Raw genomic sequence first — 57,228 nt, 5'->3', positions numbered from 1 at the left:
GAGACGGCGAGCTGGTCGGTGACGCCGACCCAGAGGGTGCAGATGCCGTTCGCACGGCTGTCCTCGGTACCCGCGAAGACGGCCGGGTAGCCGTTGACCGTGGTGGGCTCGAAGTAAGCCTGCTTGGCCTTCTGGTCGTAGATGTCGCTGATCCCGCGCTTGTTTTCCTCGATCGGCGTGTTGTTGACGAAGTTCTGGTTGCTTCCAGAGGAGGTCCAGCGGCAACCGTTCAGCACGCCGGTGCTCTTCTCGCCGGGATACTTGAGACCGACCTGCTCTGCCTCCGCGGCGTTGAGCACGCTGCACGGGTTGGCGATCAAGTCCTTGGTAGGCAGCGGGGAGGGGACCTTGGGTCCCGAGCCGCCGCCGTCGGCCGGAGCGCTCGAGCCTGCCGGCGGCTGAGTCGTTCCTCCGGTCCCGCCGGTCTCACCGCCGCAGGCGGAGGCGGCGAGCAAGCCGATAGTGGCGACGGCAGCGGCGGCGAGTCGGACGGTGCGGTGCGGCATCTGGTGCTCAGACTCCCTTTGCCTGCTGGTTCATCTGGTCGCGGCTTTCCTGCTCCGCGACGGAGATCTTGTTCTTGGCGGCGCGCAGCGCGGTGATGAAGTTGGAAACGTAGTCGCGCATGCGCTCGTGCTGCTTGAGCAGGGTATCGCCGGATGGGTTCGCGCCCTTGTTGACGAAGTCCTCGCTGGCGAACTCCGCGGCGGGAGGCTTCACGTTCTTGATGTTGTTCGCGTCGGCGAGGTCGTCGTTCAGGTGGGCGAGCAGGTCTTCCCACTGCTTGATGACCGAGTCGACCTCGTCCTCGCTGAACTTGTACCCGCCTGCGGATCCGTATCCGCCGACCATGATCGGCGCGGGCGGTGGTACGTCGGACATCCGGGTGACCCCCTTTGGCACAGTTCTCGCTCCCCAAGCGGCGAGATCAGCATGTTGGATGGTAACGCACGCCCGTTGGTTCCCGCTGAGCGTTCAGTTCTTTCGAGACCACGTGCGAGCTGCGGGAAGACCGCCGAAACGAAACCGCCCCCGGGAGAAGTCCCGGGGGCGGTTTCGCGGAAAAAGACGCGAGCGTCAGTTCGCGGCCGTGGCCTTGACCTCGAGCCGGACGTCCACCTTCACGTTCGGGTGCAGGCGGGCGTTGACCGAGTGCTTGCCGACCGTCTTGATGTGGTCGCGCAGGTCGAGGACGCGCTTGTCGAGCAGCGGGCCGCCCTGTGCCTTGATCGCGTCGACGATCTCGCCGGCGGTGATCGAGCCGAACAGCTTCTTCGAGCCCGCCGCGGCCTTGCCGGTCAGCTGGATCGCGCCGAGGCTCTCGAGCGTCGCCTTGATCTCCTTGGCGTGGTCGAGGTCGCGGATGCGGCGGGATTCCTGCGCGCGCTGGATCGTGCGCACGTTCTTCTCCGCGCCCTTGCTGGCCACGATGGCGTAGCCGCGCGGCAGCAGGTAGTTGCGGGCGTATCCGTCCTTGACCTCGACGATGTCGCCGGGGCCGCCGAGGTTCGCCACGTCGGTGGTGAGAATGATCTTCGCCATGACTAGTGCTCCCCTCAGCGCGCGGTGGACGTGTAGGGCAGCAGCGCCATCTCGCGCGAGTTCTTCACCGCGATGGCGATGTCGCGCTGGTGCTGGCTGCAGTTGCCGGTGACGCGACGGGCACGGATCTTGCCGCGGTCGGAAATGTACTTCCGCAGCAGGTTGGTGTCCTTGTAGTCGATCGTTTCCGGGCGGCCCTTCTTCTCGGCCTTGCAGAACACGCAGACCTTCTTCTTGGGCTTGCGAATGGGTGGCTTGGCCACTGTTGTACTCCTGGAATTCTAGAAAGAGATGAGATCAGAACGGGGGTTCGTCGGAGAAGCCTCCGCCGCCGCTGCTGGCGGCCGGTGCCGAACCCCACGGGTCGTCGGCGGGCGCGCTGTTGCCTCCGCCGCCGCGGTTTCCGCCGCCTCCGCTGAAGCCGCCGCCTCCGCCGCCGAAGTCACCACCGCCGCCGCCACCGCGGCTGACCTTGTTGACCTTCGCTGTCGCGTAGCGCAGCGACGGGCCGATCTCGTCGACCTCGAGTTCGACGACGGTGCGCTTCTCGCCTTCCTTGGTCTCGAACGACCGCTGCTTCAGCCGGCCCTGCACCACCACGCGGGCGCCCCGCGTGAGCGACTCGGCGACGTTCTCCGCCGCCTGTCGCCAGATGTTGCAGCGCAGGAACAGCGCCTCGCCGTCCTTCCACTCGCCGCTCTGGCGATCGAGCGTGCGCGGGGTGGACGCGACGGTGAAGTTCGCGACCGCCGCACCGGACGGGGTGAAGCGCAGCTCCGGGTCGGACGTGAGGTTCCCGACCACGGTGATGACGGTGTCTCCAGCCACGGATGGCGTCCCTTCGGATCGGGCTCGGATCAGGCCTTGGCGGGCGCGGGCTTGGCCGCGGGCTTGACCTCGCGGCGCATGACCTTGGTGCGCAGGACGGTTTCCTGCAGCGACAGCTGGCGGTCCAGCTCCTTGACGGCGTCGGCCGTGGAGTTCAGGTCCAGCAGCGCGTAGATGCCCTCGGCGTTCTTCTTGATCTCGTACGCGAGACGACGACGGCCCCACACGTCGACCTTCTCGACGCTTCCGCCCGAAGTGCGGATCACGTTGAGGAAGTTGTCCAGCGTGGGCGCGACCGTACGCTCGTCGAGCGTCGGGTCCAGGATGACCATTACCTCGTAATGGCGTGACATAACCACTCACCTCCTATGGGCTCGCGGTCACGGCGGTTCCGTGACAGGAGGGTTTGTCCAGGTAAGCGTACCCGGCGGGTCCGACAGTCCGGCGCGGCGGGTCAGCTGACGCGGCGCAGCACCCAGGTGCGGACCAGCCCGGCGGTGACGCCGGCCAGCACGATCACCGCGAGCAGCATCGGCAGCTGGACGTCCGAGTTCCCGCCCTGGCTCGCCAGCGCTTCGGCGTTGCCCGCGTTGCGGATGTCCGGGCCCTGCTGTCCCTGCGGGTCCTGTCCGGCCGACGGCTGCTGCGGCAGCGCGCCGGAACCGGGCAGCGAGCCGTAGCGCGCGCCGGGGGCGATCGCGGTGCCCAGCACGCCGGGGTTGCCCGGGGTCGCGGTCGGGATGTTGCCGTAGTCGCGCGGCGCGGCGACGCCGGTGGAGCCCGGCTGGTAGTTGCCGAGCGAGCCGCCGCCGTTCTGCGTCGGCGTGTTGCCGTTCGACTGGCTGCCGCCGTTCGAGGAGGAGCTGGGAGACGACGGCGCCTGGTAGTTGTTCGCGACCGTGGTCAGCCCGCACGCGGAGGCCACCCCGGTGCGGATCCCGTTCAGCACCTTGGTCTTGGTGTCCGGCAGAACGCCGAGTCCCCATTCGTTCTTCAGCGCGTTCGAGACGACCTGGCCGATCGCGTCTCCGCCGATCGTGCCGCCCGCGGCGTTCGGGATCGCACCGACCTGCAGGTTGCCCTTGTTCGCGATGGCGTTCGCCAGCGAGTCCGGCCAGACGGTGGCCAAACTCCAGAACGTCACCTGGTTCTTGGCTGACTGGCGGACGATCTCCTTGACCGCCGAGCCGGGCACGGCGACCGAATCGCCCATGCCGCCGGTGACCGAGCCCTTGCACTGGTTCGCGAGCGTGGTCGCGGCGGACGCGGTGCCGGTGCCCAGGAACGTGCCGCCGGTGAAGAGGGCGGCGAGAGCGGTGACGGTGAGTGCTCGACGGGTTCGCTTCCAGGTGGGGATTTTCCGCACGAGCGCTATCCTCCGGGGTCCGTGGGCATGGTTCGTCGCATCAGGAACAACGAGTGGACCCCGGTAAAGATACTGGTGCTGTGCCAACACAGTGCGGCGAAGCCGCTCCGTTGAGGTGGTGGTGGGGCGGGGTGGGCTAACTCGTAGCGGCCATTCGGCGGAGCACCCAGGTGCGGACCAGGCCCGCGCTGACTCCGGAGAGTGCCAAAACTGCCACCAGAACTGGCCAGTCCAACCCGTTCGTGTGGTTGCCGCCGGTGCCCGGCAGTGCTTCGGCGTTACCGGCGTTCTGCACGGTGCGATCGCCGCCCGCCGTGCCGTCCGGGTTGGCGACGCCGTACTGCGGCGCGTAACCCGGGATCTGGCTGCCGTACCGGAGCGACGGCGACGGGCTGAACAACCCGGCCATCGCCATCGGGATACCGCTGTAGTCGCGCATCGGCGCGTATCCGGTGCTGTAGCCGTACGACAAATTGCCGAAATTCGGCAGGAACGCCGAGAACGGTGCGGCCCCGCCGCCATTGCCGCCGTAGTCGCCGAGCACCGGGCTGGTCGAACCGGGCATCTGGGATTGCCCCGGTGCACCGCCCTGCTGCGGGGTGCCGCCATTGCCGCCCGGCGGCTGCTGCGGGTTCGGGCCCGGGTTCTGCTTGCCCGGCTGGCTGCCGGTGAAGCCCTGGCTGACCGCGGCGACGCCCTGCCGGGCCGTGTTCGTGGTGCCCGCGACGGCGCCGTTGACCGCGCTCGCGGCGGGCGCGCCGATCACCGGGACCGGCGCGACGACGGTGTTGACCACGTTCACCGTGACCTTGCAGACCGTGCCCAGCAGAGCGTCGATGGTGCCGGTGAGCACGCCCGAGACCTGTCCGACGATGCCGAGGTCCAGCGGGATGCCGAGCAGCGGGGTGGTCGCCTTGACGTGGTCGCCCGGTTTCGCGGAGATGGTGGAACCGCACTTCGCGGTCAGGGTGTCCGCGGACGCGGTGCCGGGAGCGGCGAGCGCGGCGGAGCCGGCCAGGACGAAAGCGGCGGCACCCACTGCGGTTGCCCTCCGTGCCCGGTGCTGCTGCATGGCCGTCGACCCTTTCGCCGAGTCCGGGAGAACCTGCTTGCTGAGGACAACGACGGTAACGAAGACGAGTAACGCCCGCCTCCCCTCCGAGGTCAGGCATTCGGGTGGAAGCGGGCGCTACTCAGGGTGAGAGTCAGGCGGGCTTGCGGCGCAGCCACGCACGCACCAGCGCGGCGGCCACCATCGCGAGCGCCAGCACGGCGATGAGCAGCGGCAGCCGGGCGGGCGGGTTGGCCGCGGGCAGCGCCTCGGCGGTGCCGGACTTCTTGGCGTCGACCGTCGGCACCTGGCCCTGCGGCAGCTGGCCGGGGACGACCTGGGTGACGATCGGGGCCTGCACGAAGCTCGCCGGCAGCATCGCGGCCCCGGTGAAGATGCCGGACACCGAGCCGAGGCCGGACAGTCCGCCGCCGGTGGTCACCGGGCCGAGCGAGTCGCCGCCGGGGGCGGGCTGGCCTGGGCCGCCGGGGCCGGGAGCCGGGGACGGCGGGTGCGGAGTGGGGTTCGGCGGCTTGGGAGTCGGCGGCGGAGTGGGGAGCGGGGTGCCGGGAAGCCCCCCGACCAGTGCCTGGGTTGTGTTGCCGACGCCGTTCCCCGCGGCCTGCACGAACGGGCAAGTGTCCTTCGCGGCCGTTTCGCCGACGACGGGGACCTCGCCGACGCCCAGCGCTCGCACAGTGTCGCCGACCGGGACGTTGAGCAGCGTGTTGTTGCCGTCGGCCTGCTTGGCCTTCGAATCGAGGCCGACCGTCACCCGGTTCGGCGCGTTGAGCGGAGCGCCCGCGTCGAGGGCGAGGCCGGTGCCGTTCTTGCCGTTCTGCAGCGTGGATTCGCAATCGCCGGTGACGGTCGGATTCGGATCGGCGGACGCCGTGGCGGGAAATGCCAGAGCCGCGGACAGCAGCGGTGCCGCGAGCGCGACTCCGAGCGCGGTCATCCGTCCAGCGCGTTTCCGCATGCCTTTCCTCCCCCGACTGGATCACGGAACGCGCTCACGGTACTCCACGAGCGTCACCAACTGGGCCGGAAGGGGGAGATTCGCCCGGTAGTAGCGTCAGGGCATGCAGATTGGCGCCCATGTCCGCGACGACGATCCGCTGGCCGCCGTCGCCGAGCGAGAAGCCGACGTCGTCCAGTTCTTCCTCTCCGACCCGCAGGGGTGGAAGGCACCGAAACCGCATCCGCACGGCGAGGAGATCAAGGCCTCCCCGGTCGAGGTGTTCATCCACGCGCCGTACCTGATCAACGTCGCGTCCAAGAACAACCGGATCCGGATTCCGTCCCGCAAGAACGTCACCCAGCACGCCGACGGGGCCGCCGCGATCGGCGCGAAGGGCCTGATCGTGCACGGCGGGCACGTCGGGGCGGGCGACGACGTCGAGGAGGGATTGGTCAACTGGCGCAAGCTCTTCGAGCGAGAAGCGGAGAAGGGCGGTTTCGCGGTGCCGATCCTGATCGAGAACACCGCGGGCGGCGACAACGCGATGACCCGCGAACTCGACGTGATCGCCCGGCTGTGGGACAAGGTCGGCGAGTTCGGCGCGGGCTTCTGCCTCGACACCTGCCACGCCTACGCGGCGGGCTGGGACCTCGCGACCGCGGTGGAGAAGGTCAAGGCCATCACCGGCCGGATCGACCTCGTGCACTGCAACAACTCCCGCGACGAGCACGGTTCCAACCGCGACCGGCACGCGTCGGTGGTCGACGGCGACGGCACGATCGAGCCGGAACTGCTGGCTGAAGTCGTGCGCCAGGCCGGTGCGCCGGTGGTCGTCGAGACGCCGGGTGAAGGCCAGGCCGCCGACATCGCTTACCTGCGCAAACAGCTCGCCTGAAGTCCGTGAAGGACTCCTTGAGGGAATCAGATTCCTTCAAGGAGTCCTTCACGGATCACGAGACCGGCTGCTCAGCGTCGGTGCGGGAGCGGCGGAAGGCGGCGAAGGTGACTTTGTCGCGGGCCCGGTCCAGCACGCCGCCCGCCGGGTCGTCGTCGCCGGAAAGCCGGACCAGGTCGGTGCGCGGCCGGTAGATCTCGCGGACCACCAGCACGCACAGTCCGGCCACGGCGAGGTCGCGGATCACCACGCCGCCGAGGAACCAGCCCGCGGGCAGTCCTTTGTGGTCGACGCCGAGGTAATAGAACATCCGCGGCGCCCACACGGCCGCGTCGATGATCATCCAGCCCAGCAGCAGCCGCCAGCGCGGGATCGCCAGTACCGCCAGCGGCACGAGCCACAGCGAGTACTGCGGGCTCCACACCTTGTTCGTGAGCAGGAACGCCGCCACGATCAGGAAGGCCAGCTGCCCGAACCGCGGCCGGCGTGGCGCGGTGAGCGCGACGTACGCGATCCCCGCGCAGCAGGCCAGGAACAGCACCGCGACCACGATGTTCAGCACGGTCGGCGACTGTCCTTTTTGGAGGACGCCGTCGAAGCCCGCCCAGCCGGTGGCGTAGGAGACCACGTTGTAGAGCGAATCCGGGTCCATCGGGCGCAAGGTGTTGAGCCGGAAGAACTCCCACCAGCCGCGCGGCGCGACCACGATGAACGGGACGTTCACCACCAGCCAGGCCAGCACGGTGAACGCCGCGGTCCGGCTCCACGCGCGCAGTCTCCCGGCCCGCAGGCACAACAGGAACAGCACGCCGAGCAGTAACAAGGGATACAGCTTGGTGGCCACGCCGAGTCCGAAGAGGACTCCGGCGACCTCCGGGCGTTTTCGCGACCAGGCCAGGATCCCGGCGGCGGTGGCCGCGGTGGCGAGCGCGTCGAAGTTCGTAAAGGTATGGACCAGTACCAGCGGCGAGACGGCGACGAGCACCGCGTCCCACGGCCGGCGTTTCGTCGTCCGCCCGGTGGCCCACACGGTGACCAGCCAGGCGAGCGCGAGCCAGAACGCGGAGATGTTGAAGTAGATCGCCACCGGCAGCGCGCCGGGCAGCCAGCCGGCGTTCGCGACCGAGGTCCAGCCCGCCGCGAGTTTCGCGTTGATCCACTGGAACAGGCCGGTGACCACCGGGTACTCCATGTACCGGGTCTGGTTCTCCGCGGTCTGCGAGTCCTCCTGCCACGACGTGACATACGGGAAGGTGCGCGAATCGTCGAGCTTCTCCGAGCTGTAGAGCGGGACGATGTCGGAGTAGCACATGGCGACGAACGGGCGGCCGGAACGCCAGTCGAGCTGATGCGCTCCGCTGGAGTCGCTGTACTGCTGGATGCAGGAGGCCTTGCCGAACCAGCACAGCACCAGCGCGAGCACGGCCATCGCGAGCCCGACGCGCTGCGGCGACCAGAACCACTGCCTGCCCACCGCCGCGTGCGTGCCGATCGGCCCGCCGATGGGTCTCGTCGCCGCGGCCACCAGCGGGTCGTGCCGGCTGGGGGCGATTCGCTCCGCCGGGGTCAGCGTGCGGGGAGCCGAATCCGGCTCGTCGGCGGGGTCGGAGACGCGGGACACGTCGGGATGCTATCGGTCCGCGGGTGGGGTGCCGGTCATTTCGGATCCTCGTAGAACCCGGCAAGCACCTCGAAAGCCGCGCCGAGGGCCACCGCCTCCTCGTCGAGGTCGCTCAGTTCGACGTCAATCCGCTGCCAATACGGCACCGGGAGCAGGTCGCGCAGCTGCCCGGCGACGGTTTCCCGGTAGATCTCCGGCGCGCCGCGCACGGTCCGTCCGAACAGGACAATCCGTTCGAGGTCGAGCACCTGCACCAGGTCGGCGAGCCCGATGCCGAGCAGCCGGGCGGCGTCGTGCGGGGTGCCCGCGGCGCGGTGCATCACCTCGACGCAGCCGCGGCGTCCGCAGGCGCAGCGCGGCCCGGCGTAGGCGATGGTGGTGTGGCCGAACTCACCCGCGTTGGTGCGCGGACCTCGGTAAACGCGCCCGTCGATCAGCAAGCCGACGCCGATTCCGGTGCCGACGAGCACCACCGCGGTCGCCGCCGCGGTCTCCTCCGGCCAGGCGTGTGCGAAGGCGGCGGAGTTGGTGTTTTTGTCCAGCGTGACGGTTAAGCCGGTGCGTTCGGCGAGGAGATCGCGCAGCGGAACGTCGTGCCAGCCGGGCATGTTCGTGGCGTCGCGAACCCGGCCCGCGCGGTGGTCGAGCGGTCCCACCGCGCCGACGCCGAGCCCGAGCACCCGCGCCGGATCGACGTCGGCGAGCAGTTTGCGCACCCCGTCGGCGATCGCGGTGACCGCGACCTCCGGGCTGAACCCGATCGGCAGCGGGCCTTCCACGATGTCCTCGACCTCGCCGGTCAACCCGGTGCGCAGCACGAGGTAGCCGTCCCGGTCGAGCTGCGCGCCCAGTGCGCAGCGGGCTTCCGCGCGCAGCCGCAGCATCGTGCGCGGTTTGCCGACGCCGGCCGCGGGTGCGCGTTCGACGTCCAGCAGCCCTTCCGGCAGCAGGTCGGACACGATTTTCGACACGGCCTGCTGGGTCAGCCCGGACCGCTGTGCCAGCTCGACCCGGCTCAGCCCGCCCGCGCGCAGGATGTGCCCGAGCAGCAGCGCGCGGTTGTGGCGTCGCAGCCCGCGCAGGTTGACGCCGGTTTCCGCCATCGGCCGATCATCTCGGACGGGTGGCCCATTACGCAACAGTGTTGTTTAATAGGGGTCATGGCTGATGACGCGCGGGTCGGCATCCTCGGGTACGGGATCGGCGGCCGGATCTTCCACGCGCCGCTGGTCGCGGCGACGCCGGGCCTGGTCCCGGCCGTGCTGGTGACCGGGAATCCGGACCGGGCCGCGCAGGCGCACGCCGAGCATCCCGATGCCGAGGTGGTCCCGGACGCGGACGAGCTTTTCGCCCGCGCGGGTGACCTCGACCTGGTCGTGGTGACCACGCCGAACCGCACGCACGTGCCGCTCGCCCTCCGCGCGATCGAGGCCGGGCTGCCGGTGGTCGTGGACAAGCCGTTCGCGCCGACCGCGGCCGAAGCGCAGCGGGTGGTCGACGCGGCGAAGGCCAAGGGCGTCGGTCTCACGGTGTTTCAGAATCGCCGCTGGGACTCGGATTTCCGCACCGTCGGCAAGGTGCTCGACTCCGGCCGGCTCGGCACCGTCTTCCGCTTTGAATCCCGCTACGACCGCTGGGTGCCGAAGATCAAGGACAACTGGCGCGAGTTCGGCGACCCGGCCGAGGCGGGCGGTCTGCTCTACGACCTCGGCGCGCACATCGTCGACCAGGCGCTGCAGCTGTTCGGCCCGGTCACCCAGGTTTACGCGGAGGTCGACCGACGCCGTCCCGGCGTCCAGGTGGACGACGACGTGTTCGTGGCCCTGCACCACGCGAATGGCGTGCGGTCGCACCTGTGGTCGTCCGCGCTCGCCGGCACCCGCAACCCGCGCTTCCGGGTGCTCGGGGATCAGGCGACGTTCACCAAATACGGCCTCGACGTCCAGGAGCCGCAGATCAAAGCCGGTCTCCGCCCCGGCGATGACGGCTGGGGCGTGGAGCCGGAAACCGACGCCGGACGGCTCGGCGTGAATGACCAGACCGAAGTGGTGCCGACCGAAACCGGTTGCTACGAAGCGTTTTACGCCAAGGTCCGGGACGCGCTGCGCGGCGAGGCGGACTTCCCGGTCGATCCGGCGAGCGCGGTCGAGACGTTGCGGGTGATCGAAGCCGCGCATCGCTCGGGTGCCGAAGGCCGTGTGATCACGCTCGGCGGCTGAAGCCGCCCTCTGAACGGCCGTGGCCGCGACGGCCTCCCCCCACCGTCGCGGCCACGGCCTCTTTCGTCATTCCTGCGGCGGGTCCTCGCCCGTCGACGGACCGCCGCTGTGCGGCGGGTTGTGCGTCGACGGCCTGCCGGACGGCCAGTGCGGAAGCCCGGTCGGCCAGTTCGGCTGGGTGGGCCCGCCGGTGATCGGCCCGCCGTGGTCGTTCCCGTCGCCGGGCTCGTCCGGTTCGTTGCCGTTGGTCTCCTGCGGCGGATGGTCGTCGCCCGCGCTTTGGTCCTGCTGCTGCGGCGGGGCCTGCGCCCCGATCAGCGGCACCTGGTCGAACTTCTCGGCAGGCTTGCCCTTCAGGTAGCCGTCGAGGAACTTCTGCCACATCGGACCCGCGATCGTCGAACCGTAGATCGGCGACGTGCCCGCGCCGTGCAGGGCCTGGTCGCCGTCCGCGCCGACCCACGCGGCGACCGAGACCGACGGCGTGTAGCCGACCATCCAGGTCTGCGCGTTGGCGTTCGCCGCCCACGCCGGTTCGCCCGACCGCTTCGTGTGCTGCTGGGTACCGGTCTTTCCGGCGCATTCGTGGCCGGACGGGCACTTCAGCTTCGAGAAGTCGACCACCGGACCCAGTGCCATGGTCACGTTGCCGGCGATCTGCTTGGCCTTGTCCGCGCTGCTGTCGAACACCGGCTTGCCCGCGCTCGGCTGCGCCTCGTAGGCGACCTCGTTCTGCGCGTTGGTCACCTTCTGCACGAAGTGCCGGTCACGCTGGATGCCGTTGGCCGCGAAGGTCGCGTACGCGCTGGCCATGTCCGCGGGCGTGATCCGGGTGTTTCCACCGCCGAGCGCGATGTTGGCGTCCGCGGTGGAGATCAGCGACTGGCCGCCGTTGTCCTTGGTCTTCACGCCCGCTTCCTGCGCGGCCTGTCCGACCGGGCCGGGATGCGTTTCGTTCAGCACCATGTCGTAGAACACCGTGTTCGCCGACCGCTTCATCGCCTCGGCGACCGTGCACTGCCCGGCGCAGCTGGAGCTGGGACCCGCGTTGCGCACGACGCGGCCGTCGAAGACCCGGTTGTTGCTGCCGTCGAACGTCGAGTTGATTCCCTTGCCCATCTTGAGGAACGCGGTGAGGTCGAACGCCTTCATCGACGAACCGGGGTTCTGCGGCGTGTTCGCCCAGTCCCGGGCGGCCTGCTTCTTCCCGTTCACGTCGACCAGTCCCGGCCCGCCGTAATACGCGAGCACCCCGCCGGTCTTCGGATCGACCGCCACCAGCGAATCGAGCAGCCGGTCGTCGGACTGGTCCTTCAGCGCGTCGGTCGCCGTCTTGGTCGCGACCTCCTGGGCGTGCTTGTCGATGGTGGTCTGGACCGTGTAGCCGCCCGCGAAGTACTTGTCGTCGTCGATGCCGTGCTGCCCCAGCTCGGCCTTCACCTGGTCGCGGATGAACCGGTACGGGGCGTTGGTGTCGTCCTTCGACTCCTCCAGCGGGATCACGTCCGGGAACTTCGCCGATTGCCGCTGCTGCGCGGTGATGTACTTGTTCTCGAGCATCCGGTCGAGCGCGGTGTTCCAGCGGCCTTGGGCCACCTTCGGGTTCTCCGAACGGCCCGGCTGCTGGATGAGCCCGGCCAGCAGCGCGGCCTCCGTGTAGTCCAGCTTCGAGACGTCCTTGTGGAAGAAGGCCTGCGACGCCGCGCCGATGCCGTACGCCCCGCGCCCGAAGTAAATGATGTTCAGGTACGCGGTGATGATGTCCTGTTTCTCGTACGTCTGGTTCATCTTGAAGGACTTCGCCAGCTCGGTCCATTTACGGGTGAGCGTCGGGGCGTCGTTGTCGGTGGCCTTCTTGATGTACTGCTGCGAGATCGTGGACCCGCCGCCCGCCTTGCCGGTGAGCTGGTTGAACGCCGCGCGCAGCAGGCCGGTGACGTCGAAGCCGGAGTTGGTCTCGAACGTCGAGTCCTCGGTCGCGATCACCGCGTGCTTCACCACGTCCGGGATCTGCTGCGGGGTGAGGATCTGCCGGTTGCCGCCCGACGGCACGTCCTTGCCCATCGGGCTGCCGTCCGCGTACAGGTAGGTGACGGCCTGGTTCTGGCCCTGCGCGACGCTCTGCGGCGAGGGCACGTCGACGCTGAAGTAGGTGATCACGAACGCGATCGCCGGGATGACGATGAAGATGCCGACGAACGCGTACGCGCAGCGCCGGATGATCTTCCAGCGTCTCTTTTTGCGCTGGGCGGGCGTGCGGCCCTTCTTGTCCACGTCCTCCGACGGGTAGACGTCGTCCGGATCCAGCGGGCCCTCGTCGCGGTAATCGGCGTCCCGGTAGCCGGCATTGCGATAGCCAGGGTCGCGGTAGTCGTCCTCGGCGATCCGGTGGGTCATCAGCTCCGGTTCGCGCTGCGGCGGCGGGACCGGGCGACGGCCGGGTGGCGGCGGGCGGCGGCCCGGCGGCGGGGACCCGGCCGGACCGGTCGGACCCGCGGCGGGGCGCTGCGGACCGCGTGCCCACGGCGGCGGGCCGGGCTGGGAAGGGGGTGGTTGACGCCGCGGGTCGGGATCCCGGTCGGGCCAGGAGCGGCTGCGGTCGTCGTTCACTGCGGATCCCTCTTCTCGGACACGGGCGAGCTGCGGACGCAGAAGGCCCTCTGATCACCAGACGCACCAACCCCGGTCGAGGTTCACTCGCCTGGCCGATCCCCTTCGCGGGGGAGGGAGACCGTCGGTGAACCTACCGCACCCCCAGCCGGGCGGTACCGGCAAAAAGAGGCTCCTCCCCGGTAACGGAGAGGAGCCTCTTGGTCAGCGCGGACGCTGGTCAGCCTGTGCGTCGCGGTGGATCGCCGCCCGCCACCGGACCGCCTCCGCTGCCCGGGTTGCCGCCTTCGGTGCCGCCGCCGAAGATGCCGCTCGGCCGGGTCGGGCTGGTCGTCGAGGACGACGGATGCGACGAACTGGTCGGCGGGGCCGACGACGAGGACTGGGTGGACGGCGGCGGAGCCTGCTCGCTGGTCGTTTCGCGCGGCGGCGGGGCCGCCTTGCTCGACGTGACGACCTCGTCCGCGTCCTTGCCGATCGGATCGACCTTGTCGAACTTCTCGCCCGGCTTGTCCTTCAGGTAGTTCGTCATGAAGTCCTGCCAGGTCGGGCCCGCGATCGTCTTGCCGTAGATCGGCTTGTTGTTCTTGTCGTGCAGCGGCTTCGTGCCGTCGCCGCCGATCCACGAGGCGACCGAGACCGAAGGCGTGTAGCCGACCATCCAGGTCTGCGAGTTCCGATCGGAATAGGACTTCGGATCGTCGTCGCGCATCGTGTACTGCTGGGTACCGGTCTTGCCCGCGCAGTCGTGGCCGCTCGGGCATTTCAGGTGCGATTCGGCGATGACCGGGATGAGCGCGTCGGTGACGTTGCCTGCGATCTGCTTGCTCTTGTCCGCGTTGTCGTCGAACGCGGGTTTGCCCTGGCCGTTGGTGTCGTCGAAGACGACCTCGTCCTGGGAGTTGGTCAGCTTCGCGACGAAGTGCTGGTCACGGCGCACGCCACCGGAGGCGAACGACGAGTAGCTGGCGGCCATGTCCTCCGGGGTGACCGAGGTGGCACCACCGCCGAGGGCGATGTTCGCGTCCTCCGTGCCGAGCTTGCCCTTGCCCTTCGGGGCGGGCTGCACGCCGGCCTCCTTGGCGGCTTCGGCGACCCGGGCGGGTTTCACGTCGTTCAGCACCATGTCGTAGAACACGGTGTTCGCCGAGACCTCCATGGCCTTCTTGACCGTGCACACCGGACCGCAGCTGGCGCTTTCGCCCGCGTTCCGGACCACGCGGCCGCCGAGTTGCCGGTTGTTGGTGCCGTCGAAGGTTTCACCGAGGCCCCTGCCCATTTTGAGCCAGGCGGTGAGGTCGAAGGGCTTCATGGACGAGCCCGGGTTCTGCGGCACGTTCGCCCAGTCCGTGGCGAGCACGTCCTTGCCCGCGTCGTTCTTCACCGTGGTCGGCCCGCCGTAATAGGCGAGCACGCCCCCGGTTCTCGGGTCGACGGCGACCAGCGCTCCTCTGAGGTTCTCGTCGGTCTGGCCCTCCATGTTGTCCTGGACGGACTGCACCGCGAGCTTCTGCGCGTTCGGGTCGATCGTGGTGTAGATCTTCGCGCCGGTGGAGTACAGCTTGTCCTCGTCGTAGCCCTTGGCCGCCAGCTCCTGCATGATGCGCTGCTGGATGTGGAAGTCCAGCGTGCCGGCGTCTTCCTTCTGCTGCGAGTCGCGCGGGATCAGCGTGGGGAACTGCGCGGCCTTGCGGTCGGCGGGAGAGAGCCAGTGGTTGGCCACCATCTGGTCCATCACGTAGTTCCACCGCTTCTGCATGTACGCGGTGTCGCGGTCTTTGCCCGGGCCCTGGATCATCCCGGCGAGCAGGGCCGCCTCGGAGGCGTTGAGCTGCTTGACGTCCTTGCCGAAGTACGCCTTCGACGCGGCGGCGACGCCGTTCGCGCGGCGGCCGAAGAAGACGATGTTCAGGTACCCGGTGATGATGTCCGATTTGGACGTCTCGTTGTTCAGCTTGAACGACTTCGCCAGCTCGGTCCACTTACGGGTCAGCGTGGCCTCGTCGTTTTTGGTCGCCTGCTTGATGTACTGCTGCGAGATGGTCGAACCACCGCCGGTGCCGCCGGTCGCCTGGTTGAAGACCGATCGCAGGATCGCCATCACGTTGAAGCCGGAGTTGGTCTCGAACGTCGCGTCCTCGGCCGAGTACACGGCGTGCTTGACGACCTCGGGCACCTGGTTGGGCTGCAGCAGTTCGCGGTTGCCGCCTTGCGGGACCGAGCGGCCCATCACCGATTTGTCGCCGTAATAGAAGGTGATCGGCTGGCTCTGCTGCGCGAGCACGTCCTGCGGCGAGGGCACGTCGACGGTGAAGTAGGTGATCACGAACGCGATCGCGGGCACCACGACGAACAGGCCGAACATCGCGTACAGCACGCGCCGGACGATTTTCCAGCGACGCTTGCGGCGCTGCTTCGGCGTGAGGTCGGCCTTGCTCTTCTTCTTGCCGTCCTCTTCGCCTTCCGGGTCGTCCTCGAAGTCCGCGTCGTCCGAGTACTGGGCGAGGCGGGTTTCCTCGTCGTACGGGTCGTAGCGGTCGTCGTCGTACCGGTCGTCGTAGGGCGCGTAGCCGTTGTGCGCGGCGTGCGTGATCAGGTCCGGTTCGCGCTCGGCCTCCCCATACGACGGCGGGGGCGGCGGCGGGACCGGACGGCGCTGCGGCGGCCGTCCGCTGGGCGGCGGCTGCCGGAAGCCCTGGGTGGCGTTCCCGTTAGGACCTCCGGGGCCGCCTGCCGGGCGTCCGGCTGGCGGCTGACGACGCGGCGGCGCGCCCTGTCCGTCGAGGATCTGCGACGCGCGAGTGGCCGAACCGCGGTCCTGCGGTCCGAGATTCTGCGGCGGACGGCCTTGCGGGGCACGGCCCTGCGGCGGACGCTGCGGACGGCGCGGCTCGTCGGCGGGCCACTGTGGACCGCCTTCGTCGCCGCTCGGCCACTCCGGACTCGCTTCGGCGCGCGGGGCACGCGGCGGGCGCGGGCCTCCGGCGGGCGGGCGGCGGGGCGGCGCGGGGCGCCGGGGGCCGTCATCGGCTGGCCAGGCGGGACCGGGGTCCTCCTGGGGCCGGCGGGCACGGCGAGGTGCATCTGGCTCCTGGCTCGGCCAGGAGCGGTTGCGGTCGTCGTTCACGAAGGGGCCTCCGAAAGCGGCACTGTCTGCGCTGCTCGTGCCGTTGTCCGGGACGGACGGCGGCGCGCCGCCCTGCGTTCTGCAGCGGTTGTGGTACTCGTCACTGGCCGGCGGTCCTTCGCGGCCGGGTCGGCTGGGGCTCTCCCGTGCCGAGGACATAGGACAGGACCAGATGGTTCCAATGACACGTCCGGCACACCTCTACGTCGTAGACGGTGAACTCGCCGAAAAGCCCGGCCATCCGGGTCAGTTCGGCGGGGGTGCGTGCCGATCCCGAGACGTGCTTGAGTTCGTCGCCGTACACCCAGGACACCAGGTGCAGCGGCGCCCGGCGGCACATCGGACAGGCCCGGTCCTCGGGTCTGCCGTGGAATTTCGCCGCGCGGAGCAGGTACGGGCTGGCGTCGCAGACCTCGTGGTCTCCGACGCGTCCGGAGCGGACGCCGGCCAGCAGCGCACGGCGCTGCAAGGCGTAATCCACAACCTGCCGCTGGTTTCGCACGAGAACAGAGTACGGGCTCTTTCTGTGTCCGCGGTGCCCCCTGCTTTCCCGCACCCTTCGCGACCGTTCGGACACGCCGAAAGCTGGATAACGCTCTGATCACGGATCGCCGGGCCGGTGCTGGTCGCGGGTTACTTCCGCCACTTCGATGTATCGGCGCGATATACTCGGCGAGTAGGTTGGCTGAGCCGGTTCCGTGTGGTCAACGGCATCGGCCGCGGCGTATTCCCGAGATGGGGTGTGGTGTGCTCGAACTCGCGATCCTCGGATTGCTGCACGAGGCGCCCATGCACGGGTACGTGCTGCGCAAACGTTTGCACGAGACGCTCGGGATGTTCCGGACGTTCTCGTACGGCTCGCTGTATCCGACCTTGCGCCGGCTGCTGCGGGCCGGTTACCTCGTCGAGGAGTTCGACGAGGCGGACGACCGGGCCTGGTCCCGGCGCGGCCGCCGCGTCTACAAGCTCACCGCCGAGGGCAAGGAACGCTTCGCCGAACTGCTCGGCGACGCGGGACCGCAGACGTGGGACGACGAGGGATTCGGCGTCCACCTGGCGTTCTTCTCGCGGACACCGGCCGACGTCAGGATGCGGATCCTGGAAGGACGGCGCCGCCGCGTCGAGGAGCGGCGCGAAGGATTGCGGGACGCGCTGGCCAGGGCCGAGGAGAAGATCGACCGCTATACCCGCGAGCTGCACCGGCTGGGGCTGGAGTCGAGCGAGCGGGAGGTGCGCTGGCTCAACGAGCTGATCGCGCACGAACAAGCCGAGCAGCGCGGCCCGGAGCAGCCGGGACCGAGCTGAGCGGCGGCCGCAACGGGGCGGCAGACCTGCAGATGCAAGTGAATGAGATTGAAGGAGAAACCGGCATGGGCGAGAACCGCCGCGTTCGGGTGGCCATCGTGGGCGTCGGCAACTGCGCCTCGTCGCTGGTCCAGGGTGTGCAGTACTACCGCGACGCGGATCCCGGTGCGCGCGTCCCCGGTTTGATGCACGTCCAGTTCGGCGACTACCACGTGCGCGACATCGAGTTCGTCGCCGCGTTCGACGTCGACGCGAAGAAGGTCGGCCGGGACCTCTCGGAGGCGATCTCCGCCAGCGAGAACAACACGATCAAGATCGCCGACGTGCCGCCGCTCGGCGTCACCGTCCAGCGCGGGCACACCTTCGACGGCCTCGGCCGGTTCTACCGCGAGACCATCGAAGAGTCCGACGAGGCTCCGGTCGACGTGGTCGCCGCGCTGCGTGACGCACAGGTGGACGTGCTCGTCTCCTACCTTCCCGTCGGGTCCGAAGAGGCCGACAAGTTCTACGCGCAGGCCGCGATCGACGCGAAGGTCGCGTTCGTCAACGCGCTGCCGGTGTTCATCGCCTCCGACCCGGAGTGGGCGAAGAAGTTCGAGGACGCGGGCGTCCCGATCGTCGGCGACGACATCAAGTCCCAGGTCGGCGCCACCATCACGCACCGCGTGCTGGCGAAGCTGTTCGAGGACCGCGGCGTGCAGCTCGACCGCACGATGCAGCTCAACGTGGGCGGGAACATGGACTTCCTGAACATGAAGGAGCTGGAGCGGCTCGAGTCGAAGAAGATCTCGAAGACCCAGTCGGTCACGTCGCAGGTCGACCGCGAGCTCGGCAAGGGCAATGTCCACATCGGACCGTCGGACTACGTGCAGTGGCTCGACGACCGCAAGTGGGCCTACGTCCGGCTCGAGGGCCGTGCGTTCGGCGACGTGCCGCTGAACCTGGAGTACAAGCTCGAGGTGTGGGACTCGCCCAACTCGGCGGGCATCATCATCGACGCGGTGCGCGCGGCGAAGATCGCCAAGGACCGCGGCATCGGCGGCCCGATCCTGTCCGCGTCGTCCTACTTCATGAAGTCGCCGCCGGAGCAGTACGACGACTCGACCGCGCGGGATTCGGTCGACGCGTTCATCCGCGGCGACGTGGAGCGCTGACCTCAGCCTGTCCGTCCGTGAGGGGAACCCTGAGGGAATCTGATTCCTTCAGGGTTCCCCTCACGGCGTTATAGGTCGGCGGAGACCAGCGCGGTTTTCGCCATCTGACCGGCCAGGACGTCGGGCATCCGCTTCCCGAATCGGACGGCGAGGTCGGCCACGCGGTCCACTCGGACGACCCAGCCCTGCTCCGCGAGCCATCCGGCCGGGTCCCGGCGCGGCTCGGTGGAGAAGACGTCCTTCACGGCCAAGCCCATCTGCTCGCCCGCCTCGGACGTCTGGAAGGTGCCGGACAGTTCGGTGAGGTCGCCGATCGGAATGTGCTCGGCCCCGATCCGGCTGCCCGCCGCGCACCGGGCGTGCACGAGGTCGAACAGCAGCTCCTCGGCCCGCGCGGCCAGATACGGCAGCAGCCCCTCGGCGATCCACACGGACGGCCGGGACGGGTCGAACCCGGCGGTTTCCAGTGCGGCGGGCCAGTTTTCGCGCAGGTCCGCGCCAACCGGATGCCGTCGGCACTGCGGAGTCGCGCCGAGCCGCGTGAGCACGTCCTGTTTGAACGCGAGCACGCGCGGCTGGTCGACCTCGTAGACGTCGCGGCCGGACAGGTCCAGCCGGAAGGCGCGGGCGTCGAGCCCGGCGGCGAGGACCACGACCTGTGGCGCGTCGGTGCCGGTGATCAGGTCGTCGAAGAATCGCGCGCGCAACTGGACGTAGTCGGCGATCCCCATCCAGAGCGCGTCGTCGACCGGTTCGGTCGGCAGCGGCTGCGGCGGGTGCGCGGCGCGGACGAATTCAGCCGCGTATGGATCTCTGACCAGTGGTTCCGGCGACGCGCTCGCGATCGCCCGGCCCGCGGTCACGCCGAGCGCGGTGCGCCCGATGCTGCTGACGATGTCCCAGTCCCCTTGCGGCACAGCCATTTCCGCCCCTCTCGCTGATCAAGGCTCAGAATGGCGCCACGCTAGCGGCTCTGCTGTGAGCTGTGTCACTCCCTGAGTGCGGTAGGCAGTGCGGCGAGGTTCGGCAGCACCGTGGCCTCCTGCAAGGCGGCCGGGTCCGGCGGGAAGTGCGGGTTCGGCACCGCGTACACCGCCATGTTCGCCGCCAACGCCGCCCGCAGCCCGTTGGTCGAGTCCTCCACCGCGGCGCAGCGAGAGGCGTCGACGTTCAGCAGCATCGCCGCTCGCAGGTAGACGTCCGGGGCCGGCTTGCCCGCGGCCACTTCCTCGCTCGACACCGCGACCGGGACCAGGGACGTCAGGTCGCAGGCGGTCAGGAACGCGTGGATCAGCACCGGCGGCGACGAACTGGCGATCGCGACCGGCCAGTGCCGGGAGATCTCGCGCACGACCTGGTCCGCGCCGTCGATCACCGGCGGGCGGTCGGCGTAGCGGGCGGCCATCTCGTCGATCACCGTGCTGGCGATCTCGTCCGGGGTGAGCCGGGCACCCAGGGTTTCCACCAGGTAGTGCGCCCATTCCGGCGTGCTCATCCCCTGTTGCGCGCGGGTCGCCTCGGGGCGCCAGGTCCCGCCGTGCTCGGCGACTACCGCGCGGCGCACCTCGTCCCACGTGCGCTCGGAGTCCACCAGTACGCCGTCGAGGTCGAAGATCACCGCATCCACCGGTCCAGCCTAGGGGGACTTGTCCGGGTTACCTTGTGAGCCGAATTACTTCGCCACCCTAACTAATTTTTGTTAGCCTAGCTAAGTGACTTCCTCGATGGGCGATCTGGCGCGGCGGCTGCGGCCGGTGGTGTTCCGGCTGTACTACCTGGTGCGCCGCGAATCCGCGCAGCTGCTCACGCTGACCCAGGGGTCGGTGCTGTCGGAGCTGGTCGGCCGGGGCCCCAGCCGGATGAGCAGGCTCGCCCGCCTCGAACGCGTGCGGATGCCGTCGATGACCGACGTCGTCGGCAGGCTCGAACGGCTCGGCATGGTGACGCGCCGCCCCGACCCGGACGACGGGCGCGCCGTGCTCGTGGAGGCCACGCCGGAAGGCGAACGGTTCTACGCCGAGATGATCGCCGGCCGGGAGGCGGAGCTGCGGGCGCGGCTCGACCGCCTCGAACCGGCCGAGCGCGCCGCCATCGACGCCGCGCTTCCCGCTCTCACCAAGCTGATCGCCGATTTCCACCGCGACGACCCGAACTCCCCCGAAGCTCCCGAACTCCCGAAGGAGGAACTGATCCGCAATGAGCGCTGAGCACCACTCAAGCCTGCTGGACGCGGTCAAAGGCCAGCCGAAACAGGTGTGGATCACCGCGTTCGCCGCGGTCATCGCGTTCATGGGCATCGGGCTCGTCGACCCGATCCTGCTGTCCATCGCGAAGGGCCTGAACGCTTCTCCGTCCCAGGTCACGCTGCTGTTCACGTCGTATCTCGGCGTGCAGGTGATCGCGATGCTCTTCACCGGCGCGATGTCCGCCCGGTTCGGCGCCAAGCGCACCGTGCTCGTCGGGCTGACGCTGATCGTCGCCGCGACCGCGCTGTGCGCCGCGGCCGGTTCGATCGAGCAGCTCGTCGGCCTGCGTGCGGTGTGGGGGCTCGGCAACGCCTTCTTCATCGCCACCGCGTTGTCGGTGATCGTCGGCGCGGCGACCGGCGGGCAATCCGGCGCGATCCTGCTTTACGAGGCCGCGCTCGGCGTTGGGCTCGCCGTGGGTCCGCTGCTCGGCGCGCTGCTGGGCACGATCTCGTGGCGCGGTCCGTTCCTTGGCACTGCGGTGCTGATGGTCGCCGGGCTGGTGCTGTGCTCGATCTTCCTGAAGAGCGACTCGCACGAGAAGCGGGAGCCGATCAAGCTGCTTGACCCGATCCGCGCGCTCAAGCACCCCGGCCTGCTGCGTACGTCGATCGCCTCGGCGCTCTACACCGCCGCGTTCTTCGCGGTGCTCGCCTGGTCCCCGTTCGTGCTCGGCTGGAACGCGATCGCGGTCGGCCTGATCTTCTGCGGCTGGGGCCTGTGCGTGGCGGTCGCGGGCGTGGTGCTCGCCCCGAAAATGGCCGCCCGCTTCGGCGAACGGCACGCGGCGGCGCTGGCGGTGGCCGGCTACACCGTGCTGATGCTGGTGCTCGCCATCCCGAGCAAGCCGGTGGTGGTCGTCGGGATCATTGTGTCCGGGCTGGTTTCCGGGCTGCTGAACACGCTGTTCACCGGAACCGCGATGTCGATCAGCGACGCGCCGCGGCCGGTCGCGAGCGCCGGGTACAACTTCTGCCGCTGGTTCGGCGGCGCGGTCGCGGCCACGCTCGTCGGGCACATCGCCGAGTGGATGGGCTGGGAGCAGGGCCCGTTCGTCGTCGCCGCGGTGCTGTGCGTGATCGCCGCCGTTCTCCTGTCGCAGCGGGAGAAGAAGGCCGACTCTCGCGTGCTGCCGAAGGAGGCCGCACTCGTCGGCGACGAGGAGTTCTGACCCTTTCGCCACGCTTGGCGATCGCCCCCGGACTGTCTGTTCGGGGGCGATCGTCGTCTTTCCGCGAATACATCCGCCGTTAACCTTTTGGTCCGGTTCAGGGGGTTTTCGCCGCATACGGTCGCCGGGTTCCCACCGAGAAGCGACCCTGGAGGCCCCGTGTCCCTGGAGCCCGGACGACTGCTGCCCTTGTTCACCGCGCATTCCGGCGGCCGGTCACCGATCACCTGCGAATACCGCTGCGGCAACGCGTGCGCGCACGAGGCCCCGAACCCGACCGGCAACGAGTACTTCGGCGACATCGCCAAGGGCGTCTCGCGGCGCGGAGTGTTCAAGGCCGGTGCGGTGATGGCCGCGGCCGCGGGCGGGTTCGCCGCGCTGTCCGGCACCGCCGCGGCGACCCCGAGCCAGGCCCAGGCCCCGGCTCCGGCTCCGCTGGCGAAGGGGCGCACGGTGCCCGGCACGGACTTCACGCCGGTGCCGCCGAACAAACTCGACGCCGTCAGCATCCCGGACGGGTACGCCCAGCACGTGGTGATCCGCTGGGGCGACCCGGTGGTCCCCGGCGCGCCGAAGTTCGATTTCCGCAAGCAGACCGCGGCCGCGCAGGCCAAGCAGTTCGGCTACAACAACGACTTCGTCGGCCTGATCCCGCAGGATCCGCTCGGCCTGCGCAATCTGCTGGTGGTCAACCACGAGTACACCACCGAGGTGCACCTCTTCCCGGCCGATCAGTACGACCCGGCCAATCCCACCGAGGAGCAGGTGAAGATCGCCTGGGCGGCACACGGATTGTCGGTGCTGCAGACGCTGCGCGACCCGATCGGCGGCGCGCTGCGCACCGTCCCGAGCCCGCTGAACCGGCGGATCACGCTCGACACGATCTTCGAGGTGCGCGGTCCGGCGGCCGGGTCGAAGTACCTCAAGACGTCGGCCGACCCGTCCGGCAAGCGCGTGCGCGGCACGCAGAACAACTGCTCCGGCGGCGTCACGCCGTGGGGCACCGTGCTGTCCGGCGAGGAGAACTTCCACCAGTACTTCGCCAACGCGGACAAGGTGACCGACCCGGCGGAGGCCGCGCGGCTCAAGCGGTACGCGATCGGCACCGGCACGAGCACGCGCAAGTGGGAGCGGTTCGACAAGCGCTGGGACGTCCCGCGCGAGCCCAACGAGCCCAACCGGTTCGGCTGGGTCGTCGAAATCGATCCGAACGACCCGAATTCGACGCCGGTGAAGCACACCGCGCTGGGCCGGTTCAAGCACGAGGCGGCGAACGTCAAGATCACCGCCGACGGACGGGTCGCGGTGTACTCCGGCGACGACGAGCGGTTCGAGTACATCTACAAATTCGTGTCGAAGGGTAAGTACAAGAAGGGGCATTCCGCGCTCGCCAGGCGGCACAACTCGGCGCTGCTGGACGACGGAACCCTCTACGCCGCCAAGTTCTCCGGCGACAGCCCGGGCGAGATCGACGGCTCCGGCAAGCTGCCCGCGGACGGCGAATTCGACGGCACCGGCGAGTGGATTCCCCTTGCCAGCGGGAACAAGTCCTTTGTGGACGGATTCACCGCGGAAGAGGTCTACGTCTTCACCCGCCAGGCCGCCGACCGCGCCGGGGCGACCAAAATGGACCGTCCGGAGGACATCGAGCCGAACCCGGTCAACGGCCGGATCTACGCCGCGCTCACCAACAACTCCGACCGCGGCGCGGCGGGCAAGGCCGCTCCGGACGAGGCGAACCCGCGCACCCGCAACAAAAACGGGCACGTCCTCGAATGGGACGAGGAACGCGGCGACAGCGCCGCGACCAGGTTCTCCTGGCGGCTGCTGCTCGTCTGCGGCGACCCGGCCACCGCCGACACCTACTTCGGCGGCTTCCCGAAGGACCAGGTCAGCCCGATCTCGTGCCCGGACAACGTGGCCTTCGACCCGCACGGAAACCTGTGGATCTCGACCGACGGCAACACCCTCGGCGCGAACGACGGCCTCTTCTCGGTCCCGGTGTCCGGGCCTGAGCGCGGGCACGTGAAGCAGTTCCTGTCCGTGCCGGTCGGCGCCGAGACGTGCGGTCCGGTCGTCACCGAAAACCTCGTGCTCGTCGCGGTGCAGCACCCGGGCGAGGACGCGGCCAGCTCGGCGAACCCGACCTCGCACTGGCCGGACGGCGGCGGTTCGCAGCCGCGGCCGGCGATCGTGTCGGTGTGGAAGAAGGGCACCTTCGGATTGCCGGGCCGGATCGGCCACCGGTAACCCAGGTCAGGAACTCAAGCCGGGTGGCCTCACCCTGCCGACCATCCGCAAAGGACGCTAACGTCAACGAAATGCCCGAATAATGACGGTATGACCGTTTTTTAAGTCTGTGAGGGACTCCTTGAGGGAATCTGATTCCCTCAAGGAGTCCCACACAGCCGACGCACCCCGGGCGGCCACGCCTCAACCGCACCCTTAAACCCCTGGCATCGGCCGCAAGTAACACTTTGGGGTGTTTCTCACCGCCACATCGCCTTCCTGGGTCTAGCTTCACCGCGTGAGGCGGGCAAGGAAAGTCGCGATCGGACGTACGGCGGGCGCGGCGGCGGGCACTGCGATGCTGGTCGGCGCGCTCGCCGTCGTCACCCCCGGGTCGGCTCCCGCCGCGGGTGCCCCGGATTGCGGCGGCATCGCGGCCAATCCGAGCGTGGAGGACGCCGGTTCGCCCGGCGGAGCGCCGCGCGGGTACCTGTTCAGCCCGGCCGCGCCGGTTCCGCGCAGCACCCCGCCGGACCGGGTGCCGAAGCTGGTCACCAGCACCGCACACGCGGTCGACGGGCACGTCAACGCCCAGATCCAGACGCCGGACGGCCGGATCAGCTCGGCCAGCCAGCAGGTGAAAGCGGTGCCCGGCGGGCAATACTCGCTGTCGGTGTGGGCGGGTACCACACCGTCCGGCCTCGGGTCGCACGCGAGCGCGACGACCGGGCTGCGCTTCGCCGACCGCACCGGCCGGGTGCTGGTGGAGAAACCGCTCGCGGTGACGCACGAGGTCGCGTCCGACGGCAAGCTCGCGCGGCAGGAGGTGCCGCCGGTCACCGCGCCGGACGACACCGCGGCAGTCTCGTTTTTCGCCAGCACCAACCACAACTGGGTGCTGTGGGACTGCGTGCACGTGGCTCTCGCCGCGTTCACGGTGAAGATGGAGGTGCGGAATCCGGCGGACGGAAAGTGGGGCCCGTCGGCTGCCATCCCGGCCGGCGATGCCGCGCACTTCCGCATCTCCGTCTCCAACACCGGTTCGCAGCCGCTCACCGGCCTGCTCGTGAAGGACCCGTGGTGCGCCGGCCTTCCCGGCGCGTTCGACCTGGCCGCCAGCGCGTCGAAGGAACTCGCCTGCATCCACCCGAACCTCACCGAGGACGACAACGGGCACGTCAACACCGCGAAGGTCACCGGCACCGGGCCGGGCGGGCCGCTTCCCGAGCAGAAGGCGTCCGCGACCGTCACCGTCACGCCGCAGCCCGCGGTCGGCAAGATCGGCGACCGCGCGTGGAAAGACGTCAACCGCGACGGCATCCAGGGCGACGACGAACCCGGCTTCCCGGAGCTGCCGGTGACGCTCAAGGACGGAGCGGGCGGCACGGTCGCCACCACGCGTACGAACGCCGACGGCAGTTACCAGTTCGACCAGCGCAAGGACGGCACGTACCAGGTGTGCTTCGACGTGTCGAAGCTGCCGGACGGGCTCACCGTCACTCAGCGCGGCGCGGGCGCGCCGGGCCTGGACTCGGCCGTCGACCCGGCGACCGGCTGCACCTCCCCGTTCACCCTCGGCGGCAAGGACCGCGAGCGGATGGACCTGGACATCGGCCTCGCCCCGCCGGCGCCGTCCGTGCCGCCGACCCCGACCGTCCCGGCCGTCTGAGGTCCTTCACGGACCTTTGCGGCGACCACTGAGCGTCACCTCCAGGCGGATGCGAGACTGTGGCTGCACACCACGTCTCGGGGAGGTCTGGACCAATCATGACCGCGGCCGCTGGCGCTTCGCTGGACGACCCGCCCTCGTGGTACCGCCGCCCGATGGCCTGGACGTGGGCCGCCACCGGGGCGGTCCTCGTGCTGTACACGGTGCTCGCCTGGCAGCGCCGGTGGATGAGCGACGACGGGCTGCTCGTGCTGCGCACCGTCCGGCAGATCCTCGCCGGGAACGGGCCGGTGTTCAACGTCGGCGAGCGGGTCGAGGCGAGCACGAGTCCGTTGTGGACCTGGTTGCTCGCCGGAGTCGGCACGATTCCCGGGCCGCCGCTGGAATGGATCGCGGTGATCGTCGGCCTGCTGTGCGCGGTCGGCGGCCTCTTCTTCGGTCTCGACGGCGCGCGCCGGCTGTATGCCGGACCGGTGGCACCCGCTGGCGCGCTGATCGTGTGCGCGCTGCCGCCGTTCCGGGATTTCGCGACGTCCGGGCTGGAAACCGGCCTGGTGCTGCTGTGGATCGGGCTGAGCTGGTGGCTGCTGGTGCGCGGCAAGGCACCGGTCGCCACCGCGGTCGTGCTCGGGCTCGGGCCGCTCGTGCGGCCGGATCTGGCGTTGTTCAGCGTGGTCGGCTTCGTCGCGCTCGTGCTGCTGCGGCGGCCGCGATGGCGTGCCGGACTTGGCTGGTTCGGCGCGGGGATCGCGATTCCGGTGGCCTATCAGGTGTTCCGGATGGGTTACTACGGTCTGCTCACGCCGAACACCGCGCTCGCCAAGGAGGCGGCGAACGCCGACTGGCCGCGCGGGTTCGCGTACCTGGCTGACCTGTTCAGTCCGTACGTGCTGTGGATTCCGTTGCTGCTGCTCGTAATTGTCGTGGTCCTGGAGCGCCGGTCGCGGATTCTGCTGCTGACTTCGTTGGTGGGCGCGGTTTTGCTCGCGCTGTACGTCGTGCGCGTCGGCGGTGATTTCATGCACGGGCGGATGTTGCTGCCCGCGTTGTTCGTGCTGTTGCTTCCGATCATGGCGATCCCGTTGACGCAGCGGACGATCGCGTTCGCCGCCGGGACCGCGGCGTGGGCGGTGGTCGCGGGTGGCTGGCTGCGGGTGCCGTACGAGAACACGCATGAAGCAGTGAGTGTCACCGATGAGCGCAGTTACTGGGCGTGGGCGACTGGGCATGAGCATCCGGTGCTGGCGACGGACTATCTCGGGCAGGACGTCATCCGCCGTGCTGTTGATGCGGTGCAGGGAACTGATCAGCCGGCGGTGCTCGTCTATAGCTACGGCGACGTGAAGCAGTGGTTCCGCTTTCCGACTGAGCGGCCGTACGTGACTATGGCGGCGGACAGTATGGGCGCGATCAGCAACATTGTGTCGCTTGACGTGCGGATTCATGACGGTTACGGGCTGGCGAGTGACCTCGCCGCGCATTCGTCGTCGATCCCCAACGGGCGGCCTGGGCATTCGAAGTGGCTGGTCGCGGCTTGGGAGATCGCTGAGGCTGGACGGGGCGATTACGCCATTGACGGGCAGATCCGGATGTTCCAGCCCGCGGAGATCGACGCTGCTCGCCGGGCGGTGGGGTGCCCGGACGTGCGGGAGGTGCTTGCGTCGACTCGCGCGCCGCTCACCTGGGGTCGGTTTGTCGACAATTTCACCGGGGCGGTGGGGCGGACGGAGATTCGTTATCCGCGGGACCCGTCAGCCGCGGCTCGATGTGGGGCGTGACTCCCTCGGCTGGCAGATAAGCCGCGGACGCATACCGTGGTTGGTATGACCGATCTTCCGCTTGCTTTGATCACCGGTGCCTCTCGGGGCATTGGTGCGGCTATCGCGCATCAGCTTTCCCCTACGCATCGGCTGCTGCTTGGTGGCCGTGACACCGACGCTCTCGCGAAGGTGGCTGATGAGTTGCCCGGTGCTTCGCCGTGGGCGGTTGATCTGACTGATGCTGCTTCTCTTGAGGCCGCGGTGAGCGAGATCGATTCTCTGGATGTGCTGGTGCACTCCGCGGGGGTGGGCAAGATCGGCACGGTTGCGGAGTCGCCGTCGTCCGTTTGGCGGACGAATCTTGAGGTGAACGTGATCGCGGTGGCTGAGTTGACCCGGTTGCTGCTGCCTGCGTTGCGGGCTGCGCGGGGGCATGTGGTGGTGATCAACTCTGGGGCTGGGTATACCGCTCGGCCTGGGTGGGGGCCTTATGCGGCCAGTAAGTTCGCTGCTCGGGCGTTTGCGGATTCACTCCGTGCCGAGGAGCCGGATTTGCGCGTGACGTCTGTTTTTCCTGGGCGGACTGATACCGATATGCAGCGGGAGGCTCGGGCTCAGGAGGGTGGGTCGTATGAGGCCGGGAAGTATTTGCGGCCGGATTCGGTGGCTACGGCTGTGGTGACCGCTGTTACTGCTACTCCGGAGGCGCATTTCACTGAGGTGGTAGTTCGGCCTCGGTGACGGTTTTGCTGTCCGTGAGGGGAACCCTGAGGGAATCAGAGTCCCGCAGGGTTCCCCTCACGGACGGTGTTAGGCGCGTAGGCGGGCCGCGGTGTCGGCGACTGTCGCCTGGATTTCGCGGCGGTCGACTCGGGTCGGTTCGGCGTCGGCGACTACCTGTTCGCCGGCGACCCATACATCCCGCACTCGGCGTGAACCGGCTGCCCACACCAGGTTCGCCAGCAGTTGCTCGTCCGGTACGTCCAGGCCCGCCGCGAAAGCTGGGTCGTCTAGGTCGACGTGCACCAGGTCGGCCCAGCGGCCTGGTTCCAGTACGCCTAGGTCGTGGCGGCCGAGGGCCTCGGCTCCGCCTCGGGTGGCCATCAGGAACACGTCCTTGGCGGTCACCACGGTGGAGTCGTCGTTGGCCAGGCGGGCCAGCATCGCGGTGAGCTGCAGTTCTTCCCACAGGTCGATGTCGTCGTTCGACGCGGGGCCGTCGGTGCCAAGGCCGATCGCGACGCCTGCCGCGCGCAGGTCCTTGATCCGGGCGATGCCGGAAGCCAGCTTCGCGTTCGAGCCAGGGCAGTGCGCCATTCCGACGCCGCGCGCGGCGAAGATCGCGATGTCCTCGTCCGACAGGTGGACCGCGTGCGCGGCGAGCGTGCGGCCGTTGAACATGCCCAGCGAGTCCAGCAGGCGAGGCACCGAGCCGTACTCCTTGCGCTGCTCAAGATCCTCCGCGGCGGCCTCGGCGATGTGGATCTGCACCAGCGCACCCCGCGCGGCAGCGGATTCCGCGGTGGCGCGCAGGCCGTCCGGGTTCAGCATGTACGCCGAGTGCGGGCCGTAGCCCAGCTCGATGCGTTCGCCGGGGCCGAAGCGCAGGCCGTCGGCGTCGATCCAGCGGTCGATCGAGGCCAGGGTCGCGCGCCAGTCCATCCCGGGCAGCTCGATCACCGGCGGCGCGACGAGGACGCGGCCGCCGGTGGTGAGGACCGCGTCCACGAGCTGTTCGCCCTCGAAATACATTTCCGCGCTGGTCGTCACGCCGTGCCGGAGCATTTCGACCGAGCCGAGCAGCATCCCGGTACGGACATCAGTCGGCTTCAGCTTCGCCTCGGTCGGCCAGATGATCTCGCGCAGCCAGCGCAGCAGCGGCAGGTCGCCGCCCATTCCGCGCAGCAGCGTCATCGGGCTGTGTGCGTGTGCGTTCACCAAGCCGGGCAACAGGATTCCGGTCAGCCGGGTCACCTCGCCGGTGAACTCCGGTGCGCTCGAAGCCGGTCCGGTATGCGTAATCCGGCCTTCGTCGTCAACGTCCACGACGGCGTCGCGGAGCAGCGAACAGGACGGGTCGGCGGGGAGAACGACGGGGGCATGGAATCGACGCGACATAACGAGATAGTACGGGCGTGCCAGTAGCGGTTAATCCACTACGCCGCTACGCCAGGCCCAAGCTGCGATTTCCACTCGGTTACGCGCGCCGACTTTGCCCTGTACCGAAGCCAAATGCGTCTTGACCGTCGAGAGCGACAGGAACAGTTCCGCGCCGATTTCGGTGTTGGTGAGTCCTCGCGCGGCGGCCTTCACCACGTCCAGCTCGCGCGCGGTCAGCGGTTCCGACGGGGCCGGGGCCTCGCGCTTCACCGTGGTGCCGCCGTCGAAATGCTTCAGCAGCCGCACGGTGATCTGCGGCGACACCAGCGCGTCGCCGCGTTCGGCCGCGCGCACCGCCTCGATCAGCAGGGCGGGCCCGGCGTCCTTGAGCAGGAAGCCGCTCGCCCCGTTGCGCAGCGCGGTGTGCACGTATTCGTCGAGGTCGAAGGTGGTCACCACGACGACCTTCAGCGGGTCGGCGACGTCCGGGCCGGCCAGCTGGCGGGTGACCTCCAGCCCGTCGAGCCCCGGCATGCGGATGTCCAGCAGGCACACGTCCGGGCGCAGTTCGCGCGCCTTGGCGACCGCGGAGACCCCGTCCGGAACGTCCGCGACCACCTCGATGTCGTCTTGAGCGTCCAGGATCATGCGGAATCCCATCCGCACCATTTCCTGGTCGTCCGCGATCAGTACCCGGATCACCCGTCTGTCTCCCCGTTCGCCTCGAGCGGCAGCCACGCTTCGACCCGCCAGCCGCCGTTCGGCTCGCGGCCTGCCGAAAGCCTGCCGTGCAGCAGCGCGACGCGTTCGCGCATGCCGACCAGACCGTATCCGCCCGACCCGCCGGCCGGACGATGAGTCTGCCCGGTGCCGTTGTCGGTCACCCTCAGGTGCAGTTCGCCGCCGACGACCTCGGCCAGCGCGACCGCCTCGGTGGCGTCCGAGGCGTGCTTGCCGACGTTGGTGAGCGACTCCTGGACCAGCCGCAACGCGGACCGGCCTACCTCGTGCGGCAGGTCCGGCGGGAGGTTCAGCTCCAGTTTCGTCGGCACCCCGTGGTTGCCCGCGTCGACGAGCCTGCGCAGGTCGGCGGCAAGATCGGTGGTCGCCTGCTCGTTGAACTCGCCCGAACCGGCCTGTGCGTCGCCGCGCATGCTGCGGACCAGGCGGCGCATCGCGGCGAGCGCCTCCACCCCGGCGTTCTCGATCCGGCCCATCGCCTCGAACGCGAGTTCCGGGTTCTTCTCCCCCATCATCCGCGCGGCCTGCGCCTGCACCACGATCCCGGTCACGTGGTGCGCGACCACGTCGTGCAGCTCCCTGGCCAGCGCCATCCGTTCCGACGTCTGCGCGTCGGTGACCGCCGACTTCACCACCTGCGCGCGTTCGGAATCGCGGGACCGCAGGTAGAGGCCGATCGCGATGGCGATGCCGAGCAGCAGGACGGCGACGGTCGCGAGCATCCCGAGCGTCATCGGATCAGTCAGCAGCCGTCCGGTGCGGTACTGGCTGAAGTTCAGCACCGACCCGACCGCGACCACGCCGGACAGCACCACGATCCGCGGCCAGGCCCGCGCGAGCGGCACCGCGCGCACCACGTTCACGACCACACCGAAAGCGGCCACGATCTGGGTCGGCGGCATGCCGCCGAGCAGCTGATAGCTGTGGCTGGGATGCAGGAACGGCGTCGCGAGCGCGGACAGCAGGAGGATCCCGGCGACCACCAGGATCGCGTCGCGCGGACGGCGCGGCGACAGCGCGGTCACCGCGGCGGCGCCGATCGAACAGGCCAGCAGCGGGAAACCGCGGCTGCCGCTTTCGTAGGTGTAGCCGAATTCGATCAGCACGCCGATGCTGAGCATGCCGATCAACGGCCACTGGCCGCGCACCAATTCGGTGAACCGGTGCATGTTTCGCAGGCGTTCCACGGCCGCCGGGTCGCGCTCGCGGCGCGGGCGGCCGACCACGCCGGTGACCACGGCCGCGGCGAGGAGCAGGAACCCGAAAAGCAACGACTGCACGATGCTGCTGGCGTAGAGCCTGCTGTCGAATTCACGGCCGAACACCGCGGTGAGCGCGCCCAGGACCAGCGCGCTGATCACCGCGAACGCGACCCCCGGCCGGGCCCGGCGGGCGAGGAAGTAAACCATCTCGATCCCGGCCACGACCTCGGTGATGCTCAGGTTCGCCAGCACGCTGGAGTAGGCCGGGATGTTCAGGTAGCGGATGAAGAACGTGAAGAACATCAGCGCCAGCGCGCCGAACACACCCGCGACCGCCGCGCGTTTGCGGGCGAACAGCGCGCACGCCGCCATCGTGAAAATGCCGGGGAAAAGACCGAGATCGATGAATCGGGGCCCGGCGTTGTCGAGCGCCGCGTCGGTCACGAACACGAGGTCGAACGCCAGCGCGGCGAGCAACACGAGCACGGACATGTCGAGCCTGCGGGCGAGTTCGGTCGCCCGCGCGGCAAGCGTTTTCGACGGCGGGGAGTGCGGCACACCGTGACGGTAGAGGATCCTCGGCCGCGCGCACCTTGGCCAGGTGGTTCGTCGCCATCGGCCGATCGGCCGATGGCCGCCCAGCCGGTACCGGCCGTCTGCCCGAAGCAGACCTTCGCCCGGATCCGCGAAGCTGCCTTCCGTCGCAGTCGAAGACGGATCACGGATACAGGGAGAGAGCTGGCGGATGACGAATCCACAGTGGAGTGCCGGACCGGTGTTGTCGGGGCGCGGACTGGTGAAGCGCTACGGGCAGCAGCACGCGCTGGCCGGGATCGACATCGACGTCCAGCCGGGCGAGGCGATCGCGATCGTCGGCCCGTCCGGGTCCGGCAAGACGTCGCTGCTGCACGTGCTGGCCGGCATCCTGCGCGCCGACAGCGGCGAGATCTGGTTGCAGGGACAGCGGATCGACCAATTCGGCGAAAAGCGGCGCAGCGAACTGCGGCGCACCGAATTCGGTTTCGTGTTCCAGTCCGGAATGCTCGTGTCCGAGCTGACCGCCGAAGAGAATGTCGCACTGCCGTCGCTGCTGGCGGGCGGAATCCGGGGCGAAGCGATCGCCGCGGCCCGGGAATGGCTCGGCAAACTCGGCTTGGCGGGCAAGGAGACCCGCCGTCCCGGCGAGCTTTCCGGCGGCGAGGCGCAGCGCGTGGCGATCGCCCGCGCGCTCACCCACCGGCCGAAGGTGATCTTCGCCGACGAGCCGACCGGCGCGCTCGACACCCGCACCGGCCGCGAGACGATGGACGCGCTGCTCGCCGCCGGGCAGGCGTCCGGAGCCGCGGTGCTCGTGGTGACCCACGACCGCGAACTCGCCGAATCGATGCCGCGCACCGTGGCCATCCGCGACGGCCTGATCGCGACGAGGCTCGCGGCATGAACCCGTTCCAGCTCGCCCTCCGGGTGCTGCGCGGCGACCGGCGGACCCGCACCTCGGCGATCCTCACCGCGGTCGGCGTCGCCGTCGCGACCGGGCTCGTCCTGCTGCTGGCGACCCTGCCGTACGCCACTCAGGCGCGCGAGCAGCGGGCGCTGTGGCAGAGCAGCGGCCGCTACGACTCCGGCGAGCAGAACGCCCTGCTCGTCAATTCCTCCAAGGACTACTTCGACGGCAAGCAGGTCGCCCGGGTCGACATCGCGCTCACCGGCCCGACCGATTCGGTGCGGCTGCCGCCGGGCATCCCGCAGCTGCCCGGCCCCGGCGAGACGATCGTGTCGCCCGCGCTCGGGAAGCTGCTGAACGCCACCCCGGCCGACCAGCTCGGGAACCGCTTCGGCAAGCCGGTCGCCGCGTTCGGCGACGAGGCGCTGCGGTACCCGGAACAGCTCGTCGCGCTCGTCGGGCACAGCCCGCAGGAGATGCGTCCGTACGGGCACAAGGAACAGTCCGGCCAGGACGCGTTCCCGGCCTCGTCCTTCCCGACCGGGCAGGGACATCCGGACAGCCTGCTCACCGTCCTGTCCTGGGTCGGCATCATCGTGCTGCTCGTGCCGAGCCTGGTGCTCGTCGCGTCGTCGGCCCGGCTCACCGCCGCCCGCCGCGAACAACGGCTCGCCGCGATCCGGCTGGCCGGCGCGACCCCGGGCCAGGTGACCGCGATGGTCGCCGCCGAAACCGGATTGTCCGCTGGGGTCGGCGCGCTGCTCGGCCTGCTGGTGAGCCCGGCGCTGCGCGGACTGGCCACGTTCGTGCCGTGGGACGGCGGGACCTGGCTGGCGTCGGACTTCGCGTTGCCGGTGGGGCTCACCGTGCTCGCCGTGCTGCTGGTCCCGCTGCTCGTGGTGCTCGCCGGGGTGCTCGGCCTGCGCCGGGTGGTGCGCACGCCGTTGTTCGCGACCGGCGGCCACACGGTGAAACCGTTGCGCTGGTGGCGGTTGCTCGCGTTGCCCGCGGCCGGATTGTTCTTCTTCTACACCGTTTTCGGCGCGCGGGGCGGCGGCAGCAGCAACCTGGTGTTGTTCGGCCTGTTGCTGGTGGTCGGCTCGGCGATGGTGGTCGGACCGTGGGTGACCTCGGCGGTCGGCGGCTCGTTCGTGCGGGTCTGGCGGCGGCCGTCGTCGCTGCTGGCCGGACGTCGGCTGCGCAACGACCCGAAGGGCTCCTACCGGGCCTCGGCGGGGATCGTGCTCGCGGTGTTCACCGGGTCGATGGCGCTCACCCTGCTGCCGTCGATCGAATCCCTGGCCGGCGGTGGCCGCCAGTACGTGGACTCGGCGCTGTACGTCGACGTCAACGCGGACCGGGCACCCGACGCGACCGAGCGGACCAACGCCACTCTCGCGAAGGCCGGGCTGTCCGAACGGGTCGTCCCGGTGGCCAGCGTCTACGTGATGCAGGGCGAGGGGAATTACCGGTCGATGCAGCGTGCGTACGTCATGACCTGCGCCGACGCCGCCAAACTGACCCGGCTCGGGATCAGTCAGCAGGACTGCAAGCCCGGGGTCGGCCTGTACACGCCGTACCAGCTGGACACGAACAACCTGCGCGTCGCGCGCTACGGCGGCGAGGACAGCACCGGCACCCCGCTCGGCGCGGTGCAGACGGGCACCTATCACCCGGAGAAGCACAACAGCTTCGGCGAATACGTGATCGACCCGTCCGCGGTGCCAGCTGGCGTTAAGCCGTCCCAGGTCACCCTGGTCGTGCCGACCGCCGAGGCCAACCGCGAGGCCGTGCGGACCGCGCTGGTGCCCAACGCGGTCGGGCAGGAAATCGGCAGCCGCGAGCAGTACCTCTACGGACAGCAGGTGCAGCTCAACGACCTGCGCCGGGTCACCGTCATCGGCCTCGTCGCGGCGGGCATCCTCGCGGGCTGCAGCGCCGCGGTCGCGACCGCGGGCTCGGTGATGGACCGGCGGCGGACGTTCGGCGCCCTCATGGCGGCGGGCACGCCGGTACGGGTGCTGTCCCGAGCGTTGCGGATGGAGGCCGCGCTGCCCGCGCTGGTGGCGACCATCGGAGCGGGCGTGACCGGCGTCGTGGTCGGACTCGGACTCTTCATGGCGACGATGGAACGGGGGTCGGTCGTGTTCAGCCCATGGATCGCCGCGCCGGTGGTGCTGGGGATCGGGGTCGCGCTGCTCGGCGCGTCGGTCTGCACGCCCGCGCTGAAGCGGGTGCAGGCGGAACCGCTGGCCGACGAGTAACGGGCGTCCGCCCCTCGTCGGGGGAGGGGCGGCACCGGGGGTGAAAGCGAAGGGCCGTTGCCGGGGGTGGGAACCCGGCAACGGCCCTTCGTCACGTCGCTGCTTCGCGCGCTTCGCTCGTCTCGTCAGCACGGCTCGCGTCGCCGACTACGCCAGCCCCGACGGCTTCGCTCGCTCCGCAAGCGTCGCGTGCTTCGCCATCCTGGAGAAGTCTGTGAGGGCCACCTTGAGGGAACCTGATTCCCTCAAGGTGGCCCTCACAGACAACAAAGCTCGCCCAGGCCGACCCGACTCAACCGCAGATCAGCGTTTCTCGAAGATCAAGTCGTGCGAAACCCGCCCCTCCCGGTCCGCTCGCTGTTCGAACTTCGTCACCGGCCGCCACTCCGGTCGTGGCGCCCAGCCGCCCGGCTCGTCCGCGTACCGGTTCCGCAGCGCCGGCTCCGCCGAGCACACCTCGAGCATCTGCTCCGCGTAGTGCTCCCAGTCGGTGGCCATGTGGAACGTCCCGCCCGGCGCGAGCCGCGACGCGACCAGTGCCACGAACTCCGGCTGCACGATCCGCCGCTTGTGGTGGCGCTTCTTCGGCCACGGGTCCGGGAAGAACAGCCGCACCCCGGACAGCGTGCCCGGCTCGACGTGCGACGTCAGCAGGACCACGGCGTCCCCGTGCATGAGCCGCAGGGTCGTCACGCCGAGCTTTTCCGCGCGCAGCATCAGCTGCCCGAGCCCGGGGTCGTACACCTCGACCGCCACGTAGTTCAGCTCCGGCGCGGCGGCGGCCAGCTGCGACGTGGTCTCGCCCATGCCGGAGCCGATCTCCAGCATCACCGGCGCTTCCCGGCCGAACCAGTCGGTGAAGTCGACCGGTCCCTCCGGCAGTTCGGACACCGTCCGGCCCAGCCGCGGCCAGTGTTCTTCCCAGGCCCGCTGCTGGCCGACGGTCATCCGCCCGCCGCGTTTGACGTAGCTGACCACGCTGCGCAGTCGTGGCTGGTCCTCGTTTTCCACCCGGACAACATACGCATCGGGTCAGCGGACCGCTTCGAACTCCCCGAGCCGGGAGCGCAGTCCGGCCAGTCCGGCCACCGCGACCGGCTCCGGCGCGCGGGCGGAATGCGCGGGCAGCACGTCGATCCAGCCGTCGTGCCGGTCGGTGTTGAGCACGGTCGTCGGGATCGAATGCCCGGACTTGCCGCGTTCGGACGGCATGAACTCCCAGTACCCGGATTCGCCGTCGGCCGCCCATGGCACGAATTCCCAGCCCATCCGTTTGCCGAGCAGTTGCGCCACCCGGTCCTCGATGCGGAAGCCGAGTTCGCGCGAATCCAGTCTTCCGCTCGCGACCGCGCGCAGCCACCACGGCGCGGGCAGCGTTTCGTCGGTGCCGCTCGCCCGCCGGTACAGCCCGAGCACCGCGTCCTCGGGGGCGCGGTGCACCCACGCCTGGCGCAGTTCGGCGGGCCGGGTCGCGGGCAGCGCGAATCGCGGCAGTTCGATCGCCTGGGACCATTCGAGGTCCAGCATCGGCTCGAGCCGGGGGGTTGGTACCGCAGCGTCGCGGGAAACGAGTTTGTGATCAGCGTCCACCGTCAAGGTTCACCTCCGGAGAGCTGAGACGGGGCTCTGCACTGAATATCCGTGGGTTTCCGACAGTATGTCCGCTTGCTGTGAGAGAAGCCACACCGGTTTACGTGAATTTAATCCGATTGCCCGCCACGCAATCGGGAATGTGCACGTGCAGGTCAGGCGTCCCGCCGATTCGCGGTGGCCACCCCGGCGGCGAACAACACCGCGCTGATCGCCGCGAAATACGCGAGATATCCCCACGGGCCGAAAGGCGTGGACAGTTTCAGCGTCGCCCTGGTGAAATCCCCACCGGCGAACTGCGCGGCGGCGTAGAACGGCATCCACGGGTAGACGGTGCTGCCGATCTTGGGAATCAGCAGCACCAGGCCCTCGACCAGCTGGGTCCACACGAGCACGATCGCGAGCGTCAGCGCGGAACTGCGCAGCAGCAGGCCGACGCCGACGCCGAGCAGCCCGGTCAGCGCGAACGTCAGGGTCTGCCCGAACACGACGCGCCAGTCGGCTCCGGAGTGCAGGCCGAGATCGGCCTCGGGGCGCACGAGGTGCGCCAGCCCCCACGAGCCGACGCCGGCGACCAGGCCGAGCACCGCGCAGACCACGAACACCACGGCGCCCTTGGCCAGCAGCACCGGCGTCCGCGTCGGCACCGCCTGGAAGGTGAGCCGCAGCGTGCCCCAGTTGAAGTCGGCGGTCGCGGCGAGCACCGCCAGCACCAGCGCGACCGTGCGGCCGGTGCTCGTGGCGAGCTGAGTATTGCTCACGTCCGCGGTGATTTCGGCCCCGGACAGCCCGAGGAACAGCGCGGTGAACGCGATCGGCGCGGCCACCGCGATCAGCGCGCACCACCACGGCGCGCGCGTGCTGAAAAGCTTGATCCGTTCCGCCCGCAGCAGATTCACCGCGCACCTCCACTGGTGAATTCGGCCGCCTGGCCGGTCAATTCGAGGTAGGCGTGCTCGAGCGAACCGGCCAGCGGGCTCAGCTCGTGCAGCGTGGCCCGCGCGGTGAAGGCCAGTTCGCCGATCGCGTCACTGTCCATTTCGGACACCAGGAACGCACCGGAATCCTCGGTGAAAACCGCGCGGGCTTCGGTGAGCGCTTTCCGCAACTCGTCGGCGTGCGGCGTGCGCACCCGGACGCCGCGCGAACCGGCGCGGGCCACGAAATCGGCCATGGTGCCCTGGTAGATGAGCTGTCCGCGGCCGATCACCACGAGATCCTGCGCGGTCTGCTCCATCTCCGGCAGCAGATGGCTCGACACGAACACCGTGCGGCCTTCCGCGGCGAGCCCGTGCAGCAGTTGGCGCACCCAGTGCACGCCTTCCGGGTCGAGTCCGTTCACCGGCTCGTCGAACAGCAGCACGCGCGGGTCGCCGAGCAGCGCGCTCGCGATGCCGAGCCGCTGCAGCATGCCGAGCGAGAAGGTGCCCGCGCGCTTGCCCGCCACCGCGGTCAGCCCGACCAGCTCCAGTACCTCGTCGGCGCGCCGGTCCGGCAGTCCGTTCGTCGCGGCGAGGAACCGCAGGTGCTGCCGGGCGGAACGGCCCGGATGCCGCCACGTCGCGTCGAGCAGCGCGCCGACCGTGCGCAGTGGATCGGTCAGCTGCCGGTACGGCCTGCCCTCGATGTGCGCGGTGCCCGCGGTGGGCGCGTCGAGCCCGAGCAGCAGCCGCATGGTGGTCGATTTGCCCGCGCCGTTCGGCCCGAGGAACCCGGTGACGCGACCGGCGCGCGCGGTGAACGTCAGGTCTCGCACCGCGACGGTGTCGCCGTAGGACTTCGTGAGTCCGGTCGCTTCGAGCACGTTCCACCCCTTCTCGTGAAACCGAACTCTACCGAAACGGAAAGATCCGGGCCGCCCCCCGAATGGCGACCCGGATCTTGTTCCCCTTTTCCCCTTTTTTCCCCTTGTTCGGCTCCGCCGGCCCCCGCCTGACTCGTCCGAACGCCCCTGTGGGTCTTTACGCGTCGCGCTTCTTCGCGACGCCGATCGCGATGGCCAGCAGCACCACGGCCACGCCGGCGAAGTAGGCCAGCGAACCCCACTGCGACAGCGCCGCGTCCGCCGTGCCGGGCCCGCCGGAGCTGCCGCCGAGGAACCGCTCCGCGACGGTGAACGGCATCCACTCGTGGATCTTCGGCCCGATGGTCGGGATCAGCTGCACCAGGTTTTCCACGGCCAGCACGTAGATCAGCAGCAGCGAGAGCGCGCCGGCGCTGTGCCGGATCAGCGTGCCGACGGCGACCGCGATGACCGCGGCGAAGGCGAACACCACGCCGACCCCCGCGACGGTGATCCAGTCCGCGGAGGACTGCAGCGCCACCGAGTCCGACGGGCGGATCGCGTAGCCGAGGCCCCATGCGCCGAAGGCGGCGATCTCGCCGATCACGAGCGACAGCACCGCGACGACGGTGGCCTTGGCGACCAGCACGCTGCCCCGGTGCGGCACCGCCTGGAACGTGGTGCGGATCGTGCCGAAGCGGTATTCGGTGGTGACCGCCAGCGCCGCCAGCACCATCACCACCGCGATGCCGAACTGGTGCCCGGCTTGGGTGTTGGCGACCGACAGCGTCTCCCCGCTCGGGAGCGAACCGGCGATGAGGCCGGCGAACCCGATGGTGAGGGCCAGTGCGATGAGGGCGCACCACCACGGCGACCGGGTGGTGAAGAGCTTGATGCGTTCGACCGCGAGCAAAGTCATGGTTTTTCTCTTCCCAACGAGAGTGTGGTCAGCGGATGGCCGCGGCCTGCCGCGCCTCAGCTTCGAGCCCGGTGTGGTACTCGACGGAGTCGCCGGTGATCTGCATGAAGGCCTGTTCGAGCGAGCCGGTCTGCGGGCTCAGCTCGTGCAGGACGAGGTTCGCCGAGGCGGCGATCTCGCCGATCTTCGCACTGTCCATTCCGGACACAATGAGCGCCTGGTCCGCGTCGGTCACCTGTGCGCTGGCGGAGATCAACTGCTGACGCAGCGCCGGAAGCTGCGGCGAACGCACCTTTACCGTGTTTTCCGCGGCCCGCGCCACGAACTCCTCAGTGGTGGACTGCGAGATGAGCTGGCCCTTGCCGATGACCACGAGATCGGTCGCGGTGAGCGCCATCTCCGAGAGCAGGTGGCTCGACACGAAGACGGTCCGGCCCTCGGCGGCGAGGCGCTGCATGAACTTCCGGATCCAGAGGATGCCTTCCGGGTCGAGTCCGTTCACCGGCTCGTCGAACAGCAGCACCTCCGGGTCGCCGAGCAGCGCGGCGGCGATCCCGAGCCGCTGCGACATGCCGAGCGAAAACCCGCCCGCCCGCTTGCCCGCGACGCTGGTGAGGCCGACCGTGTCGAGCACCTCGTCCACCCGCGCCGCCGGGATCCGGTTGGACCGGGCCATCCACTGCAGGTGCGCGCGGGCCGAGCGGTTGGGGTGCACCCATTTCGCGTCGAGCAGCGCGCCGACCGTGCGCAGCGGTTCCTTCAGGTCGTGATACAGCTTGCCGCCGATCCGGACCTGGCCCCCGGTGGGGTTGTCCAAGCCGAGGATCATGCGCATGGTGGTGGACTTGCCTGCGCCGTTCGGACCGAGGAAGCCGGTGACTTTCCCGGCGGCCACGCTGAACGACAGGTTGTTCACCGCGAGCGTGTTCCCGTAACGCTTGGTGAGACCTGTTGCCTCGATCATCCCCTGCTCCCTCTACGGCGGTGCGGACTGCGTTCATCCTGTCTCAGCGCGGCCGTTTTCGCGTCATCCTGAGGACCGAACCCGCTACCCGACCTGAGTAGTACCTAATCGCTTCCCGAGGCGGAGTGCGATGGGGGATGCCCCTGAGCCGACCCTGATTTTCACCCGGTACGCGAGGACCCCGCCGGGCAGGCCGCGGCGGGGTCCGTTGTGGACAGTGTCCGAATTGGACGGTTCAGCCGATCCCCGGCCGGGCCAGCCCGGTCTCGTACGCGAGGACGACCGCCTGCACCCGGTCGCGCAGGTCGAGCTTGGACAGGATCCGCCCGACGTGTGTTTTCACCGTAGCCTCGGAAAGGAACAACGTCTCGGCGATCTCGACGTTCGACATGCCTTTCGCGATCAGCACGAGCACTTCGCGTTCGCGGTCGGTCAGCACGTCGAGTTCGGCCGGATCGCGCATTTCCGCGCTGCCGGAGCCGACGAACCGGTCGAGCAGCCTGCGGGTGACCGAGGGCGACATCACCGCGTCGCCGTCGGCGACCGAACGCAGCGCGGACACCAGATAGTCCGGCTGGGTGTCCTTGAGCAGGAAGCCGGACGCGCCGCCCTGCAGCGCGGCGTAGACGTACTCGTCGAGGTCGAAGGTGGTCATCACGAGCACCCGCGCGGTGCCCGCCGCGACGATCTGTTTCGTCGCCTCCACCCCGTCGAGCACCGGCATTCGCACGTCCATCAGCACGACGTCGGGCCGCAGTTCGGCGGCCATCCGCACGGCTTGCGCGCCGTCGCCCGCCTCGCCGACCACGTCGATGTCGGCCTGCGCGCCCAGCACCATCCGGAACCCGACGCGCATCAGTTCCTGGTCGTCGACGACCACCACTCGGATCACGAGTTCAACCTAACCGGCAGCACCGCTCGCACCTGCCAGCCACCGCCGGCGGCGGGGCCCACTTCTAGTGTCCCGCCGTACACGTGCGCACGCTCCCGCATCCCGATCAGCCCGTTCCCGCCGGCGACCGTCAGCCGCGGCGCCGATTGCCGCGTCGCCGTCGTGGTTCCGCCGGTACCCACCTGTTCGAGCTGCCGCGCCCGGCCCGCGCCGTCGTCGCGCACGAGCACTTCGACCTGGTCACCGGTCCGCTGCACGCGCACCGCGGCGCGGGCCCCGGCCCCGGCGTGCTTGAGCGTGTTGGTGAGCGATTCCTGGACGATCCGGTAGATCCCGAGCGACACCCCGGCGGGCAGTTCGTCCAGCCCGTCGCCGAGGGCGAGGTCCACCGGGACGCCCGCGGCGCGCATCCGCTCGGCGAGGTCGCCGAGCGCGGTCGCGTCCGGCTGGGGCACCCGCGGTTCGTCGTCGCCGCGGTCGTTGCGCAGCACGTCCAGCAGCCTGCGCAGTTCGCCGAGCGCGCCGCGGCCGGTTTCGGAGATCGTTCCCAGCGCGCGTCCGGCCAGCTCCGGGTTGGTTTTCAGGGCGAGCGCCGCGCCGTCGGCCTGCACGACCATCACGCTCACCGAATGCGCCACCACGTCGTGCAGTTCCCGGGCGATCCGGCCGCGCTCCTCGGCCACCGCGATGCGCGCGGCCTGGTCGCGTTCGGTCTCCAGCAGGTGCAGCCGGGCTTCCAGCTCGCGCTGGTAGGCACGGCGCGCGTACATGAACTCGCCGAGCAGCCAGCAGAAGGCGATGGTGAAGGCGCTGAACACCAGCTGGGCCGCCACCGACGGTTCGGGCTTGACGATCGCGGTGACGACGCTGGCCACGATGAACGCGCCGCCGTAGATGAGCCCCTGCTTCCGCCCGACGTAGACCTGGACCGAGTAGAGGCTGATCGCGAGCGCGGCCAGGCCGGACACCCCGAGGTCCAGCGCACTGTGCGCGTACGAAATGACGTACACGACGTACGCGGCGAGCACCGGCCGCTTCCGGCGGAAAACCAGGGGCGCGACCACGGCGAGATCGATCGGGATCGCGACGTACCACTCCGGGCCGGGCAGTTCGGGATCGAGGCCGCCGGTGGCGAACACCAGGATGTCGAATGCCGCGAGAAACAGCGCGAGCAGCGAGTCCCCCACCATCGGGTGGGCACGCATCCAGAGGCTGAGCCGTCGCACGACTCAACAGTAGGTCGCGCCGCGGGCGGCCGCGTCGGTCGCGGGTAGCACCTTCGGTGCGACCGAAGGATGACCGGCATGCGACGATTCCCGCACAGTCGAGCGAATCGAGCCGGAAGGGGGCCGGGCCGTGACGGCAGCGGCGGAGCGGGGACGACTCGCCGGGCCCCTGTCCGCGTCGGTGGCGGAGCTGTGCCACCGGCTGCGCTCCCAGGTGTCCCCGCGCACGGCCGCCGGGTTCGCCGAGGTGCTGCGCAGGCTCGGCGCGCCACTGCAGGTCGCGGTCGCCGGCCGGATCAAATCGGGGAAGTCGACGCTGGTCAACGCCCTGATCGGACGGCTGGTCGCACCCACCGACGTCGGCGAGTGCACGCGGCTGGTCACCCGGTTCCAGTACGGCACCGTCGACCGGGTCGAGGTGGTCTTCCTCGACGGCCCCAAGCAGGTGCTGCCGTTCGCCGCGGACGGGTCGATCCCGGCCGAGCTTGGCGTCGACATCGCCGAGGTCTCGCACCTTGAGGCGTACCTCACCAACGCGGTGCTGCAGGACATGACGGTGATCGACACCCCGGGCCTCGGCTCGCTCGACGCGGCGTCCGTGTCGCGGACCGAGCAGCTGCTGGGCGCGGCTGAGCAGGACGAGGGCTCCGACGACCTCGACGACACCTCGCGCAATGCCGTCGCGGGTGCCGAAGCCGTGCTCTACGTCGTGACCCAGGGCGTGCGCGCGGACGATCAGCAGGCGCTGGCCGCGTTCACCGCCGCGACCGCGAGCCGCGAAGCCGGGCCGGTCAACGCGATCGCCGTGTTGAACAAGGCGGACACGGTCGTCGCGGAATCTGTCGAAGGCTCCGGTGGGGACGTGTGGAAAGCCGCGCAGATGCTCGCCGAGAAACAGGCCGCGACGCTGAAGCCGCGCGTCGCGGACGTGCTGCCGGTGATCGGCTTGATCGCCGAATCGGCCGAGTCCGGCGGGTTCACCTCCGCCGACGCTGAGGCGCTCGGCCAGCTCGCTGCGCTCGACGACGACGTCCTCGAAACGATGCTCATCGCGGCCGACATCTTCACCAGCTGGGAGTGCGACATCCCGACCGGGATCCGGTTGCGGCTGCTGGAGAAACTCGATCTCTTCGGAATCCGCTGCGCGGTCGAGGCGATCCGCGCGGAACCGGAGATCACCGCGGGAGCATTGCGCCGCAAGCTTCTCGACATCTCCGGGCTCGACGCGGTCCGGCGCCGGCTGTCGATCGTCTTCGCCGCCCGCGCGGACGGGATCAAGGCCGCCGCCGCGCTGGCGTCGGTGACCGCGCTGGCGCACACGTCCGGCGACCCGGGCGAACGGCAGCGCGTGCACGACGCGATCGAGGTGCTGCTGGCCCGTCCGGAAGCGCATCAGCTGCGGTTGCTGGAGGCGTTGACGCTGGTCGCTTCGGGTGCCGTCGAGATGCCGGACGACCTGTCCGAGGAGGTGCTCCGGGTCGGCAGCAACGCCGACATCGGCGCACAGCTCGGCCTTCCCGGCGCCGCGCGGCCAGAGCTGGCGGCGCACGCGCTGGAACGCGCGGGCTGGTGGCGTTCGTTCGCGTCCTTCGGTGCGACTCCGGCGCAAAGCCGCGTGGCACACGTCGTGCACCGGGCCTATTTCCTGATCTGGCAACAGATTCGCGAACAGTAAACAACTCGCCCGCGACGCGTAGGCTGAATGTCGTGCGGCTGGAGGACACCACCTCGTGGCGGGTTTACTGGGGGAGCGACCACGACGTCGACGTGGCGTTGTTCCTCCGGGACGTGCTCGCGCTCTCGATCGCCGACGGCCAGCTGCTGCCCCCGGTCGAACCGGCGGTGCCGGTGCACGTTCCGCCCGCCCTCGACCGCGCCGCGGTGCAAACCCAGTGGGAGCCGTGGTGGAACGGCCTGCTGACCAACCTCGGTGAACGCCGTATTCGCCGGAAAAGCCCCGCTCCCGGCGACGGTTCGGCGATCGACCTCGCGGCACAGCACTTCGCCCCCGCCGCCGCCGAACATTTCGCCGCCGCCCGCCGTCCGGTCTCGTCGGGCTTCCACCGCCGCCAGCTCCTCGCCGGGGAACGGCTGGGCAGGCTGGTCCGCGAAACCGAGGTGGAGCTGGGCCGCCGCGCCCGGCCGTTCCGGCTGTCGGTGCTGGAGATCCCGGTGGCCGGCCGCGTGTGGCTGCGGACGGCGGAGCACCAGCTCCTGGTGTCTTCCCAGCTGGCCGCGGACGTCCCGGCGCTCGATCCGGCGATGCGCTCGCTGATCCGCGAACTCGCCTGAACCACGCGCTTGACCAGGCCGGACATTCATAAACCGAGTACGCGGTCTAATATTGCTCCCCATGGAGACAGTGGTCGACGAACCGGCGTGGGTGCGCCGCGGGTCCTGGCTGGCCTGCCCGATCGGCGGGGCCCTGCTGGGCTGGGGCGTGCAGGCGCTCGCCGACTGGATTACGTCGCTGGCGTGGTTCCCCGTGCAGGGTCCGTTCCGGCTGCTGCACCAGGTCCCGCAACCGTGGCGGCTGATCGGCGCGGTCGTCGTCGGGGTGCTGCTCGGGGTGGCCTTCGCCTGGTTCTGGGCGTGGGACCGGCTGATCGTCACGGTGTCCACCACCCGCGTCACGCTCGAACGCCGGGAGCGCCGCCGCCGCATCGACACTCCCCTCACCGCCGTGTTCGTAGACGACGGCAAGCTCGTGCTGCTCGGCGAAGAAGACCGGGAAATCGCCAGGGAGAAGACCGATCTCTCCCGCAAGCAGCTTGCCGAAGCGTTCACCACACACGGCCGACCATGGCTCGACGAACCGCCGCCTGAGCGATGAGAACCGTCGATCCGGAGAAGCACGCGGCGAAACGACGCGCGATCCTCGACGCGGCCGCCGGTTGCTTCGCGCTCAACGGCTTCGAGAAGACCTCCACCGCGGACATCTGCCGCGCGGCCGGGATCAGCTCCGGCAGCCTGTTCCACTACTTCCCGACCAAACGCGCGGTCTTCGTCGGCATTTTCGAGGCGGACACCGAAGACAACGAGGAACTGCTTGCCGCGGCGAAGGAAATGGCCGATCCGTGGGAGGGCGTGCTCGCGGTCGTCGCGCGGATGACGACGGCGATCGTGCTGCCCGGTGTCGTGCGGCTGATCCTCGAAGCGGCCGCGCAGGCCGCGCGCGATCCGGAGTTCAACGAGCTGATCCGCAGCAACGACGACCTCATGCGCGTCGGTCTCGTCGGCTTGATCGAGCGCGGCGTCGAGACCGGCAGGCTCTCCCCCCTGCTGTCCCCGGCCGACGCGGGCAACTGGGTCGTCGCGCTGGTCGACGCCCTGCTTTCCCGCGCGAGCCTCGACCCCGACCTGGACGTCGAGCACGAGCAAGCGGTGCTGCGGCTGTTGCTGACCCGGATCCTCGGCCCGTCTGAGTGATCTGCCCCCGCCGCGCGGCGCGGTGCCGCAAACTGGTGAAATCACCGGGACGACCAGGGGAGGGTCCGCGATGGCGTGGTTCGGCCGCGAGGAAGCCGAGGAAGCCGGGGATGCCGATGCGGCCGAAGCGCCGACCGGCGAGATCAGCGCGGAAAGCCTCGCGCGGATCATCGCCGAGGCGGACGGAACCGCCGCCGCGGCCGATGCGTCGGATCCCGATGTGGACCTCGTAGCTGCCCCGGGTGACCTCGAACGCGCGCTTTCCGACCGGCAGGCGCTCATCCAGCTCTGCCTGTACGCGCTGGACCGCGCCCGCAGCAGCGGCGTCGTGGAACGGCTTGAGCACGGGCTCGCCGCCATCGGCGTCACCGCGTTGCGTGCTGAGGGCGAGCGGTTCGACCCGGCGCGGCACGAGGCAGGCGGTGCCGTACCCACCGACGATCCGGAGCTGGACGGCGTCGTCGCGGAGACCGAGGTCGTCGGGTTCGCCGACCAGGAACGGCTGTTGCGCGCGCCGATCGTCACTGTCTACGCGAAGCGGGCGCAGTGACCGCACCAACGCTTCCCGCCCAGGTCCAGGCCGCTCGCGAACAGCTGCTCGGCGTTGTCCGCGAGGCTGATCCGCAGGCCGCCAAGTGGGTGGAGGACCAGCGCAAGGCCCGGTCCGAGAAGCCGTCCGTGGTGGTCGTCGGCGAGACGAACCGCGGCAAGAGTTCGCTGGTCAACGCCCTGCTCGCGACGCCGGGACTGTCCCCTGTGGACGCTGACGTGGCCACCGCGACGTACCTCGTCTTCGAACACGCGCAGCAGTGGGGCGCGCAGGCCTGCTACCCCGGTCAGCTGGCGTCGGTGCCGTTCGACCTGACGCAGCTGGTCGACTGGGTGTCCGCGTCGCACGAGCTGCCGCCGGGCCAGCTGCCGCCGCGCTACGTCGAGGTGTCCGGCCCAGTCCCGCTGCTGGAACGGCTGACCCTGGTCGACACCCCGGGCGTCGGCGGGCTCGATTCGCTGCACGGCGAGCTGGCCAAGGAAGCCGCCGCGGGCGCGACCGCGCTGGTGTTCGTGGTCGACGCGTCGGCCCCGTTCACGTCCACTGAGCTGCAGTTCCTGCGCGAGGTCGCGGACCGCGTCGAGACGGTCGTCTTCGTGCTGGCCAAGACCGACGCGTTCCGCGGCTGGCGCGAGATCCTGGAAGCCGACCGGCAACTGCTCGCCGAACATGCGCCGCGGTTTGCCGACGCGGTGTTCCACCCGGTGTCGGCGCGAGTGTTCGAGACCGCCGCCAAGGCACCGAATGCCCAGGTCGCCGCCATGCTGCGGGAGAAGTCCGGCATCGCCGCGGTGCAGGTCGCGCTGCAGGAACTGCTGGTCGGCCGGTCGATGATGCTCAAGGAAGCCAACACGCTCCGCTCGCTGTCGAGCGCGCTGGCCGGGATCAAGGCGAAGCTGCAGGCGGAAAGCCGGGCGCTGTCGGCGGGCGAAGCCGAAGCCGAACAACTCCGCGCCCGCCGCGATGATCTTCAGTCCCAGCGCCGTACTTCCACGCGCGGCTGGCAGCTGCGGTTGCGCGGCGAAATCCAGCGCACGCGGGTCGAGGTCGGGCACGAGAGCAGCCGCGAAATGCGTGAGGCACAGACGCATTTCCGGCAGCGCATCGACGCGGCGAAGCGCGACGAGCTGGCCGCGCTGCCGCAGGAAGTGGACATCGCACTGCAGACCGCGTCGCAGCGGGTGTCGATGCAGTTGTCGCAACGGCTGAACCAGGTCACGAACACGGCGCTGGCGGAGCTGTTCTCCGCGGAAGAACTCGACGTGATCCGCGCCCAGTTCGCCCGGGCCGGCGGTCCGCCGGTCGTGCTGCGCCCGCCGGACAAGAAACCGCCGACCGCCGAAGACAAACTGCTCGTGTTCATGGGCATCTCCGGCGGCGTCGGCGCGGGCAAGATCGCCGCCCTGCCGCTGGCCGGCGTCGCGATCCTCAACCCGGTGGTGCTGCCCGCGACGATCGTGATCGGCCTCGGCGCGGGCTGGTGGATGGCGCGTACTCGCAAACACGCCTCGGACAAACAGCACCTGAAGCAATGGCTGGTCGAGGCCATCGCGGACGCCCGTTCGACGCTCGACCAGCTCATCGCCGAACAGCTCATCGAGGCCGAACAGCAGCTGTCGCTCGCCCTCGACGAGGCGCTCGGCCGCCGCATCGAGGCGATCGAGGCGGAGCTGAAGGAGGTGGACCAGACGATCAAGATGAGCGCGCAGGAGCGGGCGAAGAAGATCGCGATCGTCTCGAAACGCCTCAAGGACGTCACCGAGGGCCACACCAGGGCCGAAACGCTGCTTTCCCGCATCCGCACGGTCCGCGACCGGGCATGACCAGCCGGTGGCGCGCGGACCAGCGGGTGATCGGCTTGTGGACGGGAACCGAACCGGCCTAACGTGAGTCATACCGAGCGAGAACCGGCAGACCCGGCGTACTAAGGGGGATCAACCCATGTGGGTCGACGAGAGCGGCGGCACCGACGCGAACGGCACGGAGGCACTCACCGTCCACGTCGACGGCCAGGAGTACCAGGCCGAGGTCAACTACGACACTGACCACGACGGGGTCTCCGACACCGCGGTCGTCGAGCACGACGACGGCTCCGCGCAGGCGTTCGCCGACACCGACCACGACGGGGTCGCCGACCACTACGCGGTGCTCGACGCGACCGGGCACGTCGTGGACCAGGCGGTCTACGACGAGCAGAGCGGCAGCTGGGTCGAATCCGGCACCGGCCAGCCCGGCTCCGACGGCACCGATACGCACTCGCAGGACACCTCGACCACCGGGCACATCAACGCCGACCTGCCAGACGGCAACGTCGACGCCGGGGTCGCCACCATCGACACCGACCACGACGGGCACAACGACACCGCGGTGGTCGAGACGAAGTCCGGCGGCACGATCGCCTTCACCGACACCAACGGCGACGGCCAGGCCGACATCGCGGTGCAGGTCGGCGCGGACGGTTCCACGCACACCTTCGAGCACACCGGCCAGGGCCAGTGGACCGAGGCCGACGGCACCGGGAACCACGCGGCCGCGACCGACCCCGGCAGCGATTCCGCCTGGGGCGGCGAGGGCGCCCAGCTGCTCAGCGGCGTGGCGAAGATCGACAGCGGCACCGGGCAGTGGATCAGCCCCAACTGAGCCCCCGGTAACTAAGGCCGTGCCTGCCCAGGTCGAAGGGCTAGCGCCGCTGGCTTAGCTCGTGGCGGGCCCGGGTTGCGGTCCGTGAAGGGAACCCTGAGGGAATCTGATTCCCTCAGGGAGGCCCGCACGGACCTGAGGGCGGCCCTGGCATCGCATCTGAGCCCTCAGTAACTGACGTCACTCGAACGGGTCCGGCCTCGCGCCGGGCCCGTTCGTCGTTTCCCGGCCGGGGACGGCTGACAGCGTTGACACTCCCCGGGGACGGAGCGGGGGCGGATCAGGCCAGGTCCCGGCATCGGGCACGAATGCGACGCGGGCCACGCGGAAAGATTTTCGGTGCTGGCCCGTTCCGGTGAAACTGAATCGATTCCCTTATCGTTCTTGTGAGAGAACCGACAGGTCAGCTCTCGGTTACCTGCCGTCCATCCGGCTACAGTCGGGGAATCCCAAAACCCGCACACCGGTCTTCCGCCGGTGTGCGAAGCCATTCGGTCGCCGGCAACGAAGCCCGCACCAAGAACACTGTCGTTCGCGGTGTGGGCTCTTTTGTCGTCGGAAGTCAGGAGTAGAGATGACCGCAGTCGCCATCCCCGGACTGGACAACGCGCCGACGACGCACAGTGGCGTGCTGTCCTGGGTCCGGGAGGTCGCCGAGCTGACCACCCCGGACCGCGTGGTGTGGGTCGACGGGTCTGACGAGGAAGCCGCCCGGATCAACCAGGAGCTGGTCGACGCCGGCACCTTCGTGAAGCTGGACGCGAAGCCGAACTCCTACTGGGCCACCTCGGACCCCGGCGACGTCGCGCGGGTCGAGGACCGCACCTTCATCTGCTCCAAGGAGGAGAAGGACGCGGGCCCGACGAACAACTGGGTCGCCCCGGCCGAGATGAAGGCCACCATGACGGAGCTGTACCGCGGCTGCATGGCGGGCCGCACGATGTACGTCATCCCGTTCTGCATGGGCCCGCTCGGCGACGAAAACCCCAAGCTGGGCATCGAAATCACCGACTTCGCCTACGTCGTCGCGTCGATGCGCGTGATGACCCGGGCAGGCAAGGCCGCGCTGGACAAGTTCGTCAAGGCCGACGGCACCGAGGCCGAGTTCGTGCCCGCGCTGCACTCGGTCGGCAAGCCGCTGGCCCCCGGCGAGAAGGACGTCGCCTGGCCGTGCAGCGACACCAAGTACATCTCGCACTTCCCGGAGGAGCGGCTGATCTGGAGCTACGGCTCTGGCTACGGCGGCAACTCGCTGCTCGGCAAGAAGTGCTACTCGCTGCGCATCGGCTCGGTCATCGCCCGTGACGAGGGCTGGCTGGCCGAGCACATGCTGATCCTCAAGCTGATCTCGCCCGAGGACAAGGTCCACTACGTCGCGGCGGCGTTCCCGAGCGCCTGCGGCAAGACCAACCTCGCCATGCTGCAGCCGACCATCCCGGGCTGGCGCGCGGAGACCCTCGGCGACGACATCGCGTGGATGCGTTTCGGCGAGGACGGCCGCCTGTACGCGGTGAACCCGGAGTTCGGCTTCTTCGGCGTCGCGCCGGGCACCGACAACCACACGAACCCGAACGCCATGCGCACCATCGAGAAGGGCAACACGGTCTTCACGAACGTGGCGCTCACCGACGACGGCGACGTGTGGTGGGAGGGCATGGAGAACAAGCCCGCGCACGCCACCTCGTGGAAGCACCAGGACTGGACGCCGGACTCCGAGGAGAAGGCCGCCCACCCGAACTCGCGGTACTGCGTGCCGATGTCGCAGTGCCCGATCCTGGCTCCGGAGTGGGACGACCCGCAGGGCGTGCCGATTTCGGCGATCCTGTTCGGAGGCCGCCGCAAGACGACGGTGCCGCTGGTGAACCAGGCCCGCGACTGGCAGCACGGCGTGTTCATGGGCGCGACCATGTCGTCGGAGACCACCGCCGCGGCGGTCGGCGCGGTCGGCAACGTGCGCCGCGACCCGATGGCGATGCTGCCGTTCCTCGGCTACCACGCCGGTGACTACTTCAAGCACTGGCTGGACCTCGGCAAGAACGCCGACGCGAACAAGCTGCCGAAGATCTTCTACGTCAACTGGTTCCGCCGCGGCGACGACGGCCGGTTCCTGTGGCCGGGCTTCAGCGAGAACTCGCGCGTGCTCAAGTGGGTGCTCGAGCGCGTCGAGGGCAACGGCAACGCGGTCGAGACCCCGATCGGCCTCGTGCCGAAGGCCGAGGACCTCTACCTGGACGGCCTGTCCGAGCCGGTCGAGGACATCCAGGCCGCGCTGGAGGTGCGCAACGACGAGTGGCGCGAGGAGCTGCCGCTCATCGAGGAGTGGTTCGCGAAGATCGGCGAGGTGCCGTCCTCGCTGCGCGACGAGCTCGACGCGCTGGCGCAGCGCTTGGGCTGACGCCTGAGCCAGAGAAGGGGACGTTCGCACCGGGCGGCGGACGTCCCCTTCTTCGTGCGCGGAAACGGTAGCGTGGGTCGCATGGATGGGGAGAAGACTTTCCGGTTCGGCGTGAACCTGGTGCTGCCGGGCTCGCGCGACGAGTGGGTCGCGAAATGCCGCCGGGTCGAGGAACTCGGCTACGACGTGCTGAGCGTGGCCGATCATCTCGGCATCGCGCCGCCGTTTCCCGCGCTCGTGCTGGCCGGCGCGGTCACCGAACGGGTGCGGCTCAACACCTTCGTGCTCAACGCGCCGTTCTACAACCCGGTGCTGCTCGCGCGAGAGGTCGCGGGCACGGACCAATTCGTGTCCGGCCGGCTGGACCTCGGCCTCGGTGCCGGATACGTGAAAGCGGAGTTCGAGGCGGCCGGAATGCCGTTTCCCGGCGCGCGGGCACGAGTTGATCATCTCGAACTCACGATCAAGGAACTTCGGCGGCTGTACGCGGATCCGGAATACGCGCCGAAACCCGTGCGGCCCGGCGGTCCCCCGTTGATGATCGCCGGCCGTGGCGACCGGCTGCTTTCTCTCGCCGCTGAGCACGCGGCGACGATCGCCTTCAGCGGCATGGCAAAGGTGCGCGACGGTGCGCCGCCGATGTTGGCGACGGCGGATGCGATCGAAGAGCGCGTCCAGTTTGTCACCGAACGGCTCGACGGCCGCGAAGCCGAATTCAACCTGCTCGTGCAATTCGTTGAGATCACTGACGACCGCGAAAGCGCGCTGCGGGAAATCCATGCGCGTATTAGCGATACGCTCACGCTTGCGGAGCTGGCCGAAGTTCCCACCGTGTTGGTCGGAACGGTCGAGGAAATCGCCGAACAGCTGGTCGCGCACCGCGCCCGGTTCGGTTTCAGCTACTACACGGTCCTGGAGCCCAACCTCGAAGTGCTGGCCCCCGTGGTGGATCTGCTGTGTCGCCGATAGTCGACGCGCGCGGGCTCGGCGTGAAGGCCGGCGACCTGTGGTTGCTGGAGGATCTCGACTTCTCGGTCGACCCAGGCGAATGCGCGGTGCTGGTCGGGCCGAACGGCGTCGGCAAATCCACCCTGATGCGGTGCCTGTACGGAATGCAGCAACCGCAGCGGGGCCGGGTGCTGATCGACGGCGCGAAGCCGGACGAGCGCAGCGTTTCCTTCCGGCGCAAGGTTTCCGTGCTCTTCGACGATTCAGATTTCTTCGCCGAACTCACCCCGCTGCAGCACCTGGAGCTGCTTTCCGGTTCGTTCGGCGAGGATCTCGGCGATTTCGAAGAACTGATCGCGGACGCGGGTCTCGCCGAACGCGCCCGGGTCACCGCCGGGCATTTCTCGGCCGGACAGCGTCGCCGGTTGCTGCTGCTGGGCGTCACCGCGCGGCCGCACCGCGTGCTGTTGCTGGACGAGCCCGAGCGCGCGCTCGACACTGAAGGCAAGGAATGGCTGGTCGACCTGATCAGCCGCTCCACCTCGGCCGGTGCGGCAGTGGTCGTCGCCACGCACCATCAACCGTTGCTGGACACGGCGGACAGCGTGCTCGAACTGTGGTGACCCGGTTGCGCGTGCCCGGCCGCAAGCGGTTCGGCGGCATCTTCAGCGGCGACAGCCCCACGTTCGTGCTGATGTTCGGCGTCGGCTTCCTGTTCACCGCGTTCTTCCGCACCGACGCCTGGCATCGAGTCCTCTTTGGACCGTCCGCAGTGGACTACTCGGCGGTGCTCGGCCTGGTCGCGCTGTGCGCCGCGGTCGGCTGGCGAAGCCTGCTGCGGCGCGGATTCGTCTGGGCCGAACCGGCCGAGCTGACCTGGATGGACTTCGCGAAGGTGGACCGCCGCCGCGTCGTCGCGACCCGGCTGGCCAGCGTGCTCACCGGATTCGTTGTGGTGCTTGGGTATCTCGCCGCGCTGATGCTCGCGGTCGGCGGCGGTTCGCTCGACTGGTGGCGAGCCGCCGCCGCACTCGTCGCGGGCGGCACGATCCTGGCGTTCACCACCGCACGCCGCACCGCCTTCCTCTTCGAAGCCGCTGGCCCGCTGCTGGTCGCGGTGGCCGGTGTCGTCATCGCCGCGGCGAGGCTGGACGCGATAGCGGTGCAGTACGTCGGCGCAGGGCTCGCGTTATGCGGGTTGCTGCTGGCTTTCGGCGGCGAAGCAGTCAGCGGCGCGGGCCGTGCGGTGCTGCTCGACGGCTGGAACGCGCGGGTCCTGCGTGCGATGGCGGTGACGTTCCTCGACCCGATGATGATGCTGCCGGAGTCCGCGCCCGTCGGCTCGTGGTCGCTGCGCCCGCCCACCGCGTTCCGGCTCGCGTGGGCCGGGATCGTCGGCCGTTCCCGGTACGCGGGCGCGGTTCTGTTAGTGGCTTTCGCGGTAGCCGTCGGTCATGTTGCCGTTCCCACCTTGCCGGGGCCGGTGCTCGTCGGGCTCGGCGCGTACGTCGCGCTTACTCCGTTCGGGGCCGGTCTTGGCGTGCTGTGGCGGAATCCGGGCCGGCGACGGTGGCTGGGCTCGTCGTCGTGGGAGCTGGTTCTCGCGCACGGCGTGGCACTCGTGGTGGTCGGGATCGGCTGGTCCGCTCTGCTCTCCGTGGCACTTTTGGCTTTGGGCACCACGTTTTCGGTGCTCTCGTGGGTGACTGTCGCCCTTGCGGTGCTTTCGGTGTTGCGCACCGTCACCCGGCAGCCGGTCGACTACAGCAGCGCCGGTTTCGTCGACACCCCCGCCGGCCCGATGCCGGCAAACCTTATGCGGCAACTATTTCGCGGCCCGGACCTGCTGGTGCTCGGCATTCTGGTGCTGGCGCAACTCGGCTGAACGGCCGCACCCGGGTTAGGCTCCCTGCCGACGAGAGGAGCCGAACGTGGGCGGTGGACACGCTTCCGGCATCGGCCGCAGGGCGACCTGCGAGTTTCCGCCCGGGTGGACCGACGAGCAGATCATCGCGGTGGTCAAGGACGTCGCCAACGACCCGGGCGAGCCCCGGCGGCAGCAGTACAACGGCCGCTGGCGCTGCGTCGGCGAACGGTACGGCGTGCACGTGGTCGTCCTGGTCAACCGCGATGGCCACGTGCACACCAGCTACCCGCTGCCGGGCCCCGGCGTCGTCCGGAACCCGGACGCCGCGCGAGACCCGGCGAACCCGACCGTCGACGACCGCGCGGGCAACCGGATCAGCTACTTCGCCGACAGCGTCCTGCGCCTGCTCGCCCACCGGATGCCTGCTGAGGACCTGGACCACTACCGCGACCTGCAGTGGTCCGGCGAATGGGAGGAACTGGCCGACACCCTGGCCGCGCACATCGAGGTCACCGGCATGCAGCTCAACCCGGACGAGTACGCGGATTTCGAGAAGCTCCTGAACTCTTTCGAACTGCCAGCCCGCGACTGCCGCTACCTCAACGACCGCGAACGGGTCCTCGCCGATCTGCGCAGGTGAGGCGTCACCAGGGCACGACTCCGGCGTCGTCGAAGAACCCGCCACGCGGTCCGTCGTCCGGCAAAGTCGCGAGCTTGACCGCGATCGCCGCGCCCTGCTCCGGCGTCCGCGTTCCCGCATAGCCATTGAAATCCGTTGCTACGTAACCAGGACAGGCCGCGTTGATGAGGACGTTCGTGTCGGCGAGCACGCGGGCGTACTGCACGGTGATGCTGTTGAGCATCGACTTCGACGGCGCGTAAGCGGCGAGCACCGGCCCAGATCGCAGCTCCAGCGAGCCCATGTTGCTGGACATGTTGACGATGCGCGGCGACTCAGCTTTGCGCAGAAGCGGCAGCATCGCGTTCGTGACCCGGACGACGCCGAAGACGTTCGTGTCGAGCACGGTGCGGACGACGTCGAGGTCGAGCGTCGTCGGATCCTGCGCGCCACTGCCGCTGATTCCGGCGTTATTGACCAGCACGTCGAGCCGGTCGAGGACCTTGGCCGCAGCGGCGACGCTGTCCTCCGAAGTGACGTCGAGCGCGACCCCGAACGCGTCAATCCCCTCAGCCCGCAGTTCTTCAACGGCCTTCTCGCGATTGACCTCATCCCGCGCCCCCACCGCGACGGTGAAGCCGATCGAGCCAAGGCCACGCGCGATGGCGAGACCGATCCCCTTGTTCGCGCCGGTGACCAGCGCGGTCTTCGTGTCGTTCACTCCACCCATGATTGGTGCGGGATGGCTTCCCTGGCCAAGATCAATACGGTCCGCTGTGATACCCAGCAGGTATTACGCTGTGCTTTGTGGACGATCTGGAGACCCGCGAACTCCGCTACTTCGTCGCTATTGCGGAAGAGCTGCACTTCGGCCGCGCCGCCGAACGCCTAGGAATCGCCCAGCCGCCGCTCTCCCGCGCGATCGCCCAGCTGGAACGACGGCTCGGCGTCCAACTCCTGGACCGAAACCGCCGCAGCGTCGCACTGACCGAGGCCGGCCGGGTCTTGCTCCGCGAATCCCGCCTGGCCCTAGACGCCGTCACCGCCGCCGCCCGCCGCACGCGTCGAGCCGGTAACCACCCGCTGGTGCTGGCGACCAAAGCCGGAGCGTCACACGAACTCCTGCAGCGGCTCTTGGACGCCAGCCCGCCGGTCGAGATCCTGCTGTGTGAGGTCGGCGAACAGGCCGGCCTGCTCCGCGACGGCTCGGCGGACGTAGCGATCATGCACCACCCGTACGACGACCTCGCCGGATTCGACACCGAGCCACTGCAGGTCGAAGGCCAGGTCGCGATCCTCCCCGCGACGCACCCGCTCGCCGCCCGGGACACGTTGACGCTGGCGGAGGTCAGCGACGTACCGGACCTGCCGATCGCCCGCTGGCCCCGTCTCGACGGCAGCTACCCGGAGGGCCCGGGGCCGGAAGTGCGCACGCAGTCGACACTCGCGCAGCTCGTCGCCCTCGGCCGGACCCTGCTGGTGATCCCGGCGTCCAGCCGGGCTTGGCAGTGGCCGGAGCACGTCGCGGTCCCGGTTGTGGATGCCCCGAACGTCACCACGGTGATCGGCTGGCCGCCGAACAGCCGCTCCCCGGAGGTGGCCGCCCTCGTCCGCACTGCGGTCGCGCTTCGCGGCGGGGGTTGAGCCGTCCACAGTTGTCCACAGGGGGGCGGGTGCTTGCCGGTTCCGCTCCGCAATGCCAGGGCTTAAGGCGGCGCTATGGGTGCCGTTGAGGCTCGTCTGTCCAGTTCGAAGGGCTGGCCCAGGCCAATGCGCCCCTTGGCCCGGCCGTCGGGAGCGGGCCTGGGTCGTCTGTGAGGGGAACCCTCACAGACTGAACTGGCCCCCGGAAGTTGGACTGGCTAAGTGAAGGTTAGGCGGCGGGGGTCTGGGCTCGGTAT

The 57,228-nt window shown here is 69.5% G+C and carries 53 protein-coding genes (1 of these 53 only partly in view); 25 read left to right on the top strand and 28 right to left on the bottom strand.

Annotation, left to right across the window (positions count from 1 at the left end; all coding sequences use genetic code 11):
- From ACFSVL_RS28615 to ACFSVL_RS28575, 9 genes are all read right to left on the bottom strand, one after another.
- On the bottom strand, window positions 1–506 hold the 5' portion of the coding sequence (locus tag ACFSVL_RS28615) for a DUF3558 domain-containing protein (protein WP_378308658.1). It extends 103 nt beyond the left edge of the window; only the first 506 of its 609 coding nucleotides appear in the window; it begins with the start codon at window positions 504–506; its stop codon lies off the left edge, out of view.
- A 7-nt stretch (window positions 507–513) separates the two neighbouring features.
- Entirely contained in the window at window positions 514–882 is a 369-nt protein-coding gene (locus ACFSVL_RS28610) for a hypothetical protein (RefSeq protein WP_378308657.1), read from the bottom strand.
- 195 nt (window positions 883–1,077) lie between these two features.
- On the bottom strand, window positions 1,078–1,542 hold the full coding sequence (gene rplI / locus ACFSVL_RS28605; protein WP_378308656.1) for a 50S ribosomal protein L9: 465 nt from the start codon (window positions 1,540–1,542) through the stop codon (window positions 1,078–1,080).
- A gap of 14 nt (window positions 1,543–1,556) precedes the next feature.
- Window positions 1,557–1,805, bottom strand: coding sequence for a 30S ribosomal protein S18 (gene rpsR / locus ACFSVL_RS28600; protein ID WP_009085242.1), 249 nt, complete (start codon window positions 1,803–1,805; stop codon window positions 1,557–1,559).
- Window positions 1,806–1,839: 34 nt separating this feature from the next.
- Complete coding sequence (locus tag ACFSVL_RS28595) at window positions 1,840–2,370, bottom strand: single-stranded DNA-binding protein (protein WP_378308655.1); 531 nt, start codon at window positions 2,368–2,370, stop codon at window positions 1,840–1,842.
- Window positions 2,371–2,399: 29 nt separating this feature from the next.
- A complete protein-coding gene (gene rpsF, locus ACFSVL_RS28590; RefSeq protein ID WP_378308654.1) occupies window positions 2,400–2,723 on the bottom strand; it encodes a 30S ribosomal protein S6 in 324 nt (107 codons plus the stop codon).
- A 101-nt stretch (window positions 2,724–2,824) separates the two neighbouring features.
- Complete coding sequence (locus ACFSVL_RS28585) at window positions 2,825–3,736, bottom strand: hypothetical protein (protein ID WP_378308653.1); 912 nt, start codon at window positions 3,734–3,736, stop codon at window positions 2,825–2,827.
- 136 nt (window positions 3,737–3,872) lie between these two features.
- Entirely contained in the window at window positions 3,873–4,775 is a 903-nt protein-coding gene (locus ACFSVL_RS28580; RefSeq protein ID WP_378308652.1) for a hypothetical protein, read from the bottom strand.
- A gap of 166 nt (window positions 4,776–4,941) precedes the next feature.
- Window positions 4,942–5,766, bottom strand: a complete 825-nt coding sequence (locus tag ACFSVL_RS28575) for a hypothetical protein (protein WP_378308651.1) — start codon at window positions 5,764–5,766, stop codon at window positions 4,942–4,944.
- A 103-nt stretch (window positions 5,767–5,869) separates the two neighbouring features.
- Between ACFSVL_RS28575 and ACFSVL_RS28570 the strand changes: the two genes are divergently transcribed.
- Entirely contained in the window at window positions 5,870–6,643 is a 774-nt protein-coding gene (locus ACFSVL_RS28570) for a deoxyribonuclease IV (RefSeq protein WP_037809070.1), read from the top strand.
- Window positions 6,644–6,698: 55 nt separating this feature from the next.
- Here the strand turns inward: ACFSVL_RS28570 and ACFSVL_RS28565 are convergent, their stop codons facing one another.
- Together ACFSVL_RS28565 and ACFSVL_RS28560 are read right to left on the bottom strand one after the other, a co-directional pair.
- Complete coding sequence (locus ACFSVL_RS28565) at window positions 6,699–8,264, bottom strand: glycosyltransferase family 87 protein (protein ID WP_378308650.1); 1,566 nt, start codon at window positions 8,262–8,264, stop codon at window positions 6,699–6,701.
- A 35-nt stretch (window positions 8,265–8,299) separates the two neighbouring features.
- Entirely contained in the window at window positions 8,300–9,367 is a 1,068-nt protein-coding gene (locus ACFSVL_RS28560; protein ID WP_378308649.1) for an ROK family transcriptional regulator, read from the bottom strand.
- A gap of 57 nt (window positions 9,368–9,424) precedes the next feature.
- On the opposite strand from ACFSVL_RS28560, the gene ACFSVL_RS28555 reads away from it, so the two are divergent.
- Window positions 9,425–10,483, top strand: a complete 1,059-nt coding sequence (locus tag ACFSVL_RS28555; protein ID WP_378308648.1) for a Gfo/Idh/MocA family oxidoreductase — start codon at window positions 9,425–9,427, stop codon at window positions 10,481–10,483.
- Between the two features lie 66 nt (window positions 10,484–10,549).
- On the opposite strand, the gene ACFSVL_RS28550 is transcribed toward ACFSVL_RS28555, so the two are convergent.
- The 3 genes from ACFSVL_RS28550 to ACFSVL_RS28540 all read right to left on the bottom strand — a co-directional run bounded on the left by ACFSVL_RS28550 (window position 10,550) and on the right by ACFSVL_RS28540 (window position 16,722).
- Window positions 10,550–12,880 (bottom strand): transglycosylase domain-containing protein, encoded by a 2,331-nt coding sequence (locus ACFSVL_RS28550; RefSeq protein ID WP_378308647.1) that lies wholly within the window; start codon window positions 12,878–12,880, stop codon window positions 10,550–10,552.
- 433 nt (window positions 12,881–13,313) lie between these two features.
- Entirely contained in the window at window positions 13,314–16,220 is a 2,907-nt protein-coding gene (locus tag ACFSVL_RS28545; RefSeq protein WP_378308646.1) for a transglycosylase domain-containing protein, read from the bottom strand.
- A gap of 100 nt (window positions 16,221–16,320) precedes the next feature.
- Window positions 16,321–16,722: a DUF5318 domain-containing protein gene (locus ACFSVL_RS28540; protein WP_378308645.1), complete on the bottom strand. Its 402-nt coding sequence runs from the start codon at window positions 16,720–16,722 to the stop codon at window positions 16,321–16,323.
- Between the two features lie 245 nt (window positions 16,723–16,967).
- Between ACFSVL_RS28540 and ACFSVL_RS28535 the strand changes: the two genes are divergently transcribed.
- A complete protein-coding gene (locus ACFSVL_RS28535) occupies window positions 16,968–17,525 on the top strand; it encodes a PadR family transcriptional regulator (RefSeq protein ID WP_037716279.1) in 558 nt (185 codons plus the stop codon).
- A gap of 65 nt (window positions 17,526–17,590) precedes the next feature.
- Complete coding sequence (locus ACFSVL_RS28530; protein WP_378308644.1) at window positions 17,591–18,679, top strand: inositol-3-phosphate synthase; 1,089 nt, start codon at window positions 17,591–17,593, stop codon at window positions 18,677–18,679.
- 68 nt (window positions 18,680–18,747) lie between these two features.
- Here ACFSVL_RS28530 and ACFSVL_RS28525 read toward each other — a convergent pair whose 3' ends face one another.
- On the bottom strand, window positions 18,748–19,602 hold the full coding sequence (locus ACFSVL_RS28525; RefSeq protein ID WP_378308643.1) for an SAM-dependent methyltransferase: 855 nt from the start codon (window positions 19,600–19,602) through the stop codon (window positions 18,748–18,750).
- 65 nt (window positions 19,603–19,667) lie between these two features.
- On the bottom strand, window positions 19,668–20,306 hold the full coding sequence (locus ACFSVL_RS28520) for an HAD family hydrolase (RefSeq protein ID WP_378308642.1): 639 nt from the start codon (window positions 20,304–20,306) through the stop codon (window positions 19,668–19,670).
- Between the two features lie 85 nt (window positions 20,307–20,391).
- Here ACFSVL_RS28520 and ACFSVL_RS28515 point away from each other — a divergent pair, with 85 nt between their 5' ends.
- The 6 genes from ACFSVL_RS28515 to ACFSVL_RS28490 all read left to right on the top strand — a co-directional run bounded on the left by ACFSVL_RS28515 (window position 20,392) and on the right by ACFSVL_RS28490 (window position 28,495).
- Entirely contained in the window at window positions 20,392–20,886 is a 495-nt protein-coding gene (locus ACFSVL_RS28515; RefSeq protein ID WP_378308641.1) for a MarR family winged helix-turn-helix transcriptional regulator, read from the top strand.
- The gene (locus ACFSVL_RS28510; protein ID WP_378308640.1) at window positions 20,876–22,096 is read left to right on the top strand and encodes an MFS transporter; all 1,221 of its coding nucleotides are present in this window, start codon (window positions 20,876–20,878) and stop codon (window positions 22,094–22,096) included. The genes ACFSVL_RS28515 and ACFSVL_RS28510 overlap by 11 nt, the downstream gene beginning before the upstream one ends.
- 159 nt (window positions 22,097–22,255) lie before the next feature.
- Window positions 22,256–24,346, top strand: a complete 2,091-nt coding sequence (locus tag ACFSVL_RS28505; protein ID WP_378308639.1) for a PhoX family protein — start codon at window positions 22,256–22,258, stop codon at window positions 24,344–24,346.
- Window positions 24,347–24,623: 277 nt separating this feature from the next.
- Window positions 24,624–25,994: a DUF7850 domain-containing protein gene (locus ACFSVL_RS28500; RefSeq protein ID WP_378308638.1), complete on the top strand. Its 1,371-nt coding sequence runs from the start codon at window positions 24,624–24,626 to the stop codon at window positions 25,992–25,994.
- 98 nt (window positions 25,995–26,092) lie between these two features.
- Window positions 26,093–27,772, top strand: a complete 1,680-nt coding sequence (locus tag ACFSVL_RS28495; protein WP_378308637.1) for a hypothetical protein — start codon at window positions 26,093–26,095, stop codon at window positions 27,770–27,772.
- Window positions 27,773–27,817: 45 nt separating this feature from the next.
- Window positions 27,818–28,495, top strand: coding sequence for an SDR family oxidoreductase (locus tag ACFSVL_RS28490; RefSeq protein WP_378308636.1), 678 nt, complete (start codon window positions 27,818–27,820; stop codon window positions 28,493–28,495).
- Between the two features lie 69 nt (window positions 28,496–28,564).
- Here ACFSVL_RS28490 and ACFSVL_RS28485 read toward each other — a convergent pair whose 3' ends face one another.
- Genes ACFSVL_RS28485 through ACFSVL_RS28475 form a run of 3 tightly spaced genes read right to left on the bottom strand, consistent with a single transcriptional unit; the run spans window position 28,565 to window position 32,355 of the window.
- Complete coding sequence (locus ACFSVL_RS28485; protein WP_378308635.1) at window positions 28,565–29,872, bottom strand: amidohydrolase family protein; 1,308 nt, start codon at window positions 29,870–29,872, stop codon at window positions 28,565–28,567.
- A 30-nt stretch (window positions 29,873–29,902) separates the two neighbouring features.
- Complete coding sequence (locus tag ACFSVL_RS28480; protein ID WP_378308634.1) at window positions 29,903–30,556, bottom strand: response regulator; 654 nt, start codon at window positions 30,554–30,556, stop codon at window positions 29,903–29,905.
- Window positions 30,553–32,355 (bottom strand): sensor histidine kinase, encoded by a 1,803-nt coding sequence (locus ACFSVL_RS28475; RefSeq protein ID WP_378308633.1) that lies wholly within the window; start codon window positions 32,353–32,355, stop codon window positions 30,553–30,555. The genes ACFSVL_RS28480 and ACFSVL_RS28475 overlap by 4 nt, the downstream gene beginning before the upstream one ends.
- Before the next feature lie 187 nt (window positions 32,356–32,542).
- Between ACFSVL_RS28475 and ACFSVL_RS28470 the strand changes: the two genes are divergently transcribed.
- Window positions 32,543–33,238, top strand: a complete 696-nt coding sequence (locus ACFSVL_RS28470) for an ABC transporter ATP-binding protein (RefSeq protein WP_378308632.1) — start codon at window positions 32,543–32,545, stop codon at window positions 33,236–33,238.
- Window positions 33,235–35,505, top strand: a complete 2,271-nt coding sequence (locus ACFSVL_RS28465; RefSeq protein ID WP_378308631.1) for an FtsX-like permease family protein — start codon at window positions 33,235–33,237, stop codon at window positions 35,503–35,505. Before ACFSVL_RS28470 ends, ACFSVL_RS28465 begins: the two co-directional genes overlap by 4 nt.
- Before the next feature lie 303 nt (window positions 35,506–35,808).
- Here the strand turns inward: ACFSVL_RS28465 and trmB are convergent, their stop codons facing one another.
- The 8 genes from trmB to ACFSVL_RS28425 all read right to left on the bottom strand — a co-directional run bounded on the left by trmB (window position 35,809) and on the right by ACFSVL_RS28425 (window position 42,858).
- Window positions 35,809–36,516, bottom strand: a complete 708-nt coding sequence (gene trmB, locus ACFSVL_RS28460; RefSeq protein ID WP_378308630.1) for a tRNA (guanosine(46)-N7)-methyltransferase TrmB — start codon at window positions 36,514–36,516, stop codon at window positions 35,809–35,811.
- A gap of 21 nt (window positions 36,517–36,537) precedes the next feature.
- Entirely contained in the window at window positions 36,538–37,032 is a 495-nt protein-coding gene (locus ACFSVL_RS28455) for a hypothetical protein (RefSeq protein ID WP_378308959.1), read from the bottom strand.
- A 218-nt stretch (window positions 37,033–37,250) separates the two neighbouring features.
- Window positions 37,251–37,994 (bottom strand): hypothetical protein, encoded by a 744-nt coding sequence (locus ACFSVL_RS28450; protein ID WP_378308629.1) that lies wholly within the window; start codon window positions 37,992–37,994, stop codon window positions 37,251–37,253.
- On the bottom strand, window positions 37,991–38,899 hold the full coding sequence (locus tag ACFSVL_RS28445) for an ABC transporter ATP-binding protein (protein WP_378308628.1): 909 nt from the start codon (window positions 38,897–38,899) through the stop codon (window positions 37,991–37,993). Before ACFSVL_RS28445 ends, ACFSVL_RS28450 begins: the two co-directional genes overlap by 4 nt.
- A 157-nt stretch (window positions 38,900–39,056) precedes the next feature.
- On the bottom strand, window positions 39,057–39,797 hold the full coding sequence (locus ACFSVL_RS28440; protein WP_378308627.1) for a hypothetical protein: 741 nt from the start codon (window positions 39,795–39,797) through the stop codon (window positions 39,057–39,059).
- Window positions 39,798–39,825: 28 nt separating this feature from the next.
- A complete protein-coding gene (locus ACFSVL_RS28435; protein ID WP_378308626.1) occupies window positions 39,826–40,761 on the bottom strand; it encodes an ABC transporter ATP-binding protein in 936 nt (311 codons plus the stop codon).
- Window positions 40,762–40,996: 235 nt separating this feature from the next.
- Entirely contained in the window at window positions 40,997–41,653 is a 657-nt protein-coding gene (locus ACFSVL_RS28430; protein ID WP_378308625.1) for a response regulator, read from the bottom strand.
- Window positions 41,650–42,858: a sensor histidine kinase gene (locus tag ACFSVL_RS28425; protein ID WP_449224391.1), complete on the bottom strand. Its 1,209-nt coding sequence runs from the start codon at window positions 42,856–42,858 to the stop codon at window positions 41,650–41,652. Before ACFSVL_RS28425 ends, ACFSVL_RS28430 begins: the two co-directional genes overlap by 4 nt.
- Window positions 42,859–43,009: 151 nt before the next feature.
- Here ACFSVL_RS28425 and ACFSVL_RS28420 point away from each other — a divergent pair, with 151 nt between their 5' ends.
- The 12 genes from ACFSVL_RS28420 (at window position 43,010) to ACFSVL_RS28365 (ending at window position 55,348) form a co-directional block, all read left to right on the top strand.
- On the top strand, window positions 43,010–44,554 hold the full coding sequence (locus tag ACFSVL_RS28420) for a dynamin family protein (protein WP_378308624.1): 1,545 nt from the start codon (window positions 43,010–43,012) through the stop codon (window positions 44,552–44,554).
- 32 nt (window positions 44,555–44,586) lie between these two features.
- Window positions 44,587–45,171, top strand: a complete 585-nt coding sequence (locus tag ACFSVL_RS28415; RefSeq protein ID WP_378308623.1) for a hypothetical protein — start codon at window positions 44,587–44,589, stop codon at window positions 45,169–45,171.
- A gap of 61 nt (window positions 45,172–45,232) precedes the next feature.
- Window positions 45,233–45,712 carry a YqeB family protein gene (locus ACFSVL_RS28410; protein WP_378308622.1) on the top strand — a complete coding sequence of 160 codons (480 nt, stop codon included), beginning with the start codon at window positions 45,233–45,235 and terminating at the stop codon, window positions 45,710–45,712.
- Window positions 45,709–46,308 carry a TetR/AcrR family transcriptional regulator gene (locus ACFSVL_RS28405; protein WP_378308621.1) on the top strand — a complete coding sequence of 200 codons (600 nt, stop codon included), beginning with the start codon at window positions 45,709–45,711 and terminating at the stop codon, window positions 46,306–46,308. Before ACFSVL_RS28410 ends, ACFSVL_RS28405 begins: the two co-directional genes overlap by 4 nt.
- A gap of 70 nt (window positions 46,309–46,378) precedes the next feature.
- Entirely contained in the window at window positions 46,379–46,858 is a 480-nt protein-coding gene (gene grpE, locus ACFSVL_RS28400) for a nucleotide exchange factor GrpE (RefSeq protein WP_378308620.1), read from the top strand.
- Complete coding sequence (locus tag ACFSVL_RS28395) at window positions 46,855–48,681, top strand: dynamin family protein (protein WP_378308619.1); 1,827 nt, start codon at window positions 46,855–46,857, stop codon at window positions 48,679–48,681. Before grpE ends, ACFSVL_RS28395 begins: the two co-directional genes overlap by 4 nt.
- Window positions 48,682–48,799: 118 nt before the next feature.
- A complete protein-coding gene (locus ACFSVL_RS28390) occupies window positions 48,800–49,498 on the top strand; it encodes a hypothetical protein (RefSeq protein ID WP_378308618.1) in 699 nt (232 codons plus the stop codon).
- Between the two features lie 574 nt (window positions 49,499–50,072).
- A complete protein-coding gene (locus ACFSVL_RS28385) occupies window positions 50,073–51,893 on the top strand; it encodes a phosphoenolpyruvate carboxykinase (GTP) (protein ID WP_378308617.1) in 1,821 nt (606 codons plus the stop codon).
- Between the two features lie 81 nt (window positions 51,894–51,974).
- On the top strand, window positions 51,975–52,862 hold the full coding sequence (locus tag ACFSVL_RS28380; protein ID WP_378308616.1) for a TIGR03621 family F420-dependent LLM class oxidoreductase: 888 nt from the start codon (window positions 51,975–51,977) through the stop codon (window positions 52,860–52,862).
- Window positions 52,859–53,464: an ABC transporter ATP-binding protein gene (locus ACFSVL_RS28375; RefSeq protein ID WP_378308957.1), complete on the top strand. Its 606-nt coding sequence runs from the start codon at window positions 52,859–52,861 to the stop codon at window positions 53,462–53,464. Before ACFSVL_RS28380 ends, ACFSVL_RS28375 begins: the two co-directional genes overlap by 4 nt.
- Entirely contained in the window at window positions 53,458–54,726 is a 1,269-nt protein-coding gene (locus ACFSVL_RS28370) for a hypothetical protein (protein ID WP_378308615.1), read from the top strand. Before ACFSVL_RS28375 ends, ACFSVL_RS28370 begins: the two co-directional genes overlap by 7 nt.
- A gap of 46 nt (window positions 54,727–54,772) precedes the next feature.
- On the top strand, window positions 54,773–55,348 hold the full coding sequence (locus ACFSVL_RS28365) for an EndoU domain-containing protein (RefSeq protein ID WP_378308614.1): 576 nt from the start codon (window positions 54,773–54,775) through the stop codon (window positions 55,346–55,348).
- A 4-nt stretch (window positions 55,349–55,352) separates the two neighbouring features.
- On the opposite strand, the gene ACFSVL_RS28360 is transcribed toward ACFSVL_RS28365, so the two are convergent.
- Entirely contained in the window at window positions 55,353–56,057 is a 705-nt protein-coding gene (locus ACFSVL_RS28360) for an SDR family oxidoreductase (RefSeq protein ID WP_378308613.1), read from the bottom strand.
- A gap of 77 nt (window positions 56,058–56,134) precedes the next feature.
- On the opposite strand from ACFSVL_RS28360, the gene ACFSVL_RS28355 reads away from it, so the two are divergent.
- Entirely contained in the window at window positions 56,135–56,971 is an 837-nt protein-coding gene (locus ACFSVL_RS28355; RefSeq protein WP_378308612.1) for a LysR family transcriptional regulator, read from the top strand.
- Window positions 56,972–57,228: the final 257 nt, after the last annotated feature.

The sequence above is a fragment of the Amycolatopsis silviterrae genome (genome assembly GCF_042684085.1).
Taxonomy (GTDB): domain Bacteria; phylum Actinomycetota; class Actinomycetes; order Mycobacteriales; family Pseudonocardiaceae; genus Amycolatopsis; species Amycolatopsis silviterrae.
This window is presented reverse-complemented; position numbering and strand designations above follow the sequence as displayed.

What these genes read in the sequence shown, in the direction of transcription:
- ACFSVL_RS28385 (WP_378308617.1), top strand. Translation starts at nt 50,073, where the DNA reads ATGACCGCAGTCGCCATCCCCGGACTGGACAACGCGCCGACGACGCAC.
- grpE (WP_378308620.1), top strand. Translation starts at nt 46,379, where the DNA reads ATGGCGTGGTTCGGCCGCGAGGAAGCCGAGGAAGCCGGGGATGCCGAT.
- ACFSVL_RS28570 (WP_037809070.1), top strand. Translation starts at nt 5,870, where the DNA reads ATGCAGATTGGCGCCCATGTCCGCGACGACGATCCGCTGGCCGCCGTC.
- ACFSVL_RS28550 (WP_378308647.1), bottom strand. Translation starts at nt 12,880, where the DNA reads ATGACCCACCGGATCGCCGAGGACGACTACCGCGACCCTGGCTATCGC.
- ACFSVL_RS28495 (WP_378308637.1), top strand. Translation starts at nt 26,093, where the DNA reads ATGACCGCGGCCGCTGGCGCTTCGCTGGACGACCCGCCCTCGTGGTAC.
- ACFSVL_RS28510 (WP_378308640.1), top strand. Translation starts at nt 20,876, where the DNA reads ATGAGCGCTGAGCACCACTCAAGCCTGCTGGACGCGGTCAAAGGCCAG.
- ACFSVL_RS28455 (WP_378308959.1), bottom strand. Translation starts at nt 37,032, where the DNA reads ATGCTGGACCTCGAATGGTCCCAGGCGATCGAACTGCCGCGATTCGCG.
- ACFSVL_RS28530 (WP_378308644.1), top strand. Translation starts at nt 17,591, where the DNA reads ATGGGCGAGAACCGCCGCGTTCGGGTGGCCATCGTGGGCGTCGGCAAC.
- ACFSVL_RS28555 (WP_378308648.1), top strand. Translation starts at nt 9,425, where the DNA reads ATGGCTGATGACGCGCGGGTCGGCATCCTCGGGTACGGGATCGGCGGC.
- ACFSVL_RS28610 (WP_378308657.1), bottom strand. Translation starts at nt 882, where the DNA reads ATGTCCGACGTACCACCGCCCGCGCCGATCATGGTCGGCGGATACGGA.
- ACFSVL_RS28470 (WP_378308632.1), top strand. Translation starts at nt 32,543, where the DNA reads ATGACGAATCCACAGTGGAGTGCCGGACCGGTGTTGTCGGGGCGCGGA.
- ACFSVL_RS28575 (WP_378308651.1), bottom strand. Translation starts at nt 5,766, where the DNA reads ATGCGGAAACGCGCTGGACGGATGACCGCGCTCGGAGTCGCGCTCGCG.
- ACFSVL_RS28405 (WP_378308621.1), top strand. Translation starts at nt 45,709, where the DNA reads ATGAGAACCGTCGATCCGGAGAAGCACGCGGCGAAACGACGCGCGATC.
- ACFSVL_RS28435 (WP_378308626.1), bottom strand. Translation starts at nt 40,761, where the DNA reads ATGATCGAGGCAACAGGTCTCACCAAGCGTTACGGGAACACGCTCGCG.
- ACFSVL_RS28465 (WP_378308631.1), top strand. Translation starts at nt 33,235, where the DNA reads ATGAACCCGTTCCAGCTCGCCCTCCGGGTGCTGCGCGGCGACCGGCGG.
- rplI (WP_378308656.1), bottom strand. Translation starts at nt 1,542, where the DNA reads ATGGCGAAGATCATTCTCACCACCGACGTGGCGAACCTCGGCGGCCCC.
- ACFSVL_RS28440 (WP_378308627.1), bottom strand. Translation starts at nt 39,797, where the DNA reads ATGACTTTGCTCGCGGTCGAACGCATCAAGCTCTTCACCACCCGGTCG.
- ACFSVL_RS28390 (WP_378308618.1), top strand. Translation starts at nt 48,800, where the DNA reads ATGTGGGTCGACGAGAGCGGCGGCACCGACGCGAACGGCACGGAGGCA.
- ACFSVL_RS28560 (WP_378308649.1), bottom strand. Translation starts at nt 9,367, where the DNA reads ATGGCGGAAACCGGCGTCAACCTGCGCGGGCTGCGACGCCACAACCGC.
- ACFSVL_RS28380 (WP_378308616.1), top strand. Translation starts at nt 51,975, where the DNA reads ATGGATGGGGAGAAGACTTTCCGGTTCGGCGTGAACCTGGTGCTGCCG.
- ACFSVL_RS28525 (WP_378308643.1), bottom strand. Translation starts at nt 19,602, where the DNA reads ATGGCTGTGCCGCAAGGGGACTGGGACATCGTCAGCAGCATCGGGCGC.
- rpsF (WP_378308654.1), bottom strand. Translation starts at nt 2,723, where the DNA reads ATGTCACGCCATTACGAGGTAATGGTCATCCTGGACCCGACGCTCGAC.
- ACFSVL_RS28410 (WP_378308622.1), top strand. Translation starts at nt 45,233, where the DNA reads ATGGAGACAGTGGTCGACGAACCGGCGTGGGTGCGCCGCGGGTCCTGG.
- ACFSVL_RS28425 (WP_449224391.1), bottom strand. Translation starts at nt 42,858, where the DNA reads ATGCGTGCCCACCCGATGGTGGGGGACTCGCTGCTCGCGCTGTTTCTC.
- ACFSVL_RS28360 (WP_378308613.1), bottom strand. Translation starts at nt 56,057, where the DNA reads ATGGGTGGAGTGAACGACACGAAGACCGCGCTGGTCACCGGCGCGAAC.
- ACFSVL_RS28490 (WP_378308636.1), top strand. Translation starts at nt 27,818, where the DNA reads ATGACCGATCTTCCGCTTGCTTTGATCACCGGTGCCTCTCGGGGCATT.
- ACFSVL_RS28485 (WP_378308635.1), bottom strand. Translation starts at nt 29,872, where the DNA reads ATGTCGCGTCGATTCCATGCCCCCGTCGTTCTCCCCGCCGACCCGTCC.